This window comes from Ruminiclostridium cellobioparum DSM 1351 = ATCC 15832, from assembly GCF_000621505.1.
GTDB lineage: Bacteria > Bacillota > Clostridia > Acetivibrionales > DSM-1351 > Ruminiclostridium > Ruminiclostridium cellobioparum.
The window spans coordinates 1-51,437 of sequence record NZ_JHYD01000047.1 but is presented as its reverse complement, the minus strand read 5'-3'; the positions used below and the strand labels follow the sequence as shown (position 1 = coordinate 51,437).

Annotated in this window: 34 protein-coding genes and 2 pseudogenes; 34 read left to right on the top strand and 2 right to left on the bottom strand. The window is 44.1% G+C overall.

Annotation, left to right across the window (positions count from 1 at the left end):
• Window positions 1-147 precede the first annotated feature (147 nt).
• A complete protein-coding gene (locus tag T344_RS0116750) occupies window positions 148-1,806 on the top strand; it encodes a peptidoglycan D,D-transpeptidase FtsI family protein (protein WP_027629666.1) in 1,659 nt (552 codons plus the stop codon).
• A gap of 524 nt (window positions 1,807-2,330) precedes the next feature.
• On the opposite strand, the gene T344_RS31035 is transcribed toward T344_RS0116750, so the two are convergent.
• On the bottom strand, window positions 2,331-2,477 hold the full coding sequence (locus tag T344_RS31035; protein ID WP_154669452.1) for a hypothetical protein: 147 nt from the start codon (window positions 2,475-2,477) through the stop codon (window positions 2,331-2,333).
• 326 nt (window positions 2,478-2,803) lie between these two features.
• On the opposite strand from T344_RS31035, the gene T344_RS0116740 reads away from it, so the two are divergent.
• From T344_RS0116740 to T344_RS28500, 17 genes are all read left to right on the top strand, one after another.
• On the top strand, window positions 2,804-3,559 hold the full coding sequence (locus tag T344_RS0116740) for a threonine/serine exporter family protein (protein WP_027629665.1): 756 nt from the start codon (window positions 2,804-2,806) through the stop codon (window positions 3,557-3,559).
• A gap of 54 nt (window positions 3,560-3,613) precedes the next feature.
• Window positions 3,614-4,072: a threonine/serine exporter family protein gene (locus T344_RS0116735; RefSeq protein ID WP_027629664.1), complete on the top strand. Its 459-nt coding sequence runs from the start codon at window positions 3,614-3,616 to the stop codon at window positions 4,070-4,072.
• Between the two features lie 112 nt (window positions 4,073-4,184).
• The gene (locus T344_RS0116730; RefSeq protein ID WP_027629663.1) at window positions 4,185-4,961 is read left to right on the top strand and encodes an ABC transporter ATP-binding protein; all 777 of its coding nucleotides are present in this window, start codon (window positions 4,185-4,187) and stop codon (window positions 4,959-4,961) included.
• A gap of 1 nt (window position 4,962) precedes the next feature.
• On the top strand, window positions 4,963-6,627 hold the full coding sequence (locus T344_RS28510) for a hypothetical protein (protein WP_051571969.1): 1,665 nt from the start codon (window positions 4,963-4,965) through the stop codon (window positions 6,625-6,627).
• Between the two features lie 453 nt (window positions 6,628-7,080).
• Entirely contained in the window at window positions 7,081-7,275 is a 195-nt protein-coding gene (thiS, locus tag T344_RS0116720; RefSeq protein WP_027629662.1) for a sulfur carrier protein ThiS, read from the top strand.
• A 2-nt stretch (window positions 7,276-7,277) separates the two neighbouring features.
• Window positions 7,278-8,081 (top strand): sulfur carrier protein ThiS adenylyltransferase ThiF, encoded by an 804-nt coding sequence (gene thiF, locus T344_RS0116715; protein WP_027629661.1) that lies wholly within the window; start codon window positions 7,278-7,280, stop codon window positions 8,079-8,081.
• 110 nt (window positions 8,082-8,191) lie between these two features.
• The gene (locus T344_RS0116710; RefSeq protein ID WP_027629660.1) at window positions 8,192-8,959 is read left to right on the top strand and encodes a thiazole synthase; all 768 of its coding nucleotides are present in this window, start codon (window positions 8,192-8,194) and stop codon (window positions 8,957-8,959) included.
• An 11-nt stretch (window positions 8,960-8,970) separates the two neighbouring features.
• Window positions 8,971-10,119, top strand: coding sequence for a 2-iminoacetate synthase ThiH (thiH, locus tag T344_RS0116705; RefSeq protein ID WP_027629659.1), 1,149 nt, complete (start codon window positions 8,971-8,973; stop codon window positions 10,117-10,119).
• Between the two features lie 8 nt (window positions 10,120-10,127).
• Window positions 10,128-10,727: a thiamine phosphate synthase gene (locus tag T344_RS0116700; protein ID WP_027629658.1), complete on the top strand. Its 600-nt coding sequence runs from the start codon at window positions 10,128-10,130 to the stop codon at window positions 10,725-10,727.
• 117 nt (window positions 10,728-10,844) lie between these two features.
• Window positions 10,845-13,229: a hypothetical protein gene (locus tag T344_RS0116695; protein WP_154669451.1), complete on the top strand. Its 2,385-nt coding sequence runs from the start codon at window positions 10,845-10,847 to the stop codon at window positions 13,227-13,229.
• Window positions 13,229-14,164, top strand: a complete 936-nt coding sequence (locus T344_RS0116690; protein ID WP_027629656.1) for an ABC transporter ATP-binding protein — start codon at window positions 13,229-13,231, stop codon at window positions 14,162-14,164. Before T344_RS0116695 ends, T344_RS0116690 begins: the two co-directional genes overlap by 1 nt.
• Window positions 14,161-15,057 carry an ABC transporter permease gene (locus T344_RS28505; protein WP_004625311.1) on the top strand — a complete coding sequence of 299 codons (897 nt, stop codon included), beginning with the start codon at window positions 14,161-14,163 and terminating at the stop codon, window positions 15,055-15,057. The genes T344_RS0116690 and T344_RS28505 overlap by 4 nt, the downstream gene beginning before the upstream one ends.
• Window positions 15,054-16,658, top strand: a complete 1,605-nt coding sequence (locus tag T344_RS0116680; protein ID WP_027629655.1) for a hypothetical protein — start codon at window positions 15,054-15,056, stop codon at window positions 16,656-16,658. Before T344_RS28505 ends, T344_RS0116680 begins: the two co-directional genes overlap by 4 nt.
• A 23-nt stretch (window positions 16,659-16,681) precedes the next feature.
• Window positions 16,682-17,671, top strand: coding sequence for an AAA family ATPase (locus T344_RS0116675; protein ID WP_027629654.1), 990 nt, complete (start codon window positions 16,682-16,684; stop codon window positions 17,669-17,671).
• Between the two features lie 8 nt (window positions 17,672-17,679).
• On the top strand, window positions 17,680-18,552 hold the full coding sequence (locus T344_RS0116670; protein ID WP_027629653.1) for a DUF58 domain-containing protein: 873 nt from the start codon (window positions 17,680-17,682) through the stop codon (window positions 18,550-18,552).
• Window positions 18,549-20,399, top strand: coding sequence for a vWA domain-containing protein (locus T344_RS0116665; protein WP_027629652.1), 1,851 nt, complete (start codon window positions 18,549-18,551; stop codon window positions 20,397-20,399). Before T344_RS0116670 ends, T344_RS0116665 begins: the two co-directional genes overlap by 4 nt.
• An 83-nt stretch (window positions 20,400-20,482) precedes the next feature.
• Entirely contained in the window at window positions 20,483-23,335 is a 2,853-nt protein-coding gene (locus tag T344_RS28500; RefSeq protein WP_051571967.1) for a VWA domain-containing protein, read from the top strand.
• Between the two features lie 55 nt (window positions 23,336-23,390).
• On the opposite strand, the gene T344_RS0116655 is transcribed toward T344_RS28500, so the two are convergent.
• Window positions 23,391-23,924: a CBO0543 family protein gene (locus tag T344_RS0116655; protein WP_027629651.1), complete on the bottom strand. Its 534-nt coding sequence runs from the start codon at window positions 23,922-23,924 to the stop codon at window positions 23,391-23,393.
• A gap of 230 nt (window positions 23,925-24,154) precedes the next feature.
• Between T344_RS0116655 and T344_RS0116650 the strand changes: the two genes are divergently transcribed.
• The 16 genes and pseudogenes from T344_RS0116650 (at window position 24,155) to T344_RS0116570 (ending at window position 51,083) form a co-directional block, all read left to right on the top strand.
• Window positions 24,155-25,759: a response regulator gene (locus tag T344_RS0116650; RefSeq protein ID WP_027629650.1), complete on the top strand. Its 1,605-nt coding sequence runs from the start codon at window positions 24,155-24,157 to the stop codon at window positions 25,757-25,759.
• Window positions 25,760-26,169: 410 nt separating this feature from the next.
• On the top strand, window positions 26,170-27,774 hold the full coding sequence (locus T344_RS0116645) for a carbohydrate-binding protein (protein WP_027629649.1): 1,605 nt from the start codon (window positions 26,170-26,172) through the stop codon (window positions 27,772-27,774).
• 82 nt (window positions 27,775-27,856) lie between these two features.
• A complete protein-coding gene (locus T344_RS0116640) occupies window positions 27,857-29,473 on the top strand; it encodes an endo-1,4-beta-xylanase (RefSeq protein ID WP_027629648.1) in 1,617 nt (538 codons plus the stop codon).
• A gap of 71 nt (window positions 29,474-29,544) precedes the next feature.
• Window positions 29,545-31,107, top strand: coding sequence for a family 43 glycosylhydrolase (locus T344_RS0116635; RefSeq protein WP_027629647.1), 1,563 nt, complete (start codon window positions 29,545-29,547; stop codon window positions 31,105-31,107).
• A gap of 140 nt (window positions 31,108-31,247) precedes the next feature.
• Window positions 31,248-32,684 carry a carbohydrate-binding protein gene (locus T344_RS0116630; RefSeq protein ID WP_207641850.1) on the top strand — a complete coding sequence of 479 codons (1,437 nt, stop codon included), beginning with the start codon at window positions 31,248-31,250 and terminating at the stop codon, window positions 32,682-32,684.
• A gap of 551 nt (window positions 32,685-33,235) precedes the next feature.
• Window positions 33,236-36,088: a carbohydrate-binding protein gene (locus tag T344_RS0116625; RefSeq protein WP_027629645.1), complete on the top strand. Its 2,853-nt coding sequence runs from the start codon at window positions 33,236-33,238 to the stop codon at window positions 36,086-36,088.
• An 83-nt stretch (window positions 36,089-36,171) separates the two neighbouring features.
• Window positions 36,172-36,639: a beta-L-arabinofuranosidase domain-containing protein gene (locus tag T344_RS0116620; RefSeq protein WP_207641849.1), complete on the top strand. Its 468-nt coding sequence runs from the start codon at window positions 36,172-36,174 to the stop codon at window positions 36,637-36,639.
• Between the two features lie 78 nt (window positions 36,640-36,717).
• A complete protein-coding gene (locus tag T344_RS0116615) occupies window positions 36,718-37,104 on the top strand; it encodes a beta-L-arabinofuranosidase domain-containing protein (RefSeq protein WP_242842100.1) in 387 nt (128 codons plus the stop codon).
• A gap of 149 nt (window positions 37,105-37,253) precedes the next feature.
• Window positions 37,254-37,876 (top strand): annotated as a pseudogene (locus tag T344_RS29890) (carbohydrate-binding protein); the annotation flags it as partial.
• 159 nt (window positions 37,877-38,035) lie between these two features.
• Window positions 38,036-41,077, top strand: coding sequence for a carbohydrate-binding protein (locus T344_RS0116600; protein ID WP_027629640.1), 3,042 nt, complete (start codon window positions 38,036-38,038; stop codon window positions 41,075-41,077).
• Window positions 41,078-41,135: 58 nt separating this feature from the next.
• Window positions 41,136-43,688, top strand: a complete 2,553-nt coding sequence (locus tag T344_RS0116595; RefSeq protein ID WP_027629639.1) for a VPS10 domain-containing protein — start codon at window positions 41,136-41,138, stop codon at window positions 43,686-43,688.
• Window positions 43,689-43,775: 87 nt separating this feature from the next.
• Window positions 43,776-44,090: pseudogene (locus T344_RS0116590) on the top strand (carbohydrate-binding protein); the annotation flags it as partial.
• Between the two features lie 29 nt (window positions 44,091-44,119).
• Window positions 44,120-46,291, top strand: a complete 2,172-nt coding sequence (locus T344_RS0116585; protein WP_027629637.1) for a family 43 glycosylhydrolase — start codon at window positions 44,120-44,122, stop codon at window positions 46,289-46,291.
• A gap of 55 nt (window positions 46,292-46,346) precedes the next feature.
• Window positions 46,347-48,680, top strand: a complete 2,334-nt coding sequence (locus T344_RS0116580) for a non-reducing end alpha-L-arabinofuranosidase family hydrolase (protein ID WP_027629636.1) — start codon at window positions 46,347-46,349, stop codon at window positions 48,678-48,680.
• Between the two features lie 65 nt (window positions 48,681-48,745).
• Window positions 48,746-49,024, top strand: a complete 279-nt coding sequence (locus tag T344_RS0116575) for a hypothetical protein (protein ID WP_027629635.1) — start codon at window positions 48,746-48,748, stop codon at window positions 49,022-49,024.
• 22 nt (window positions 49,025-49,046) lie between these two features.
• On the top strand, window positions 49,047-51,083 hold the full coding sequence (locus tag T344_RS0116570) for a rhamnogalacturonan lyase family protein (RefSeq protein WP_027629634.1): 2,037 nt from the start codon (window positions 49,047-49,049) through the stop codon (window positions 51,081-51,083).
• The last annotated feature ends 354 nt before the right edge of the window (window positions 51,084-51,437 follow it).

The window sequence follows — 51,437 nt, the reverse complement described above, 5'->3', positions numbered from 1 at the left end:
TGCTGGTCGTTCCTCTCGTAGGAACGTGGATCGAAATTCAGTAATGAGCGGGGAAGGAGAGTCTTTTAATATTTACCCGTGGTATAATTTGCCTCTTTATCTGGAAACACTCTATGTATTGGATAATTTCGGATAAAGGGGCTTTTTATGTTGAGAAGAATAAGAATTATATTATTTGTATTTTTAGCTATATTTTCATGTTTGCTGACGAGATTATGTTATATTCAGACAGTCGGAGGAGGACTATTATCTAAAGAGGCATCGGCTCAGAGAGTGAACAATGTACGGATTGAGAGTGTCAGAGGAGATTTTCTGGACAAAAACGGCATCAAATTTACCGGCAGGACTCAAAAGATAACAGCTGTGCTTAAACCGGCGCTGCTCAGGGATCAATCCCAGGTTATAAACCAGCTGTGTGCCATACTTGGCCTTGAGCCCGAAAAGACAATGGAAGAAATCCAGCGGAAAAATACACCCATATTAGTTGAGATAGATCAGGAGACAAAGGCTCTTATAACCTCCATGAACATAGAAGGGGTATCATTTGTCAATTCCTTAAGCAGGTATAACACCGATACAAAGGCCAAACATCTGCTTGGTTATCTTAACAAGGTTGATAATGTGGGTATTAACGGGCTTGAAAAGCTGTTTGAAAAAACGCTCAATTATGGTAAGGAGGACAGTATAGCAGTCATTACCGATGGAAGCAATGATTTGCTCACCGGTCTTGGATATAGAATCATTAAAGAGGATGACAAAAAGAACAGCAAGCTGGATATAAAATTAACACTGGATTATCACATTCAGGATATTATTGAAAAGGCTCTCGACAGCAGAAATCTGACCGGGGCGATTGTAGTTGAGAATGTCAAAACCGGCGATATTGTGGGCATATGCAGCAAACCGGATTTTGATCCCAATGATATTGAAAAATATCTCTCAAATAATAAAAGGCCGCTGTTCAACCGTGCAGTGGCACAATACAATATCGGTTCGGTTTTCAAGCTGGTGGACCTGGCAGCTATTTTCGAGCAGCAGCCCGATTACAATATGGTATTCAGCTGCCCGGGATACATCCAGATAGCCGATACCGAATTCAAATGCTCCTCATACGAAACAGGCGGACATGGCACGGTTGATATCAACACTGCCCTGGCCAAGTCCTGTAATGCGTATTTTATCAATATGTCACTGGACCTGGGTGCCGACCCTATTTTAAACATGTGTAAAAAATTTGGACTTGGTGAAAATACAACCTTGACAAAGCAGGGGCTAGGTGAAGCCAGAGGAATAATTCCCACGAAAGCCGACCTTCAAAATCCCGGTGACATTGCAAATATGTCAATAGGACAGGGGCAGATTATGGCGACACCGGTTCAGATTGCTGATATGGTCGCAACCATAGCCAACGGCGGTATTAAAAATAATGTTAATCTCCTGGACAGCGTTGTCAACAGCAGCGGAAACAAAGTAAGGGATCTTAGAGAGACCTCCCAGGAGAGAGTGATTTCAAAAGCCAGTGCCGACAGAATAATGGCCCTGATGGAGGGAGTCATAAGTGAAGGGACCGGGAAAAAGGCCAATATGGATAGATACGGCGGAGCAGGAGGAAAAACCGGAAGTGCTGAGACAGGGCAATACATCGATGGAGAAAAAATTATCCAGGCTTGGTTTGCAGGGTATTTCCCGGCAGGAAGTCCAAAATATTCGGTAGCCGTTTTTATCGAAGACGGAAGGAGCGGCGGTGAGGCTGCAGCTCCAATATTTGCAGAAATTGGATCGGAAATTATGAAACTGGGACTGTAATAAAAGACAAGCAGGGATTCCGATTAATAGAATCCCTGCTGTCTAGCTAATGATTTAACCAACGGTTAAGAAACTAACCGAACTGCTTTTGTTTTCCCTGCATTAATCCGTTACTGCTCTTATTAACTGCGGCCACCCTCTTGGAGCAGATGCAGTACCTCGAGCACTAATCGGACGCAAGAAATTTTCAATTACGGGTATGGCAGAAAAAAAGTTAAAAACCATCAACTTCATCATCTCCCAATGCTCGACATCAAAAACAACTTGCAAGTCCCATAATGCTAATTACATACATTGCTGCAGTATATTAACATCATAAAACCTTACTATCAATTACTGCGATTGATAGAGAAACAAAGAAGTCCAAAGGTATCATCTCCCAACTTTTTTGGTCAGCTAAACCTTTGCCCGGCGGATACATAAATATCCTATGAATACCTGAGTATCCAACGGATACATTTCTGTATCACAGTACATATTGTTTCTTAAATCAGGCTTTCTATTCGTTTGTTCACTGCCAATTTCTAGAATAAAGGCTGGTTGCGGGGTTTAACATTGTTTTTGTTGTTAAAATCCGAACCTTCATTATCCGGATTTCTATTTTTTTCGGATTTGTTTTTAGAATTGGACTTAGACGATTTTTTGTGTTCCTTATTTCCCTTCTGACTCATAAAAATACTCCTTTCTGCTATATTTATAAGCTGCTTATAATATATTTTGATGAATTGTCTTTTTTATTCAACTAATAATTCCTTTTATACTCCCTTCAAAATTAAATATAAATTTAATGGGAGATATTAATCACAAGGTAAAATTGTTATAATTATATGGTCGGTCAAGCAATTCATACCAATGGTATAATTGATATTTGTTCTATAACAATTTTAAAAATTAAGGCAAGAGGCTGAAAAAATTATAAAATGAGTAGAGGAGGTTACCCGGCCCATGCCATTTCGTTTATTGTGTTTTGTACGAAATGCCGGACACGGGTGTATTTATGGAAGCTAAAAAAGTTGCTGAAATTGCAACATCTGCCGGTGAAATTCTTTTGAGTAACGGTGCCGAGGCATACAGGGTGGAGGAGACAATAAAGAAGATATGTTCTTCCTATGGTTTTAACGGCGAATGTATTTCCACCTCCACAGGTATTTTTATTTCAATATCCGACCAGGAGGGGGAATTTGTAACTTCGGTAAAAAGAATTAATCTAAGACGTGTTGATCTTTACAGGGTTGAACTTATAAATTCCTTTTCAAGAGGCCTTGCTGAAAATCCTCTGCCTTACGAGGAGGCTAAAAACAAGCTGAGGGAGATATATAATGCGCCCAATTTTTCACTGGGTATCAGGCTTTTGGCGGCAGGACTGACGGCTTTTTCATATGCCATATTTTTTAACGGAGGCATTTTGGATGCGTTGGTCTCACTTTTAATAAGCTTTGGAATATACCTGCTTTTGGAATATATCTCTAAAATAGGCGCCTTTCAATTTCTGGAGTACTATCTTTCAGGTTTTATAATAGGAGCGGTAAGCCTTGCAATTGGTTCGTTTTTTCCCCAGATCAACAAGGATAATGTAATAACAGGCGCAATAATTGTTCTCCTGCCCGGAGTGGCACTGACCAACGGGATCAAGGATTTGCTTTATGGGGATTATGTTTCGGGATTTGCAAAGTTGGGAGAAGCTATACTGATCATAGTGGCCATGAGCGTGGGAATCGTAACGGCACTTTCCATTTTTATGAAATGGTTTTAAACAAATTCATCAGCTTAATTAAAGTTATGGATGATAGATGGAGGCTAGGTATCTATGTCAACCGTTCAATTATTACAGGTTGTTATTGCGTTTTTCGGAAGTATATTTCCTGCTGTTTTATTTAATATAGACAGAAAGAAAATAGGTTGGGCAGGTTTAAGCGGTGCTCTGGGCTGGCTTGCGTACCTGCTGGTTTTTAACGTCACTCAAAATGCCATTGCTTCTACCTTTGTTGGTGCAGTAGTTGTGGGCTGCTACAGTGAGTCACTGGCGAGAAAGCTTAAAACCCCGGCCTTTGAGTTTCTGATACCGGGAATATTTCCGCTCGTGCCGGGGTTTACGGCGTATACCGCGCTGAGGTATATTGCTGAAAACAATATGTCCCAGGCATTGAGCAAAGGGGTTCTGGCATTGGCCGTAGGCGGAAGCATAGGTTTTGGAATAATGCTGTCCACCACTATATTTAAGTTCTTTACAAAATTGAAAAATATAAGGCTGTATGGGAAAAGTTGAAAGTGGCCATATTATGCACTATAATGAAATAATTAGAAAATAATGGAAAACTGAAAGAGAATAGAAAATTTAAAAATTTTAATGGTATGGCTGGATAGTTGGAGGATATTTAATGGAAGAGCTTGCGATATCAATCCGGGAACTATATATGAGTTACGGGTCAAAACAGGTTTTAAAAGGAATCAGCATTGATGTTCCAAAGGGGCAGATAATAGGTTATATCGGGCCGAACGGCGCAGGAAAGAGTACTACGGTAAAGATATTTCTGGGACTGCTGACCGGCTATAAAGGTGTCGTAAAGGTAATGGGAGAGGACATATCAAATGGAAGTGTAGAATATAAAAGAAAAATCGGTTATGTACCTGAGACCGCAGAAATATTCGACAATCTCACCGCCCGTGAATACATAACCTTTTTGGGCCAGTTGTACGGCATGGCATATGAGGAGACCGATAAAAAGGCATATAAGCTGATGGAACTGTTCGGTATAGAACAGGTATATGACTCAAGGATCACGTCCTATTCCAAAGGTATGAAGCAGAAGGTACTGCTCATTTCAAGCCTTATTCACAATCCGGATATTTTATTCCTGGACGAGCCCCTGAGCGGACTGGATGCCAACAGCGTTATGGTCTTTAAGGAGATCATGAGCCATCTGGCCAGACAGGGCAAGACAATATTCTATTCCTCCCACATAATGGAGGTGGTTGAAAAGATAAGCGACAGGATAATTCTTATCAACAACGGCAGCATTGTTGCCGACGGAACCTTTGACCAGCTTAAGGATCAGAGTAAGGAAGGCAGCCTTGAAGATATTTTCAACCAGCTGACCGGTTTTGACAAACATAAGCAGCTGGCCGATGAATTTGTAAATATAATAGGAGCATAAAATGAAAGAGTTTGTTTTGATAAGACTGCTGGACAAAACAGCCGGGGCTTTGAAAAAAAATGATATTGATTATTTGCAGCTGAGAATGATCCTGAAAATAAAGCTGACTCTGGACTCCAGAAATGTGCCTACAGTACTGTCGGGCACAAGAAATATTGAAAACAGGAATATCCCGCTGCTGTCCATGTTTATGTATGGCTTTATGGGACTGATGATATCAATTTTCGTTTGGGTCCCATTTTCTACCTTCTATAAAATGAATATTATTCTTGGCATGATTATTTTTATGATTCTTGCTACGATGATATCCGATTTTTCAACTGTTTTACTGGATGTTAAAGATAAAAATATACTGATGCCGAGACCTGTTAAAGAAAAGACCCTGAAACTGGCCAAAACCATTCATGTTTTTTATTATTTGGTCAGAATAACCCTGGCGCTTTCAGGCCCTACTATCGTAATGTGCTATTTCAAGTACGGCATGTTGTTTTCTCTGGTTTTTCTGCTGGAGATTATTCTGATTTCCGGTCTGGTAATGTTTCTGACTTCCATACTTTATTTCCTGATTCTCAGACTCTTTGACGGTGAGAAGCTGAAGGACATAATAAATTATTTTCAAATAACTCTTACAGTCTTTATAACCATTGCATATCAGTTTATAGGCAGAATGTTTGATGTTTCGGAAACCAGCGTGCATTTTGTTCCCAAATGGTGGAACTACCTGATACCGACAACCTGGTTCGCAGCGCCGCTGAATATGCTTGCCGAAAAGGATTTTGCAGGTTTTTATATGTATTCGGCAGCTTTAGCAGTGATAATACCTGTTATTTCCTTTGGAGTCTATATAAAATACATCGTTCCTTATTTTGAAAGGAATTTGCAAAAGCTGAACAACAGCAGCGGCAAAAATCAAAAAAAGGAAAGGAACTCCGGACTGCAAAAACTTGTTTCCGCTGCGGCTTGCCCTGATATGCAGGAAAGGGCTGTCTTTAAGTTTACCCGGGACATGATTTCAAGCGAAAGGAAGCTGAAGCTCCAATTATATCCAAGCCTTGTTTTTGCCTTTATAATGCCGTTCATTTTTATATTTATGAACCTGTTTAAAGGGAATTTTGCAGAAGGACTTGTTAGAATAAAAGGAAGTAACACATATCTCTGTGTTTACATCGGCATAGCCATGGCAAGTATTTCGGTCAGCTTCATAAGTAAAAGCGAAAAATTCAGGGGGGCATGGATATATAAGGCCTTACCGGTTGAAAAGCCGGCCATTATATTAAGAGGTGCTCTGAAAGCTTTTATATTTAAGTTCAATTTGCCACTGATCACCGTTCTGAGTCTGGCATGCGTGCTGTTGTACGGACCCCGTATCATTCCGGATATCATTCTGATGTTTATAAATATGCTTTTACTGCTGATATGCTTTTTCAGAATAGCTGCTAAAAGCTTACCGTTTTCACAGGAATTCCAGGGCATGAAGCAGGGCACCAATGCAGCTTTGAGCTTTGCGCTTCTGTTTTTATCGGGATTTCTGGCTTTAATCCACTTTGGTGCCAAATTTATTCCCTTTGGTGTAACTGTCAACATTGCTGTCTCGGCAGTAATTACAATGATCATATGGCACTATTGTTTCAAAACCGACTGGAATGATTTGGAATATACTTCCTGACTGCAATTTATTTCATTGGTTTTAAAAGCAAGTGATGCCGGGATGGAAGTCCGACTTGACACAGGAATAGAAATCTTTTAAAATTTAAATAATTAAAAAAGCGCAAAATGGGGAACACCACCGAAAGGGTGTTCCTTGTTTTGTGCTTTTTTGTTTAATAGAACACATTAAATAACTCGTTGTGCCAGTTAAATTTTGTGGATGCTTTCAGTTATAAATAGCTGTTGCCTGATTGGGATACAGCTTCAAAAAAAACGTATTATCAATAACATGTGTTTGGAGTAAGCCATACTATTTCAGGCAAGAGCTTCGTGGGCAATCCATGCTGGATACCGGACGAAAGCACTATTGATGGTGTGGAATTGACTTGAAGCTATTCTTTGAGGTCTGTACAGCTATTAAGCTGAAGACATATTAATTACCGGCATAATCGTTAATTACTGGGAGGTTGCAATGAAACTAAACGGAACAGATCACAAACTTGATAAAAGCCAGACCCTTGATGAATTTTTAAAGGCCCGGGGTTACAATCCTGCAATTGTGGCAGTGGAATTGAACGGACAAATAATCTCAAAGGGAGAATATGAGAATACCATCGTCGATGACAGGGCTGCAATAGAAGTAGTCAGATTTGTGGGCGGGGGCTGAATATGAGGATAACACTGAACGGCAGGAAAATAGAGCTGGATGCGGGTTGGGCCTTTGAGGTACGGGAGAGATACGGAAAACCAAACGACATTGTCATTTTAAACGGCTTTCAAATTGAAGAGGACTGCAAAATTTCGGAAAATGATATTTTGAATATTATCACCAAAGGCGTAATGCCCGGGAAAGATGAACTTGAAAGCATGATGATGGCAAGGCATACTCCCAGGGTACACAGCGAGGTGAAAAAAGGTAAAGTTGCTGTTGCCGGACTGGGCGGCCTCGGCTCAAATATAGCTGTAATGCTTGCCAGAGTCGGAGTCGGACAATTGCTGCTGGTAGATTTTGATGTGGTTGAGCCAAGCAACCTGAACAGGCAGAGCTACAGTATCAGCCACCTGGGAATGCCTAAAACTGCTGCTTTAAAGAAACAGATACAGGAAATAAATCCATTTGTAAAAGTTGAGCTGAGGGAGGTAAGGGTTACCGAAAACAATGTCAGGGAACTGTTTGGAGGCTATGACATTGTGTGTGAGGCTTTTGACAGGCCGGAGGCCAAAGCCGTCCTTGTGAATACTGCACTGGAGCAGCTTCCGGACATTAAGGTGGTGGCAGCTTCGGGTATGGCAGGCTGTGAAAGCTCAAACCTCATAAGAACTGTAAAACCTATGAAGCGCCTGTATTTATGCGGAGACCTGGAAAACGGAGCAGGAACAGGCAGCGGTTTAATGGCTCCGAGAGTCATGGTCTGTGCCGGACACCAGGCCAATATGGTTTTAAGATTATTGCTGGGGCTGGAAGAAGCCTGAAAAGCCTCCTTTGTTCGCCTTATGGCGGATATGGGAGTGGATAAAAACTCATTTATTTTTTGTGGCCGCTGTGCGGCTCAAAGCCGTAACAGGGTTAAGGAGGTTTAAAGATGACTGATAAATTAATAATTGGAGGACATGAGTTCAATTCAAGGTTCATATTGGGCTCGGGAAAGTTTTCTCTTGAGCTTGTAAAAGCGGTAATCGAACAGGGAGGGGCCGAAATGGTAACTCTTGCCCTTCGCCGGGCCAATGTGGGCGGAGAAGAAAATATTCTGGACTACATACCGGAAGGAATCACATTATTGCCCAATACTTCGGGTGCCAGAAACGCAGAAGAGGCTGTGAGGATTGCGCGCCTTGCACGCGAGATGGGCTGCGGCAGCTTTGTAAAGGTGGAGGTTATCCGGGATACCAGGTATCTGCTGCCGGATAACCATGAAACCGTAAGGGCAACGGAAATGCTGGCAAAGGAGGGCTTCATTGTTATGCCCTACATGTATCCCGATCTGAATACCGCAAGGGACCTGGCAAATGCGGGAGCTGCTGCGGTAATGCCGCTGGCTTCACCCATAGGCAGCAACAAGGGCTTGAGCACCAGGGATTTTATAAAAATCCTCATAGACGAAATTGATCTGCCAGTCATAGTGGATGCTGGTATCGGGCGGCCGTCCCAGGCATGTGAGGCCATGGAAATGGGGGCTGCTGCCGTCATGTGCAATACCGCCGTTGCCACGTCAAGCGATGTAGCCCTCATGGCAAGGGCCTTCAAGCTGGCTATACAGGCCGGGCGTGGCGCATATCTGGCCTGCCCGGGAAGGGTTCTGGAATACAGTGCCGAAGCGTCAAGCCCTTTGACAGGCTTTTTGGAGGATTAGATATGGCTGATATGGAGTATATGGAACATATGAATTATCTTGACGGCATGGAGGCTGTCAGTCCGGATATTATGAACAGGGTGCTTTCGCTGGCCGGCAGCTATGAATACGGCAAATATGCCGGCAAGGATGTGGAAAGAGCCTTAGGCAAAGAGCTGTTGACACCTGACGATTATGGGGCTGTCTTATCTCCTGCCGCAGTGCCGTATCTCGAAGAAATGGCACGCAAGGCATTGCTTGAGACAAGAAAGCACTTTGGGAATTCGGTTTGTTTATTTACGCCGCTGTACATCTCAAACTATTGTGAAAATGAGTGTGTATACTGCGGTTTTAACTGCAGGAACAAAATTCAGCGTGGCCGGCTGTCTATGGAGGAAATGGAAGAAGAGCTTCAGGCCATTGCCGCCACCGGCCTGAGGGAGATTCTGATTTTAACGGGAGAAGCCCGTAATGCCTCGGGTGTGGAATATATAGGGGAAGCCGTCAAGCGAGCTGCCCGCCGCTTTTCCACTGTCGGCATTGAAATATACCCTCTGAACTCGGAGGAATATGCCTACCTGAATAAATGCGGGGCGGATTTTGTTTCGGTCTATCAGGAAACCTATAATATTGATAAGTATGGACAGGTGCATTTGAGAGGACCAAAAAGGATATTCCCGTACCGTTTCAACGCGCAGGAAAGAGCCTTGCTGGGCGGAATGAGGGGCGTTGGAATAGGCGCCTTGCTGGGGCTGGACGACTTTAGAAAGGATGCCTTTGCGGCAGGGATGCACGCATATTTTCTTCAGCAAAAATATCCCCATGCCGAGATCTCCTTTTCGGTGCCCCGGCTAAGGCCATATATCAACAATTCCGGCAGCAATCCTGCCGGGGTTCATGAAAGGCAGCTTTTACAGGTCATGCTGGCCTACCGTTTATTAATGCCCTTTGCCGGAATAACCATTTCTACAAGAGAAAAGCCCAACTTCAGGGATCATATAATAGGTCTGGCGGCTACAAAAATTTCAGCAGGGGTAAGTGTGGGAGTAGGGGGGCACAAAAACCGTGAAAAGGGTGATGAACAGTTTGAAATCTCCGACTCCCGCAGTGTGGGTGAAATACATGAAATGATAGCAGGCAGGGGTTTACAGCCGGTATATACCGATTATGTGAGAGTATAGGAGAGCGTATGTTGATTTTGGTTACAAACAGGAAGCTATGCAGGGATGACTTTCTGGCACGGCTTGGCCGGTTGGCAGAGACAGGACCGGAGGCAATAATTTTGAGGGAAAAGGATCTGGAACAGCAGGAATATGAAAAGCTGGCACGACAGGTACTGTCAATCTGCGAAGAAAATAAAGTCAAGCTGATAATTAACAAAAATATCGATATTGCAGCAAAACTGAACATTCCCTTTATACATTTGTCAATGGAGGATCTGAGACTGAATAGGAACAGGCTGGGGCAGTTTAAATGCACAGGTGTATCGGTACACTCGGCAGATGAGGCTGTGGAGGCCCGGGAGCTGGGCGCCGGTTACCTCATAGCAGGCCATATATTTCCCACTGATTGCAAAAAGGGACTTCCGCCGCGGGGGATGGACTGTTTGAGAGAAGTGTGCAGCAGGGTCGATATTCCGGTATTTGCCATCGGCGGAATAACCCGGGAACGGGTACAGGCTGTCCTTGAAACCGGTGCCAAAGGCGTGTGTGTTATGAGCGAGGCTATGACCTGCCGTGAGCCCTCATGTCTTTCATTTTTTTCGGCAAAACAACATCAGATACTCTGAAAAAGTACATAAAATGTTAAGAAATTGTTAAGAGTCTGTGACTTTGTGCAGTACATGCCCTGTGGTATAATAGGGAAGATAAACAAATATGTTACAAAGGCAGAAAGTGAGACTCAAATGAAGAAAATAGTCAGAGTATTAATGGTTGCGGTAATATTTTTTTCGACATTCCTTGGAGTTGGTGCCGAGAAAGCAGCCCAGAACAATGGCATGCTTGACGTAAAAATCAATGTGGGCTTTAATGACGTGTACAAGATAGGATACTCTACACCAATCAATGTAAATATTAAAAACAATTCCAAGGACATCAACGGAGAAGTGGAAATACGTGTTCCAAGTTCGCCCGGCAAATATATGAGCTATGTGAAGCCGGTCAGCCTTCAAAAAGGCGCTGAAAAAAATATAACGATAAATGTGCCCATAGGCAATGACAGCAGGACGAAATATGCAGTGAATATTTATGACGGCGGGGAGCGGATTTTTGAGGATACCATTACTACAGTTGCCTCAAACAATGTCACCACTTTTATAGGTATACTTAGCGATGATTTTGACAGTTTGTCCTATATCAATTCAGTTCCTGCTTCCGCAGGGATTTCCCTGGTTACAAAAACCATAAAGCTTGACGAGAAGAATTTTCCCGAGGATATTTTTACTTTAAATGCATTTAATGTTTTAGTAATCAATGATTTTGACACTTCCAGGCTCAGTAAGCCGCAATACGAAATTTTAAAACAATGGGTAAGAAACGGCGGAACATTAATCATAGGAACGGGGTCTAAATATAACAAGACGCTTTCGGTGTTTAAAGATGACTTTATCGAGGGCTCTCAGGGAAATGTACAGGAAATATCAACTTCAAAAATATATGAGCTGGCCACAAACGGTGATAACAGGAATGAAACAAAGCTGGAGGTTCTGCCTTTAAATATCAAGGACAGCACCATAGTTTTGGAGGACCGGAATGTCAGTCTTGTACAGGCTCATGACAAAGGCAGGGGAGTAGTTGGTATACTGGCGTTTGACCTGGGAAAGGCACCTTTTGCAAACTGGAATAACAATACGGCTTTTATGGTAAAGGTTTTGGAACTTGTCAATCCGGGTTTGACAGGTACAAATGCAAACAGCGGCAATAATAACATCAATTCCTTCAGAAACAATACATATGCATTGCAGGAGGCGGTAAACCAGTTCTCTGAAATGGCCGCACCAAAAACCTCAAGTTATTATCTCATTTTGCTTGTCTATGTTTTGGTGGTCGCCCCTATAAGCTATTTTATTCTGAAGAAGCTTGACAAACGTGAATTGATGTGGCTTACCGTACCGGTTATGGCAATTATTTTCGGCGCAATAATATATGTGACGGGAAGCGGCACAAGACTGAGCCAGATAACTACGAATATTGTTTCATTTATAAGTATGGATAAGAATGGAAATGCCTCGGCCGATACTTATGCCGGTATTTTAAATACAAATAAATCCAGGGTAAAAATCTCAGGGCAAAATGGTGAAAGGCTGCTTCCGGTCAATAATAATTATTATTCCGACCAGACTTTTGAAAAAGAGGCCCTTGAAGCAACAATTTATGCAGGTGAAAACGGAAGGATAGAATACAAAAACAGCAGTCTGCTGGATACAAAAATTCTGCAGATACAGGAAAATTCCCTTGATATCGGGAAAATCGAAACCAATCTGAAATTAAAGAACGGTAAAATTACAGGCACCATTAAAAATTCTACAGGGTTGGAGCTGGCAGACTGTCTGCTTGTGATGCCTGACGGCTATTATAAAATCGACAGCTTGAAAAGCGGAGCAGTTGTAAATCTGGATACCATCACTCCGGGAAGACATGAAGGTAATTTTCACGTAATGATAGGAGAGGTGTTCTTTAGCCGGAGCTATCCAAATACCAGTGCAGCAGGGACAGACAGGAAGAGAAATTTGGATTTAAGGCAGGAGGGAAACATTCTTCAAAGAATGTCTGACTATGGAAACGGGCAAATTAACGGCATTACTTTTATCGGTTTCTCAAAAACCCAAATACATAAGCCCTTGCTTGTAAACGGTGCTCCTGCCAAAAAAAATGAAAGAAATTTATTATTCATGCCTGTTGACGTGAAGTTCACCGATGAAGGCAAAGTGGAATACCCGCTGGGTTTTGTACCTTTTGAAGTCATCAATACGTCAAATCTGAATTATGATATGGCAAGCGGCAGATTTTACGGAAGCGGTTCGGCGGAGTTGATTTACAAGCTTGACAGGAACATGCTGGTAGAGGAATTTGGGATAAATACCTCCGGCTTGCAGACCAAGTCCTTGGGTGCAGGCTACAGTATTTACAATATAAATAAGGAGACCTACGAAGCTGTTACCGATAAAGTAGTAGAAGGAGAGAGTTTAAAGGATTATTTAGCTCCCGGAAACACATTAAAAATGAAGGTTGAAGTTACCGACGGGGAAATCGGAGTACCTCAGATGTCTGCAAAAGGGAGGAGCAAATAATGCTTAGAATAGAAAATCTCTGTAAGAGCTATGGAAAGTTCCGTGCTGTAAATGACTTGAACCTTCATATACCCAAAGGTGAAATATTCGGGTTTGTGGGGCCAAACGGAGCGGGCAAAACTACCACGATGAGGATCATATGCGGACTTCTCGACGCTACCTCGGGAAAGGTATATGCCGATGGGATCGACGTAATTGACAGGCCAAAGGAGCTGAAACGCAAAATAGGCTATATGCCTGACTTCTTCGGGGTCTATGATGACCTGAAGGTAATGGAGTATCTGGAATTCTATGCATCCATATACAATATCAAGGGTGCCGACAGCAGAAAGATATGTCAGGACCTTCTCGAGCTGGTGGACTTAACCGATAAAAAGGACTTTTATGTGGACAGCCTGTCAAGGGGCATGAAGCAGAGGCTTTGTCTGGCCAGAAGCCTGGTTCACAATCCGGAGCTGCTGATTCTGGATGAACCGGCCTCAGGTATGGATCCCAGAGCGAGAATTGAAATGAAGGAAATATTGAGAACCTTGAAGAGTATGGGCAAGACTATATTGGTGAGCTCACATATTTTGCCCGAGCTTGCAGAGCTGTGTACAGCCATCGGCATAATAGAAAAGGGCAGGGTAGTTATGAGCGGCACTGTGGATGAAATCACCAGAAAGGTCTATCATACCCAAACCATACGGATAAAAGTAATAGACAGGTTGGAGGAAGCCATAAGGGTGCTTCAGGAGTATCCCGACATCGACGGGATAAACCCGGTGGGCGATAATGAAGTTGAAGCCTCCTTCAACGGTGACGAGGTATTCATGAATGCGCTCCTGGTCAGGTTAATACAGAATAATATACCGGTAACGGCCTTTAACCAATTGGACGGAAATCTTGAAGACATATTTATGAAGGTTACTGCAACAGGGGAGGTAGAACAATGAGCGCCAATACGCAAAAAAGGTATTTCAGAATAAATCCCGTACTGCTTAAAGAACTCAAGGTCAGGATGAGAAGCTGGAAAGCGGCAATCTTAATAGGTACCTACAATTTTGTACTCCTCCTGCTGACCATATTTATAATGAAGCTGACTATGAACAACGATATAGGAGCTCCCACCCAGGCAACCATATTTGGTACATATGCCTTTCTGGTGGCTGCACAATTCGGTTTGATAACGCTTATAGCTCCCGCACTTACCGCCGGGGCCATATCAGGTGAAAGAGAAAAGCAGACGCTGGATATCCTGTTGTCAACCACCTTGAATCATAGGTCCATAATTACAGGTAAATTATTTTCATCCCTGAGTCAGATCATATTGCTGCTGGTATCCTCCATCCCTGTGTTTTCAATAATTTTTCTATATGGCGGCATAGGTCTGGTACAGCTTTTACAGGTTTATCTGTTTTTTATCCTTATAGCGGTAACTCTTGGCAGTATAGGTATTTTCTTTTCGACTTTCATAAAGAAAAGTACCGCAGCAAATGTTTTGACCTATGCAGTTGTGGTTTTCCTGTATCTGGGCACCATTTTAATCTCGGTGTTTTATGTACAGCTGGTCATCATGCCAAACTATACAAACAGTCAATACGAAGGGACTTTCTGGGTATTTAATTTAAACCCTGCCGTGGCCCTGATCTCTCTGGTGATGGATCAGTTCCAGGAAGGCGGCGGAAGGGTGTTTCAGGGTTTGACCTTGACAGTCCAGCAGGGAAAGCTCCATCTGTGGCATATTAATGCAATATTCAATGCCGGTCTGTCGGTGGTGCTGTTGTTTTTAAGCGCCTTGAAACTCAATCCGGTTAAAAGGAAATGGTTGGGAAGAGGTAAAAAATGAATTTAAACAAGCCTTACGGAAAAATATCATATGTGCTTCGAAAGGCCCGTAACAGAATCATATTAAGCATAACCCTGCGGAATGTGACGGCAGGTCTGTGCACCGCGCTGGCGGCAGGGATTATTCTGGAGCTCCTCTCAAGACTTATACCCATATACAGGGTGTATGTCCTGTGGGGATATGCCGGTGCGGGCATTTTTCTGCTGTCCTTGCTCAGTGTTTTTTTATTCCTTCCAAAGAAAAAAGCAGTAGCCAGACTGCTTGATTCTTTTGGACTGCAGGAGAGGATCATAACTTCTCTGGAGCTGGAAAAGGAAGATTCGGAATACAAAGAGCTGTTGCTGGAGGATACCGTAAGCAAACTTGACACCGTTAATTACAGGGAAAAGATAAAATTGCTGCCAGATAAAAAGCTTCTGGCGGCAGTGATATTTCTCACGCTGGCTTTCGGCGCGACCGTGCTGCTGCCCCAGCCGCTGCTGGAAGAGGCCCGGCAGGCCCATGAATTAAACGCATATAAAAAGGAGCAGAAAAAGAAGGTAGAAAAAGCAGAGAAGGAAGTCGAGAAGAATACCGGGCTTACCCAAGTGCAGAAAAAAGATCTGCTGGACAAACTGGAAGCTTTGAAGCAGGAACTCAAAAAGTCCCAGGATACCAGGGCGGCCGATAAAGCCCTGGAAAAGCTTGCAAAAAAGCTGGAGCAGAAAATTGATAAAACAAAGGAAGCCGATTTGAAGAACCTTGCCGAAAAATTAGCAGGGAACAAGACAGCCCAGGCTTTGGCAGATGCTTTGAAATCCGAGAAAAAGGAAGAGATCGGGAAGGAATTTGAAAACCTTAAAAATAAACTGAAGTCTATGAGTGCCGCCGAAAAAAACGATTTTAAGGATACACTGTCAAAGGCTGCCGATTCCCTTGGGGACAGTGAGCTCAAGGACAGTCTGAATGGCCTGGGCGGCGCTCTGAACAGCGGAGATGAAAACGCAGTTAACAAAAGTGTTGATAAACTCAATGGAGCAGTCAACGACAGCCTTTCTCAAAAGAATATGAACAACGCTCTGGCGCAGGCCCAGAATGACTTGCAGCCCAATGCCGTCAATGCCCAGAATCAGGGCCAGAACTCCGGTCAGGGTCAAGGTGCCGCACAGGGACAAGGCCAGGGGAAAGCACAGGGACAGGGCAGCGGCACGGGCCAGGGTTCCGGTCAAGGTCAGGGGGCAGGCCAGGGTAAGGGTGCAGGTGGAAGCAGTGCGGGCAGCGGTACCGGGAACGGTGATGGAGGGGTTACACCCTACGGACAGGGAGGTATTGCAAACAAAGCTCCTTCTGCCGGACAGGAGAAAGAATATGAAAAGGTTTTTACTCCCTCCAGACTGGGCGGGCAGGGAGAGACCTCGGTAATAACGGGAAAAGGCAATAATAACGGAAAATCCGAAACGACAATAACAAATAATGCAGATGCCTCTTTAGGGGAGCTGATGCCGTATAATCAGGTAGTCGGCCAATACAGTGAGAGGGCTATGGAGAGCATGGATAATTCCTCCATCCCCGGGGGAATGGAGGATATAATTAAAAATTATTTTGCTTCGCTGCAGGATTGAAAAACTCATGGAGGTGAGGTTCTATGGAGGACAAGGAAATTTTAAGTATTGCAGATACCATAAAGGCTGTGGAAAATGAGGTCGGAAAAGCCATCATAGGACAGAAGGATGTTATCAGACAGGTGCTGATTGCTGTCTTTACAGGTGGAAATGTGCTTCTGGAGGGCTCACCGGGCCTGGGTAAAACCCAGCTTGTAAAAACACTGTCAAAGGTAATGGATCTGTCTTTTTCAAGGATACAGTTTACACCCGATCTGATGCCTGCCGATGTGGTAGGTACAAATATTATAATGAAGGATGAGAAAGGCAGCAGTAAGTTTGAATTTCAAAAAGGACCTGTTTTTGCCCATATGGTGTTGGCCGATGAGATTAACAGGGCCACTCCCAAAACCCAGTCGGCTTTGCTGGAAGCCATGCAGGAGCATACCGTCACTGTGGGAAACAGTACGTACCAGTTGGAGGAACCCTTTATGGTTCTGGCAACACAGAATCCTCTGGAGAACGAAGGCACTTATCCGCTGCCCGAAGCACAGCTGGACAGATTCCTTTTCAAGCTGATGGTACCCTATCCCAATCTTGAAGAGTTAAAGGGTATTATCGGAGTTACTGTAAACAATCAGACTTCGGTGCTGCAAACAATCATTGACAGAAACCGGATTCTTGAAATAAGAGAAATTCTGAAAAAGGTACCCATGTCAAAGCTGGTTGAGGAATATGCATTAAGAGTTGTTCTGGCAACCCACGCAGATTATGAAAAGGCTCCCGAACTATCCAGGAAATATATTAGATACGGGGCAAGTCCCAGGGCGGCTCAGGCAATAATTTCAACTGCCAGGGTAAGAGCAGTTATGGAAGGCAGGTATAACGTGTCTTTTGAGGATATCAAATATGTGGCCCCGTCAGCACTGCGCCACAGGTTCTTTATGAATTTTGACGCCGTAGCCGATGGAATTACTCCGGAAGGAATAATAGAGGAAATATTGACAGGTCAATTGGATACGGCAAAGGTTTGAGGATGACTATGAAGGAAAAGGTGTTTGACGAGAATTTTTACAGAAAACTGGAGAGTATTTCAATAAAGGCCCGTATGACTTTGACCGACGGGGCGGCCGGCGGGAGAAAATCAAAGGCAAAAGGCAGCTCGGTGGAGTTTTCAGACTTCAGGGAATACACGCCGGGAGATGATTTCAGGAGAATTGACTGGAATGCTTACGGGCGTTTTGACAAATTGTTCCTAAGGCTTTTCATGGAGGAAAGAGAAGCCCTTTTGAATATTTTTTGCGACTGCAGCAAATCCATGGATTTCGGTGAAAAAAGCAAGGCTGCAATGGCTTTGAGAATAACAGGAATATTGACTTATCTGGCTCTGAACAATTTGGACAGGGTGTGCTTGAACAGATTGCAGGAAGGTGCCGTAGTTACTTCTTCTTCCTATATGGGTAAAAGCTCCTTTCAAAAGGCCTTGCAGTTTCTTGAGTCGGGCAGTTTCATGGGGAGTACCAATCTTGCCGAAAGCATAAAAAGAAAAGAGCTGAAAAGCAGAGGGATTTCGGTAGTCATTTCAGATTTTTTCACAACGGGCTCAATTAACGAGGTAATAAAATATCTTGCTTTTAAAAAGCAACAGATTATTTTGATACAGGTATTGTGTGAGGACGAACTTGACCCACGGCTGGGCGGACAGGTCCGGCTTGTGGACAGTGAAACAGAGGCTGAAATGAATCTTACCATAACACCAAAGCTGCTAAAGGCTTATGAGGCAAAGTTAAGAGGTTTGCAGACCGGAATTAAGGCTTCGGCAAAAAAATACGGAGGGGTATTTTTTCATATATCCACCTCTGACAGCCTGGAAAAAATAGTATTTGAAGATTTCGCCAGGGAGGGGTTGCTATGAGACTTATTTCTCCCAATGGACTGTGGTTTTTAACACTCATCCCTGTTTTTGTTCTGATGTATATACTAAAGCAGCGTTATGAGGAAAGACAGGTTTCGAGCCTGTACTTATGGCATCAGGTAATAATGGAGCTGGATGCAACCAGCCCTTTTCAAAAGCTAAAGAAGAACCTGTTGTTTTTTCTGCAGCTGCTCATATTGCTGCTGTGCATTTTTGCACTTGCCAGGCCTTTCTTATGGTGGAAAAACAACAATTATGAGAATATTGTCATGGTGGTTGACAATTCCGGCAGCATGAGTGCCCTTGGAGGGAGCGGAAAGAAACTGGATGAGGCCAGGATAAAAGCTGAGGAACTGATAAACTCATTGTCGCCGGGAACCAGGATGACCTTGATTTCGGCTGCCAGAAACGTAAAAGTGGAAATCAGCGGAAGTACCGACAAAAAGGAGCTCCTGAACAGTCTTAAAGACATAGAACCCACTAATAGTGCGGGCAGTATTGAAGATGCCCATTCCCTTGTAAAAGCAATATGTGATCAATATGAAAGCTGTAAAGTGGTATATTTCACTGATCACCCACTGGACATTAAGGACCTGAACGGTGAAGTTGTGGAGCTTGGTCCCGAGAGGCCCAATGTGAGCCTGGACTATATTGCCGGCACAAAGACCGGCAATGGTTTAAAGGTCATGGTAAGGATGACGAATCACGGGGCAGAAAGCACGGATGCCGAGCTCTGCCTTTATGGTGAAGAAAAACTTATCTCCATAAAGAATGAAGTTTTGAAGCCAGATGAAACTAAAACAGTTTATTTTGACAATGTGCCTGACGACAATAAGTACATATACGGAGAGCTGTCAAAAGAGGACGGCCTTTTGGAGGACAACAGGATATATTCCGTTACAAAACAAAAGGAAGTAAAAAAAGTCCTGCTTTCAACCCAGCAGAATATATTTCTGGAAAAAGCCCTGAACACACTTAAAGATATAGAATTGTTCAAAACGCTTCCTGATGAGCAAATAAACGAAGAATTTGATCTGTATATATTCGACGGAGGCTATGAAGGAAAACTGCCTGAAAAAGGGAATATATTATTTTTAAATCCTCAGCAGAGCAATTCCTTTTTCAAGGTTGAAGAAGAGTTGACCGGAGGCAGGGGCTCTGTTGCAGCTCACGCGGTTACCAAATATATGAACAACAGCGATTTTGTTATTTCAAGATTCAATCCCATTGAAATGCCATATTGGGCCAGCCCGTTAATTAAAATAGATGACAAAAATGCGGCCTTTGCGGGAGAGATTAAGGGGCAGAAGGTAGCCGTACTGGGGTTTGATCTGCACAATTCGGATTTCCCGCTGACTCTGGAGTTTCCCATTTTCATAAACAACCTGATTTCATATCTGATAGATAGAGATACCATGGCAAATAACCAGTATAACAGCGGAGAGGATATAGACATAACGCCTTTACCCGAGGCCGAGAAAATATTCGTTAAAGACCCGGAAGGCGAAAGAACCGAACTTGGTTCCCAATATCCTGTAAAGCCTTATGATAAAACCTTTTCAACGGGAATATATGAAATAATACAAAAAGTCGGTGACAAGGAAATAGAGAGATCTATTGCGGTGAATTTTCCGGTTTCCGAGAGCGGTTCCTCAAATATTGACAATTCAGTCAATAAGACCGAAGACCGAAAAGAGACCGATGGCGTAACAGAAAATACCGGCAGCAAGCCCGGCAGTATGTTGAAAAACAGCGGAGGCATAAATTTGCTGAATATACTTTTATTTGCCGCACTGCTTGCAATTATTCTGGAATGGGTAGTCTACACAAGGCAGTACCGGACTTGAGAAATAACCATTGAAGAAATTGAAAGATATTATTTGGTCATTCCAAAAGTAATATGGAAGGGAATATTGAAAGGAAATTATTTATGGGACTTAGCTTTGAAAGGCCGTATTTGCTGCTTCTGATCCCAATCCTGCTGGGATTGGTTTTGCTGCTTTCAACCAAATGGCTCAAAAGATTAAATAAGAGTAAAAAGACCTGGATAGTTGCACTGCGCTGTGCAGTTTTAACCCTTCTGGTTTTAGCTTTGAGCGGCATGAGTCTGACCTGGAAACTCAATAATGTCACAACTCTTTTCTTAATAGATGCCTCGGATTCAACTCATTCAAGCAAAGGCGATATGGAGGAATTCATAAAAGAGGCCTATAAACTCAAAGGCCCCAAAGACAAGCTGGGCGTTATATCCTTTGGCGACAATGCACAGGTTGAAAGCTTTATCAGTGATGAAACGAACTTTTCCGGAATTGAAGGAAAAATTAACGGAAATTATACCAATATTGAAAATGCCCTCGCGACCGCACTGTCTCTTTTTCCGGCCAACAGCAATAAAAGGATGGTTCTGATTTCGGACGGGGAGGAGAATTCCGGCAATGCCGGCGGGATTGCCCTGTCTCTGCAGGAACAGGGCATAGATTTCAAATATCATAAAGTTGAGAAGAGCGCGGGAGAGGAAGCCCTTGTTGAAAAAATAGAGGTTCCCGAAAGACTGGCACTGGATGAGGAATTCAACCTTGTGGTTACAATAAACAGCACAGCCGTTCAAAAAGCAAAGCTTAGTCTTGTAAGTGAAAGAACCAAGCTTTCGGAGCAGACAGTCCAGCTGCAAAAGGGCTCGAACAAGTTTGTTTTCAGGGATAAGGCTGTCACAGGAGGCTTTAAAAGTTATAACGTACTCATTGAACCCGAAAAGGACAGCCAGCCCAAAAACAATGAAGCTTCCTGCTATACAAATATAGTGGCCAAACCCAGGATTCTTGTAATTGAAGATAATGAGGGCGAGTCGGAGGAGCTTGTAAAAATGCTTAAGGCATCTTCGGCCGATTATACAGTTGTAAATGCCAGGGCTGCGCCCGGAAATATACAGGATATGAATATCTACAAGACAATCATAACCTGTAATGTACAAATAGACAGCTTGAATGAAGGTTTCAGGAATTCCATCGAAAGCTATGTAAAGGACTTCGGAGGCGGTTTTATTGCCACCGGCGGAGATAATTCCTTCGCCCTGGGAGGTTATTCAAAGACACCGCTGGAAAAGGTTCTGCCTGTTTATATGGATATGAGGGGCAAGAAAGAAGCCCCCAAAATGGCAATGCTGCTCATCATCGATAAATCTGGAAGTATGTCCGAAGGTGTGGCGGGTATCAGCAAGGTGGACATGGCAAAGGAAGGTGCCATAAGAAGTCTGGATTCCTTAAGAGCGGGAAAGGATGAAATTGGTGTATTGTCTCTGGACGGTGCATACAGCTGGGTGGTAAAAAGGCAGGTAATCAATGACCCCGGGGCCATTGAAGAGGATATCGGTTCCATACGCGCCGACGGCGGGACAAGTATTATACCATCTCTTGAAGCCGCCTATAACTCACTTAAGGAAAGTGACGCAAAAATAAAGCATATTATACTGCTGACCGACGGGCTTGCCGAAAGAACCGGCTATGATACTTTGCTGAGTAACATAAAGAAGGAGAACATAACGGTATCTACGGTAGCGGTGGGGCAGGATTCTGACAAACAGCTGCTTTCCATGATTGCCAATAGATGCAGCGGCAGATTTTATATAACTGATGCCTATACAAATATACCTTCCATTTTCACAAAAGAGACCTTTATGGCAGCCCGAACCTATTTAAACAACAGGGAGTTTACTCCTGCAATAAATTATGAGCACTCGGTGCTTAAAGGAGTTGCAGAAGGGGGCCTGCCTTCGCTTCTGGGATATGTGGGTGCATCTCAGAAGGAAACGGCAAGGGTGATCTTGAAAAGTGATGAGGACGATCCTATCCTGACCGTTTGGCAGTATGGGCTTGGCAAGGCTGTGGCCTGGAATTCCGACGTTTCCGGCAAATGGAATGCCAACTATATCCCATGGAACAAAAATCTCAAGCTCTGGCAGAATATTATAAATTTTACCGTGGAGAATTATGACAATGAGAATGCATCACTTGAAATAACTCAACAGGGCTCAAAGGCAACAGTCAGTTTAAAAAATAAAAATTTTGAAAATGAGCTGAACTCTGTGGCAACTGTAATTTCTCCCTCGGGGGAATCCTTTGAAACCCGGTTGAACCCCGTTGCTCCCGGGCAATATTCAGGCAGCTTTGATATTAAGGAAGACGGGGTTTACATGGTAAGCGGGAAGCAGGAACTGAACGGTGAATTGATAAACGCCGTAAAGCAGGGCTATGCTGTTCAGTATTCTCCCGAATACAAGATCAACAGCAGTGATAACCTTGAGAAACTTGTTGCCGGGGTAGGGGGAAAGATGATCACCCAACCCAAGGAGGTTTATACCGGTGACCTGCAATATAAAAGGGGTCAGAGGGATCTGACCGCATATTTGATATCGCTTTTTCTCATTTTGTTCATGCTGGACATTGCACTGAGAAGGTTAAACCTCAATAAAAATAAATTGCACCTTGCGTTTGAAACGGCAGGCGGTAAAATAAGAGCAATAGTACGAAAACCAATGAAAACCGGCAATATGGTACATACCGCCAACGTTAAGACGGATGATAATATAAGGCCCAAAAATATGAACAGTGATCAAGCCGGTTCAAACAAATCAGGTACTGACGAAAGTTATGGGAATATTGACCTCTATACCGACATTGAGCAGGAGGCAGTACCAAAGGAGAAGCCGGATAAGGAGGGTTCACAGGCAAAGGAATCCAATACCCTTGATACTTCTCAGCTGCTAAAGAGAAAAAAATTCAAGTAAATTTCCGGGTTAACATGATTTACAGCCAATGGGCGCATTGACAGACTAAATTTATCTATTCCGTACCGGCTCCTGACTTGAGTCTGTCAATGACAAACCTGCAAATTAACGGCAATATCCAGAAGATGGGAAAAGAATAAATATGATGCCAGATGATTGGTTTGTAAAAGGTGAGCAGCATAAATACCGGCTCCATTACAAAAGAAGAAAATGCTGCCAGAAGACCGTTAACAAGGAAGAAGGATTTCCAGCTCCTGCAATATTGATATACCAGCATAAACGAAACAGGTATGACAACAAAATCATGGATTTCCGAGAATTCCAGAGGTAAAACTCTATAGGGATATTCCCAGAATACCATATAAGTCCCTGCTATATCCAGAAGCGTTGAGATCAGGGATATTAAAAATCCAAATGCTATTATTTCAAGCCCTCTTTTTCTGTCCAGCAGTTTCCAGATTATTAATAAAAATATCAAAATAATAGTTATTTTAAGAAACCATCTCCAGGTCAGGAATTCATAGTCCAACCAATTCTTTAACGATGCCTGGAAAAGTTCTTTTTTTATATCAGCCATAGTATTGGTCATGAGTCACCTCAAAATAAGTATTTGTATTTTTCATAATTTTATTTAAGGTTTGATTATTTTACATAATTGACTTGAAACTTGTTATAAATAGGGTAAAATTATTATAAAAGGTAAAATCAGGAATAATATTATTTTGACAGCATAACGCAAGTTATATCCAGATGTAACAAAAAGAACTTTACGGGCTTATAAAGGCATGACAAGGTTTACATTATGGAGAGGTGAGACAGGTGTATAAAGTATTTCTTGTAGACGATGAAATAGTAGTTCGCAATGGGATTAGAGACTGTATCAATTGGGAAGAAACTAATTTTGTGTTCTCAGGCGAAGCACCGGATGGTGAGTTCGCACTGTCACTTATTCAGGAAATAAAGCCTGATATCCTTATCACAGATATTAAAATGCCCTTTATGGATGGTTTGCAGTTAAGTCAGATAGTCAGGAAAAATATGCCCTGGGTCAGGATTATCATACTTACCGGGCATGAAGAGTTTACTTTTGCCAGAGAGGCATTGCGTATGGGGGTTACCGAGTACTTGCTGAAACCTGTGACTTCGGGAGATATCCTGGAAACTTTGAAAAAAGTGGAAATTCAGATTGAAAATGAAAAAAGTGAAAGAGAAAATACTGAAAAAATAAAAAAGCAGCTTATACAGAATACTTCCTTGTTCAGGGACAAATTTTTAAATCAATTGCTGCTTGGATCGATTTCTCCAGTTGAGGTCATTGATAATTGCGCCGATTTTAATATCAATATTATTTCCAAATTTTATATAGTTGAGATTATAGAACTGAAAATTACCAACACCGGCTCTTCAGAGGGAGAGTACTCGGAAATGCTTAAGTCTGAGGCGCTCATAGATGAGGTGGTGGAAATAAATAATGAGGTTATTAAATTCAACAGGGTTTTCGGAGAAACAATACTTATTATAAAAGGAAATAATGTACAAAACGTTGAGGAAACGGCATATGCTCTGGCTCAATCACTTAAATACGAGGTGGAAAGAAAATCTTCCAGCGTACTTGAAATCAGTATCGGCAGTGTAAGAGAACGGATTCAGGGTATTACTCAATCATACCGGGAAGCTGATTTGATAAAAAATTACCGGCATATTTATGGTAAACATAAAATTATTGGTTTTAACGATATCAGTTCTGCAATAGGCGGTAAAAAAGAGTTTGTAAATATATTCAGGAACGATGTTTATGACTTTCTGAAATGCGGATTGAAATCCGATGTGGGGTATTTTGTCAATCAATATATGGATAACCTGAACAGGGTAGAAATGAAGTCTCTCATATATTTATATTACTCATTCATGGATATTGTATTAAATATATCCAGGTTCATAAGTGAAATGGGTGGAAAAGTAGAGCAATTGATACCTTGGGTGGTGGATTTGGAAAACTTCGTTACGGGTATTGATTCAATAGAGAAGTTTGGTGAGGTGTCTGAGGCTGTTTTGAATAAGGTTCTGGAATTCAGGGATACCAGAGTTGAGAAAAAGTATGAGGGTATTATTTTAAAAGCCAAGGAGTATATACAAAAGAATGTATCCAATTCCGACATCTCACTTAATTCGGTAGCATCCTTTGTCAATGTCAGCCCCAGCCATTTCAGCACCATATTCAGTCAGGAAACCGGAGAAAATTTTATAGAATACCTTACAAAGGTCAGAGTCAAAAAGGCTAAGGAGCTATTAAAGACAACCCAGCTCAAATCAACAGAAATTGCATATACTGTGGGGTATAACGATCCGCACTATTTTTGTTATATTTTTAAGAAAGCTGTTGGGATTACCCCAAAGGAGTATAGAAAGGGAGAAAAACAATAAAACCAACAAAAAATAAAATAAAACGTACAAATACAATATAAATAATTATAATGAACTTGTTTTTGGAATAATATTGTAATTATTACAAAATTTATTGACAATATGTCAAAAAGTTTTATATTGAGATGTAAATATTTACATTTTATAATAAAAATATACATGGACAACATATACAAATTTTCCATTCACATTCTTATACCCGCCCAGGACATAATTTGACATCACTTAAGAAGGGGGGCTCAAATTTTCAAATCCGTTTATCCGGATATGATACCGGACTCATAGCTATGCGTTTCAAAATCTGATATTGGAAGCTTTATGGCTTGTAACTCCTGATAATTTTTCCTCGCCGGACTATATACATTTTAGATATTGCAGGCCAGTTATTAAAATTTAAAGGAGCATAAAATATGACTAAAAAAGTTGGAAAATTGCCGGTTTTGCTGGTGATTTGTATTCTGATTGCCATTTTAAGCGCAAACACCGTTTATGCAGATTATCCTATATTTTATCAGCGCTATACGGCCGATCCTTCGGGTATTGAGGCCAACGGAAGGCTGTATCTTTATTGTTCCCACGACGTATATGACCCGAACAAGCCGGGTTATATCATGAATGATATAACCTGCATATCGACTGACGACATGAAGAACTGGACCGATCACGGAGAAGTATTCAAAGCCTCGGGATGGGCTTCACTGGCATGGGCTCCTGTTGTTGTCGCAAGAAATAACAAGTATTACATGTATTTTGGAAATGGAGCAAGTGCCATCGGTGTTGCCGTAAGTGACAGCCCGTCAGGCCCGTTTACCGATGCATTGGGAAGAGCACTTGTCAACGGAAATACTCCGGGTGTAAACCCGCCGAGTGGGTTCTGGTGCTTTGATCCGGGAGCCTTTGTGGACGAGGATGGGCAGGCATACCTGTATTTTGGCGGTAACGGGGAGGGTAATACCCGCGTTATAAAACTTAACACTGACATGACAAGTATCATCGGCTCGGCATCAAAGATTGTCGCTCCAATATTTTTTGAGGATTCATGGATTCACAAGTACAATGGAAAATATTACTACTCTTATTCTACAAACTTTTCCAAAGGTGCAGCCACTATTGACTATATGATGAGCGACTCTCCCATGTCCGGCTTCCGGTATGTGGGAACGGTGCTGCCCAATCCACCCTCAAATGAGGGCAACAATAACCATCATACCATTCTGTCCTATAAGGGAAGCTGGTATATTGCCTACCATAACAGAGCACTTGCCATAGCCAATGGGGCTTCAGCAGGCGATGCAAGAACCTATCAGAGAAGTGTTTGCATTGACCGCCTCAATTACAATGCAGACGGAACCATTCAAAAAGTAACAATTACAACCGATGGCCTTACTCAGCTGAAGTACGTAAATCCTTACGGGAACAATGAAGCCGAAACATTGGCTCAGGAATCGGGAATCCAAACCGAGGCATGCGGTGAGGGAGGACGGAATGTAAGCAACATTGAGAACGGAGACTGGATAAGGATAAGAGGAGTAGATTTTGGTAAGGGTGCAGCCTCCTTTGCTGCACGGGTGGCCTCGGCAACCAATGGCGGAAATATAGAAATCCGTCTTGACAGTCCGACAGGAAAGCTGGTGGGTACCTGCGCCGTCACCGGAACAGGGGGCTGGCAGGCATGGACAACAAAATCATGTGCCGTAAGCGGTGCCGCAGGGATACACGACCTTTATCTTAAATTTACCGGAGGCAGCGGGTTCCTGTTCAATTTAAATAACTGGAAGTTTAACGCAGCTGCAGCCGGAACGGTATACGGTGATCTGGATGGCAGCGGCGATATAAATTCAATTGATTTTTCCCTGATGAGACAATATCTGCTTGGAACAATATCGGAGTTTCCTGCCTCCAATGGACTGGCAGCAGCTGATCTGGACGGAAGCGGAGGTATAGACTCGCTGGATTATGTATTGTTGAAGGAGTACCTGCTTGGAAAAAGAACTCAGTTTCCGGTGGAGATGTAATTCCTGGTTTTACAGATAAGTAATAAGTGTGGTAAGTAACCACTTAAGTAATAAAAAAATAATTTAAATGGAGGTTTTAAGTATGAAGAATAACCTGAAATACAGAATATTCAGTATTCTGTCGTTTACTCTTTTGTTTGTTTTTATTATCGGCAGCAGCTTGACGATGTCGGCTGATGCAGCTATGGCCACAGGGAAGGCCAAGTGGGTAGGAAACATATGGGCCGATTCAAATATGCCCAGCAAATTCGGAGATTACTGGAATCAGCTTACTCCCGAGAATTCAACAAAATGGGGATCATGCGAGTCCCAGCAAGGTGTCTACAATTTCAATGCGGCTAAAGCCATGTACAATTACTGCAAGACAAATAAAATTCCCTTTAAATTCCACACTCTTATTTGGGGAGCGCAGTATCCAAACTGGCTGAACAACTTGTCCGGCTCGGCAAGGAAAACAGCCATTGAAAACTGGTATAAAGCAGCAGCACAGAATTTCCCCGATGCAGAGTATATTGATGTTGTAAACGAAGCCATGCCTGGACATCAGCCGTTCCCATTCAAAAACGACATCGGTGGTGACAACGGCCTTTACGGCACCGGATGGGACTGGATAGTCTGGTCCTTTGAAAAGGCCCGTCAATATTTTCCAAAGGCCAAGCTGCTGATTAACGATTATAATGTTTTGAATGAATATTCCGTCCTTAATGATTACATAAAGGTTGTAAATATATTAAAAGCCAGAGGTTTGATTGATGGTGTGGGCTGCCAGTCACACGGACTTGAAAATACAAGTGCCGCTAATCTGAAGTCAAGGCTGGACAGGCTCGCTGCCACAGGAGTACCCATATACATTTCAGAATTGGATATTAATATAGCCGATGACAATACACAGAAAAACAAGCTGCAGGAGCTTTTCCCGGTTATGTATGAGCATTCTGCGGTAAAAGGTATTACCTTCTGGGGCTATCTGCAAGGCCGTACCTGGATACCAAATTCACATCTGATACGCAGCGACGGCTCTGAGAGGCCTGCACTTACATGGTTAAAGCAGTATATGGCCAATGTTCCCGATAATCCGGATACGCCGGTGGATCCCAGAAGTGCATTTTCCAAATTGGAAGCCGAGAGCTACAATGAACAATCGGGAATCCAAAATGTGGCATGTGACGAAGGCACGGATGCTATCGGCTACATAGAAAACGGAGATTATGCTGTCTATAAAAGCATTGATTTTGAAAGCGGTGCGGCAGGTTTTCAGGCCAGGGTGTCCAGCGCCGCCAGCGGGGGTAATATTGAAATCAGGCTGGATAGTATCAACGGTACTCTTGCAGGTACCTGTGCAGTCGCAGGAACGGGCGGCTGGCAGACCTTCAGCGATGTAAAATGCAAAATCAGCGGAGCAGCAGGAAAGCATGACCTGTATCTTAAATTTACCGGTGGAAGCGGTTATTTGTTTAATATTAACTGGTTCACCTTCAGTAAAGAGGATAGTTCAATAAAATATGGGGATTTGAATTCAGACGGGCAAATAGACGCCATTGATTTTCAGCTGATTACAAAGCATATCCTGGGAACAGAAATACTTCAGAATACAAAACCGGCAGATTTGAATGCGGATGGTTCGGTTGATTCCCTGGACTCCGTTCTTTTGAAGCAATATTTGCTTGGTATGATAACAAAATTTCCGGCTGAGTCGTAAACCTGCTTAAACAGGCGAGCTGGCCCATGGTGTGCAATATTCAGAAAAACTGATTCAACGGAGGTAGCTGTATGAAGAATATGCTTAAGCTTGCAGTGCTTTTACTTGTTGTCGGCTTATTTCTTCCAACGGCGGTTTATGCTGAAAATCCCATAGTTCAGACAATTTATACCGCCGACCCCGCTCCAATGGTTTATAACGGTGTATGTTACGTGTATACGGGACATGATGAAGACAAACTGGAAAATGACTTTTTTACAATGAAGGACTGGAGATGCTATTCCTCAACCGATATGGTCAATTGGACCGATCTGGGTTCCCCGCTGGCCTATACCGATTTCAGCTGGGCAAAGGGGGATGCCTGGGCAGGCCAGTGTATTCCTGCAAACGGCAAGTTTTACTATTACGTACCTGTCACTCAAAGAAACGGGGGGATGGCAATAGGTGTTGCAGTGGCCGATAATCCTGCAGGGCCTTTTAAGGATGCGCTGGGCCGTCCTCTGGTCAGCACCGGCACCGGGGATATTGACCCCACGGTTTTTATTGATGACGATGGGCAGGCATACCTGTACTGGGGAAATCCAAACCTGTTTTATGTGAAGTTAAACCGGGATATGATTTCCTATTCCGGTTCTGTTGTAAAGGTGCCGCTGACTGTTGAAAGTTTCGGGGCGCGCAGCAAAAACGACAGGCCGACATCCTATGAAGAAGGCCCGTGGTTTTACAAACGCAGCGGACTCTACTATATGGTATTTGCAGGAGGCCCTATTTCAGAACACATTGCCTATTCCACAAGCACCGGTCCCACTGGCCCCTGGAAGTACCGGGGGAAAATCATGCCTACCCAGGGCGGCAGTTTTACCAATCATGCAGGAGTTGTGGATTACAAGGGCAACTCGTACTTTTTCTATCATAACGGCGCCCTGCCGGATGGAGGAGGCTTTCACCGTTCGGTTTGCGCCGAGCAATTCAAGTACAATTCCGACGGCACATTTCCAGTTATAAACATGACCTCCGGGGGCCCGGCACAGATAGGTACCCTCAACCCCTATGTCAGAAACGAGGCAGAGACCATATGCTGGGAATCAGGGGTGGAAACCGAAAAATGCAGTGAAGGCGGAATGAATGCAGGCTATATAGAAAACGGGGACTGGATAAAGGTAAAGGGTGTGGATTTTGGACAGGGTGCGGCAGCCTTTGAGGCACGGGTTGCTTCAGCAGCCGACGGCGGTAATATAGAACTTCGCCTGGACAGCACTTCCGGAAAGCTGGTGGGAACTTGCAAGGTCACAGGAACAGGCGGCTGGCAGACCTGGACTACGAAAACCTGCTCTGTGAGCGGTGCTTCGGGAGTGCATGACCTTTATCTGAAATTTACCGGAGGCAGCGGATATCTGTTTAATTTCAACTGGTACACCTTTACCAAGGATGTAACTCCAACTCTGGCAGGAGATCTCAATGGAGATGCCAGTGTTGATGCAACGGACTTTGCTTTGATGAAAATGTATCTCCTGGGGGCAATCCAGGACTTTCCGGCTGAAAACGGTCTGGAAGCCGGGGATCTGAACGGGGACGGCATAATAGATGCACTTGATTTTGCAGTTTTCAAGAAAAACCTGCTGAGTGGGAATTGAAGAAAATATTATGAGGACTTTATAAAGGTTCAATAAATACCGTATTTTTGAATATAACCGTAAAGATAAAAAGTATTGTAAAAGAGAGGGGTAATTAAAAAATGAAACTAAAAAACTTGGCAAAAGAAGTACGGGGAAAAATGGGCGCAGTACTGCTGGCTTGTGCTGTTCTGACAGGAATACCTGTAATGTGTCAGGCGGCAGATACGCTGCCAACGACACCACCGTCAGGATATGACAGCGTACAGAGCAATATTCCGCATGGACAGGTAAACTATATCACTTATCAGTCCAAGGCTACAAACAGTCAGCGAAGAGCCAGAATCTATCTTCCGCCGGGATATTCCACAAGCAATAAGTACAGTGTCCTGTATTTGCTGCACGGTATCGGAGGTAATGAGGACGAGTGGTACAGTAACGGCTCACCTAATGTTATATTTGACAATCTTATCGCAGCCGGTAAAATTCAGCCGTTTATATGTGTATTGCCCAACGGCAACGCAACAGGAAGCGGCATATCGGATGGCTGGACAAATTTCACAAGCGATTTGATAAATAGTCTTATACCATATGTGGAGTCAAACTACTCCGTTTCTACCGACCGCCTGCACCGGGCAGTGGCCGGTCTTTCAATGGGGGGCGGACAATCTTTCAATATCGGACTGTTAAATCTGAATCGGTTTCCATATGTTGGTGCTTTTTCAGCTGCGCCAAATACTCTTTCAAATTCACAGCTGTTTCCTGACAACGGAACCTCAGCTAAACAGCTGATGAAATTTCTGTTTATTTCATATGGAACAAATGATAGCCTTATAAATTTCGGCACAGGTGTACACAACTTCTGTGATTCCAATAATATCCCCAATACATATTTCCTTATTCAGGGAGCAGGCCACGATTGGAATGTTTGGAAGCAAAGCCTGTGGAATTTTTCGCAAATGGCATGCGCTAAAGGATTTACGGACACTGTTCCTGCTGAACCAATATCCGCCTTTTCAAAGATTGAAGCTGAAAATTTCAGCAATCAGTCGGGAATACAGACTGAAACCTGTTCAGAGGGCGGACAGAGTATCGGGTATATAGAAAACGGTGACTATGTTGTGTATAACAATGTTGACTTCGGCAATGGTGCTAAGAACTTCAAGGCCAGAGTGGCAAGTGCCGCCGAAGGAGGCAAAATCGAGATCAGGCTTGACAGCATTACAGGTACTCTGGTTGGGACTTGTCCAGTTACAGCAACAGGTGATTGGCAGAAATGGGCGGATGCAACGTGCAGTGTAAGCGGGGCAGCCGGGAAACATGACCTGTACCTGAAATTTACCGGAGGAAGCGGGTATCTGTTTAACCTTAACTGGATACAATTCGGTGAAAAAGGTGCAACTGTTACAGCAGGAGACCTCAATGGCGATAATAGTGTTGATGCGACAGATTTTGCTCTGATGAAGATGTACCTCCTTGGGTCAATAAAGGAGTTCCCTGCTGAAAATGGCCTGGAAGCCGGAGATTTGAACAATGACGGTATTATAGATGCGCTTGATTTTGCTATTTTCAAGAAAATCTTGCTGAATGTTAATTGAAAAATAATATAAATTTTCGGGTACAATTTGCAAGTGCCTATGGCTGGAAAACTTAGGCTGTAGGATGTACTTAAGCGGCTCAAAAGGGACAAATAGCTTATACCTGAAATATACATGAGGCAGTGGTAATCTGTTGAATTTATTTGGTGGAGGTATACCCTCTATTGACAATGTATAACACGCCTCACGCCGGCTATTTTGCCACTTTTCTTTGTCGTCGTCCTTGGCTTGCGGCAAGGCAAAGGCGTGCAGTAAGGCTTTATGCCTTGCAAGTGGCTTCAACGCAGCCGAAGGGCAAATTAACCACTCAAAAACGTATTGTACGTTGTCAATAGAGGGTACTGCTGCCTCAAAAAAACTGTAACCACAGGATAAATGTAATTGATTTTTTTCTATACAAAGAAATATCTGCTTGGGAAGAACTCCAATTTCCCTGCAGATATGCAATTGCGGAATAAAATGGGACTGCTTGACGGGCGATGTCCCTTTAACCATATACCAAGCAGGTATTTTTAGCTGATGATTCAAAATTTTCATATAGGGGGAAAAGTATGATAAAACAGAATGCACCAAAAAGGCAGGTTTCATTTATTCTTTCTTTGTTGATTATTTTATGCAGTATTTTTACAATTTCAATTTCACCAATTGCTGTTTCTGCCGCGACGCAGGCAGCCTATTATGTATCCCCAACGGGGAGCGACAGTAATCCCGGAACTATTGATGCACCCTTCCAGACAATAGTTAAGGCTCGTGATGCTGTCCGTACAATCAATAAAAATATGACCGGTGATATTTATGTCTATTTGAGGGGCGGAGACTATCGCATAACCAGTACTGTTACCTTTGGACCGGAGGATTCCGGGACAAACGGATACAGGATATATTACCAGGCGTACCAGGGAGAAGTCCCTGTTTTGAACGGTGCAACAAAGGTTACCGGGTGGACCCAGCACAGCGGCAACATATATAAGGCTGCCTTGAACCGCAATACCAAACTGAGGTACCTTTTTGTGAATGACAAGAGGGCTCAGATGACCAAAAAAACAGTGAAAGGTCAAGGGGGGTATGGAACTTATTCCGTAACAAAAGGACAGGCAAGCTGGGTTTGGACAAGCGGCAGCAATAGTGACGGAGTAAAGTACAACACATCGGATGTACCTGAAATCACCAGCAATAAGGATGATCTTGAGATAGTGAACGGCTCCACCTGGAATGAGAATGTTGTCTGTACCAGGGACGTCATTACATCCGGCTCTTCCAGGGTACTTCTTTTACAGCAGCCTTATGGAGCAATGGCACAATTGCCTGGTTGGGGTGCGGCATTTACTACCACCAGTACCCATACAATATATAATGCCTTCGAGTTTTTAAATTCTCCGGGGCAATTCTATTTTAACAAGACTACAAAAACGCTTTATTATTATTTACGGTCAGGTGAGAATATGGCTACTGCCGATGTTGAGGCTCCAGTTGTAGATAAGCTGATCGACATTGCAGGGAAATCTAACACAAGCAGGGTAAAGAATATAACCTTCCAGGGCATTACCTTTGCAAATACCGATTGGAACCTTGTAAAAGTTGGAGATTCATACGGCAGAACCACCTGCCAGAGTGCTGACGCATATATAGGCTATTATAACGGCAATTGGCACGACACCAAGTACACTCTTCTCGATACATATCCCGGAATGATAAACGTAAGCAGCAGTGATTCCATCAACTTTATAGGCAATATAGTCAAGCACAGCGGTGCCGACGGAATTACCATGGTAAACGATGTTATCAATTCCAGTCTTATAGGTAACTTTATCTATGATATTACAGCCAGCGGTGTTACAGTAGGCCATCCGCAGCATGTATATTTAGGCGATGGCGGAGAACATCAGAAATACGCTCCCGGTATAGAGGGTATTTGTACAAATAACGTAATAAATAATAATATGCTGTGGGACTGCAGTACTGCCCCCGGCTTCGGGGGATGTGCCGGAATAACCGCCTTCTTTGTAAATAAGCTTAAAATAACGAATAACACTGTGCATACCTCAGGATATAACGGTATAACGCTGGGATGGGGCTGGCGCAATTTCAAAGACTCAACCACCTGCAAGGACAACGTAATAAATAATAACCGGGTATATAATGCCTTAAACAGACTCCATGACAGCGGAGCAATATACACAATAGGGCAGATGCCTTATACCACTATTAATGAAAACTATGTTAAGGGGATCCCCGACAATTCGACCGGACCTACCTACGGACTGCACAACGATGAAGGAAGTGCATATATAACGGAAAATGATAATGTACTTGATATCAGCCCGGGGGTAACCTACACAATTAATTGCGAGGATTACGGTGAGAAGCACGACTTAACAATACTGAGAACCTACGCAACAGTCAATAAAATGGGTAAAAACCCTCCGAACAGTACCATAGATACACCAGTTGCAGTTTCAGATAATGTATGGCCTCTGGCACAGTACAATATCGTCTTGAATGCCGGAGTGCAGGATGCTTACAGGAGCATTTTGCCGGATTCGCTTTTCCCGGTACAGGATTATGTATTCCCTGCCAGCTGTTCCACAAAAGGTGGAACAGGCTTAAACATAAGGAGCAGCGGAAACCCGGCAAATACGGTATGGTTTGCTCCTTCCGGGACAACAAGTTTTGTCGCAGGATCAACTATGACCAAGGCTGCAGGAGATGCCACAGCTATTGTAACTCCCGAAACTGCCGGAACCTACAAGTTATTCGTAGTGAATCCGTCAGGTGCCAAGGTAGGTGAATCGGCTGCACTGCTCAGAGTGAGCGGATCTGCTTCACAGATTGAAGCAGAGAGTTTTTCCTCGCAGTCAGGTGTCCAGACTGAAACTTGCAGCGAAGGCGGACAGAATTTGGGATATATTGAAAACGGAGACTTTGCGGTTTACAACAATTTCAATTTCGGCAGCGGTGTCAGCAGCTTTAAGGCAAGAGTAGCCAGCGGAGCAAGCGGAGGTAATATTGAGATCAGGCTTGACAGTGTCAACGGAACTTTGGTAGGAACTTGCCCGGTTACGGGTACAGGCGGCTGGCAGACATGGGCTGATGCAGCATGCAATGTCAGCGGTGCCAGCGGAACACATAATCTGTATCTGAAATTTACTGGAGGGAGCGGATACCTGTTTAACCTTAATTGGTTCAAGTTTACAGCAGGCACAACCCAAACGCTTGCCGGAGACCTTAATGGTGATAATACTGTGGATGCAACAGACTATGCGCTGATGAAGATGTATATTCTTGGAACGATTGAGAAATTTCCTGTTGAAAATGGACTTGAAGCAGGTGATTTAAACAAGGACGGTGTAATTGATGCACTGGATTTTGCTATTTTTAAGAAAGATCTGTTGGGCATTAATTAGGAATTTAGATCCATAAAACAGCGAGTTATTACATTTTCAGTTAGCCAAACAGCTATTTTGTTATCGGGAGGGAATATATGCATATGAGAACTAAAAAGACAATTTGCCTATTACTGATATTTCTGCTTGCATTATCACTATCACAGATGTTGGCAATGCCTCCATCGGTGTCTGCGGCAAGCACCGAACTGCTACACCCATTCGATATGGAACAGCTAACCGTTACAGACCCTTATTTGACAAATGCTTTCAACAAAGAAATCGCGTATCTGCAATCGATTGATCCCAACCGTTTGCTGGTCGGATTTAAACAAACCGCGGGCTTGTCAACCAACTACAGCAAGTACGGCGGTTGGGAAAGCACACCGATTGAAGGTCATACGATCGGACATTACATGGAGGCATTGGCTCAGGCATATAAAAATACCAAAACCAATCCTACGGTAAATGCTGGTTTAAAGAAAAGGATTGATCTGATTATTCCTGAATTACAGGCTTGTCAGAACAAAAGAGGGGACGGATATATATGCGGAACAACCGTCGCAATTTGATGTTGTTGAAGGGAAGGCTACCGGAGTGAGAAAGGTCTTTCATTAACACAGCAAGCCAATATTCCTCTATCCGATTCCGTGACGTTTACAATTAACAGTGCACCTGCTTCTGCACTAAAAATTAAATTCCGGTCACCATATTGGACTGCCTCAGGCAAAAGTGTGACGGTTAAGATCAACGGTACAGCAGTTAACATCTCCAAAGTAGATGGCTATATTGATGTCGGCAGAGTTTGGAGCGCGGGAGACAGGGGTGAGTTGACCATTCCTTCGGAGTTACAGGTATCAAGATGTACTGATAATCAAAATGTTGTAGCTTTTACATATGGCCCGGTTGTTTTATGTGCAGGACTCGGATCGGAAAGTATGACAACATCCTCTGTGGGATGGGGAGTAACGACAGCCACAAAAACCGTAACTGTCAAGGAGAGCATTAATATTAATTCCCCAACCGGTCCGGTTTGAGTATAGATAACTGGCTCGGCAATATTAGGACCAATTTGGTTCAGACACCGGGAAAATTGGAATTCACATTGAAAAATACCGACGCTGACAGCAGCTTGGTATTCACCCCCTATTATCAGAAATATAAAGACAGATATGGAATCTACTTTACTTTAAGTGGTCCACGATCGCCCTTCACAAAGATTGAAGCGGAGAGTTACAACAGTCAGACAGGCATATCAACTGAAAGTTGTTCCGAAGGCGGGCTGAATGTAGCAAATATAGAAAACGGGGATTATGTGGTATATAACGATATGAATTTCGACAGCGGAACTGCAAGCTTCCAGGCCAGATTATCCAGTGCCACCAACGGGGGCAATATTGAGATCAGACTTGACAGTGCAAACGGCACACTGGTCGGAACCTGTCCTGTCGCTTCGACCGGCGGCTGGCAGACTTGGACTGATGCAAAATGCAGTATAAAGGGAGCAAGCGGAAGACATAACTTATATCTGAAATTACAGGAGGAAGCGGGTACTTGTTCAATGTAAACTGGTTCAAATTTATCGGAGAAAGTGTAACTCCGGTTACCACAGGTGACCTCAACGGGGATAACAGCATCGATGCTACAGACTATGCTCTGATGAAAAAATATATTCTAGGGTTAATTGACGCTTTTCCCGTACAAGATGATCTTAAAGCTGGAGATTTGAACCTTGATGGTGTAATTGATTCGCTTGATTTTGCCGTTTTCAGGAAATACCTGTTGGGCATTATCACAGAATTGCCCTAACAGATCTAGTAAAGTATGCCGGGGCTAAGTGCTTAATATTTTATTTAAGAACTTGTTCCATAAGGTATTAACCTCCTTTATTCGCCACATTGCGATAAAGGATATAAGTTTTTCATCACTTTTTGTGCCTTGAGCACAGCGAAAGGAATGATAGTTAATATGACAAGAAAGTTGATTTTAGGCATATTTCTTGCGATAACATTAATGCTGTCCGTAATTACCATTCCGCAGCAGCCGGCAATGGCTGCAACGGAAAAATTGATGGGTACGGATATATACAACGGATTGAGAGGCCAGAGTTTCAATGAAGGCTGGAAGTTTAACAAGGGTGATGTAAGTAACGGGCAAGATACCAGCTATAATGACAGCAGCTGGTCAAATGTTACTTTACCGCATGATTGGAGTATTTATAATACTTTCAACCAGAATTCCGCTTCAGGTTCCGGAGGGGGATATCTGGACGGCGGAATCGGATGGTACAGGAAAAGCTTTACAGTGCCCTCTGATTATGCCGGCAAGAAAGTTTTCATAGAGTTTGACGGAGCTTATATGAACAGTCAGGTATGGATAAACGGCACCTCACTGGGAACACGTCCATATGGCTATATTTCCTTTGAATACGATCTGACACCTTATCTTAATATTGGAGGCAATAACGTTATAGCAGTCAAGCTTAATAACAACCTGCCGACCAGCCGCTGGTATTCGGGAAGCGGCATTTACCGCAACGTATGGTTGACGGTAGTGGAGCCGGTACATGTAGCATACTGCGGAATGGCTGTTACAACACCAACCGTAAGCAGTAGTTCAGCTACGGCCAATGTCAGCACCAGGATATTAAACGAGGATAGTTCGGCGAAATCAGTTTCCCTGAAAACCACCATAACAGATGCAGACGGTAATTCAGTAGCATCAAATGAAGCAGCGGCAGTTAATGTTTCAGCTAAAGGCAACAATACCTTCAGCCAGGATTTCTCAATATCCAACCCACACTTATGGTCTCCGGCCTCACCATATATTTATTCGGTACAAACTCAGGTTGTTGTTGATGGGGCCGTGGTTGATACTTATAGGTCCACTATGGGCTTCCGTTATTTCAATTTTAGTTCAACAACCGGATTTTCCCTGAACGGGGTAAATACGAAATTAAACGGTGTCTGCATGCATCATGATCTGGGGGCTCTGGGAGCGGCAGTTAATTACCGTGCTATTGAAAGAGAGCTGCAGATGATGAAGGATATGGGATGTAATGCTATCCGTACTTCACATAATCCTGCTGATCCGCAATTTCTTGAAATTTGCGACAGGCTAGGCTTAATTGTTATGGAGGAGGCATTTGACTGCTGGGAAACCGGGAAGGTTTCCAATGACTACCATCTCTATTTCAAAAATTGGGCGCAGGCCGATGTTCAGGCTATGGTCACCAGAGACCGCAACCATCCATCGATTATAATGTGGAGCATTGGAAATGAGATTCCTTCACCCACAGCTGCTACCGCTACCAACCTTAGAAACTGGGTTAGGGCCATCGATACCACCCGGCCGGTAACCTGTGGCTTTTTTGCTGTGAGTATGGGCGATGCAGGTCCAATAGCTGCTGCCAACGTTCTCGATCTGGTGGGATATAATTATTTTCCGTATACGTATGACAGTGGACACAGCTCTCACCCGGGCTGGAAGATGTTTGGCAGTGAGACCAGTTCGGCAGTAAGAAGCCGGGGTATCTATAAAACCCCGACAAATAAAAATATCCTGACCGACAGCGACAACCAGTGTTCCTCTTATGACAACAGTGTGGTCAGTTGGGGAAGCAGCGCCGAATCATCATATAATGAAATCAACAAACGCAATTACATGGCCGGCGAATTCATATGGACCGGATTTGACTATATCGGTGAACCTACACCTTACGGATGGCCTGCCAAGAGTTCATATTTTGGAATAGTGGACACTTGCGGTTTTCCGAAGGATATTTACTATTTTTATCAGAGTAAGTGGACTACCAAGCCAATGGTACATATCCTGCCGCACTGGAATTGGTCAAACGGCACTAATGTGGAGGTGTGGGCTTACAGTAACTGTGATGCGGTTGAGTTATTCCTGAATGGGACTTCGCTTGGTTCCAAGAGTGTTGGGACCTCCGGACACCTTACCTGGAACGTTCCGTGGGCCTCAGGGACTTTGCGGGCCAAGGGTACCAAAGGCGGTACGGTAGTTTACGATGAGGTTGTTACTGCGGGAGCAGCTTCGAAAGTTTTGCTGAAACCGGACAGGACATCTATTACCGCTGATGGCAGGGATTTGGTCTATATTGAAACCGATATTGCCGATGCCAGCAATGTTACAGTTCCGACTGCAGCCAACAGTGTGAATTTTTCCATATCAGGACCAGGGGTGATTGTTGGGGTTGATAATGGAAACTCCATAAGCACCGAGCCGTATAAAGCGAACAGCAGAAAGGCCTTTAGCGGTAAATGCCTTGTAATTGTCCAATCAACCAAAAACAGCGGCACCATTGAAGTAACAGCAAGTTCGAATGGACTGTCTGCAGGCAGTGTGACCATAACCTCAACCGGAGGACCGGTTGAGCAGCCAATATCTCCGTATAAAAGGGTTGAGGCTGAAAGCTATAACAGTCAATCGGGAATCCAAAATGTTACCTGTGATGAAGGTACAGATGCAGTCGGCTATATTGAAAACGGGGATTACACCGTTTACCGGAATATGGATTTTGAAGCTGGTGCTAAAAGCTTTCAGGCCAGAGTATCCAGTGCTGCCAACGGAGGTAATATTGAAATCAGGCTTGACAGTATTACAGGTTCTTTGGCAGGAACTTGTCCGGTTGCCGGAACCGGCGGTTGGCAGGCCTTCACCGATGTATCGTGTGCTGTCAGCGGGGTAAGCGGAAAGCATGACTTATACCTGAAATATACCGGAGAAAGCGGATATTTATTTAACATTAACTGGTTCCAGTTTTCCAAGGAAACCGGAACACCGATACTTACCGGGGATCTCAATGGAGATGCAAGTGTTGATGCAACAGACTATGCTCTGATGAAAAAGTACCTTCTTGGATTAATTAACGATTTTCCTGTAGTGAATGACCTTGCAGCAGGCGATTTGAACAAGGACGGAGTTATTGACGCACTTGATTTTGCAGCGTTTAAGAAGTTGCTGCTGGGTATTTCTGTATTACCCTGAAGGTCGCAATACATTATTTATTCTGGAACTTAATACACATTGGAAAGGGGAATATACAATGAGAAAAAAATTACTGTACTTTGGAAGTCTGATAGCAGCCCTTAGCCTGATGCTGAGTATAGTATTGCCAACGGCATCAATGGCAGCTGCTGCACAACCGTACAAATGGCAAAATGTAAAGATTGAAGGAGGAGGGGGATACATACCGGGAATAGTTTTTAACCAAACCGAGAAAAACCTGGTATATGCCCGTACCGACATGGGAGGTGCCTACCGCAGCACCGATGGTGGCAATACCTGGACCCAGCTCATGAACTGGGTAAGCTATGAGGACTGGGAGCTTGCCGGGGTAGACAGTCTGGCTACCGATGCAGCAGATCCAAACCGGCTTTATCTGCAATGCGGCTTGTATACCAACAGTTGGGGCTCAAGAGGAGCGGTTCTGCGATCCACCGACAAGGGAAATACGTTCCAGATAACAGAGCTTCCGTTCAAGGTCGGAGGAAATATGCCTGGACGTAACATGGGTGAGCGTCTGGCCATAGACCCGAATAAAAACAGCATTCTTTTCATGGGTGCCCGTGAGGGACAAGGGCTTTGGAAGAGTTCGGACTATGGAGCAACCTGGACAAAAGTAGCCAGTTTCCCCAACCCGGGTACTTATATTCAAGATCCCAACGACACCAACGATTACCTGAACCATTATCCTGGGGTTGTATGGGTGACTTTTGATAAAAAGTCAAGTACTGCCGGGAATGCTACAAAAACAATTTACGTCGGTGTAGCCGACCTCAAAGAAAGTATATACCGCAGCAACGACGGAGGCAATACGTGGGAGGCCGTTCCGGGCCAGCCGACAGGCATGCTGCCTCAGCACGGAAAGATGAGCCCAAAAGGCATACTGTATGTTCCGTACAACAACACCCAGGGGCCTTATGACGGAAGTACGGGAGATGTATGGAAACTTGAAACTGCAACCGGAGTATGGACAAGGATAAGTCCCATACCTTCCACAGATACGGCCAACTGCTACTTTGGCTACGGCGGACTGGCAATTGATCCGCAGAATCCCGACATCATAATGGCAGCATCCCTGAGTTCCTGGTGGCCTGACGGTTATATCTGGCGCAGTAAGGACGGAGGTAATACCTGGTCTCCGATTTGGAGCATGGCAGGTTATCCCAACCGTGTCAACAAGTATACACTTGATATATCACAGGCACCGTGGATGGACTTCGGACAGTTAAAATCAATGCCTGAGACTTCTCCTAAACTCGGAGCGATGATGGCGTCGCTTGAGATAGACCCCTTTAACTCCAGCAGATTCATGTTCGGTACAGGTGCGGGTATATGGAAATGCGATAATGCGGATAAATGGGATGACGGAACAATGGTTATCAAGGTTGGCTCCATTGGTATGGAGGAAACGTCGGTGCTGAGTCTGGTCAGTCCTCCCACCGGTCCAAATCTGGTAAGCGGGCTGGGTGACATTGCAGGCTTTTTACACACCGACCTGACAAAGGCTCACCCGTGGATATTTGTACAGCCCAATCTTACCAGCAACCACTGTATAGATTACGCTGAAAATAATCCGCAGTTCTGGGTACGCTGCGGAGACGTGGACAAGCAATGGAATCCCAATACCAACCGCACGGGTTTTTCATATTCAGCCGGTGAAAACTGGTTCCAGGGCAACAGCGAACCCAACGGCATGCCCATGACCGGAGGAGGCGGTACTATAGCCGCAAACGCCGACGGTACTGCGGTTGTATATGCTCCTGCAGTAGACTATGTACCGGTGTGCTACTCGACAGATAACGGTAATACGTGGACTCCTGTAACGGGAGGGGTCCCGAATAAAGCAAAAGTGCGCTCCGATCGTGTCAACCCGAATAAATTCTATGCATACAAGGACGGAGAATTTTACTACAGCACCGACAAGGGGAAGAGCTTTACAAAGTCGGCGGCAGCAGGTCTTCCCAAAAAGGGCAGCACCGGTAACTTCAAGGCTGTTTTTGGCAGGGAAGGGGATATATGGCTGGCTCCGGGAGGAGATAACACTGAAGGGATAAATGGTTTGTGGCATTCCACTGACGGAGGTAAATCATTCACCAAGCTTTCCAATGTTCAGAAATCTGAAACGGTGGGCTTTGGCATGGCAGCACCGGGACAGAGCTATCCTGCCATATACATTCAGGGGGTAGTTGACAATGTACGCGGCTTCTACCGTTCCGACGATGCAGGAGCAACCTGGGTCAAAATTAATGACGCGGCCAACCAATTTGGTAATGCCAATGCGGATCTGACAGGCGACCGCAGGGTTTATGGCCGTGTATATATCGGTACTAACGGCTTTGGAATAAAAATGGGTGAACCCGCAGGTACAATTCCTGAGATTATAGTAGGAGATCTGAATGGTGATAAAAGTGTAGATGCAACTGATTATGCACTGATGAAGATGTATCTTCTCGGCGCAATAAACGATTTTCCTGTTGAAAATGATATTATAGCAGGCGATCTCAATTCCGACGGTGTAATTGATGCGCTGGATTTTTCAGTGTTTAAAAGGTTCCTGCTGGGTACCGTTACGAAATTGCCTTATTCTGATTGACTTTTCAATTGGGAAAGCAGCACCTGCTCCAAGTGCTTTCCCAATTGAAAGTTGGTATGGGGTTTTAAAATAAATACAGGGGGAAAAGCCGGAGTGGCAAGCTTCAAGGCCAGAGTATCAAGTGCTACAAGCGGCGGCAATATTGAGATAAGGCTTGAAAGTATTACCGGTACTCTCATAGGTACCTGCCCTGTTGCAGGAACCGGAGGCTGGCAGGCATTTACTGATGTAAATTGTGCCGTAAGCGGGGGTGGCGGAAAACATGACCTGTATCTCAAATTTACCGGTGAAAATACAAAACTGGCTGATTTGGATGCAAATGGAGAAATAAACGCACTGGACTTTTCCTTGCTGAAGCAATATTTATTGGGAATCATTAGTAATTTTCCGGGGCAGGCATAAGAAAATTATATTTATTTAGGGGGGGTTATATGTTAAGTATTTTGAGGCACAAAAAAGGCTTTGGATTAAAAAAATATTACATATTTCTTTTGATATTGTGTTTATTGCTTTCTCAAATTACTTTTGCTTTCGCATGGCAGTCTGACAACGGAAACGGCACCTTCAACAACCCGGTGATGTATGCTGACTATCCAGATCCCAGCATGATCAGGGTTGGAAATTATTTTTATCTGGCAACTTCCACTTTTGTCAATGTACCCGGGTTGGTTATCAGCAGATCCGAGGATATGGTCAACTGGGAAATTGTGGGCCATTGCATAGATACATTTACCGGAAACAATGCATATAACATGCAGGGCGGAGTGAAATACGGCGGCGGGTGCTTTGCTCCTTCCATAGCTTACAGGAACGGTACATTTTATGTGGTGGTTACTCCTAATGGAGAAAATACCCGTATTTACAGTGCCACTGATGTTGCAGGACCATGGAAGTACAGTGTGTTGAATGGTAGCTATTTTGATCCCGCCTTATTTATTGAGGATGACGGTATTCCTTATCTGGTCTTTGGCGGAGCGTGGCAGAATAAGATCAGCATGATACAGCTGAATTCCGGATTGAGTGCTACGACGGGGTCTGAAAAGGTAATTCTTTCTTATAATAATGTTGAGGGCTCTCATTTAGTAAAAGCCAAAGGAAAATATTATTTATTTAACGCTGTTCCCGCACAAAAATTAGTATGCTCCCGTGCGTCAGGCCTGTGGGGGCCTTATGGTGAGACTACCACCTTATGTACGGCAGGAAAAGGCGGCCATCAGGGCGGTATTGTAGATTTGCCGGATGGAAGCTACTGGGGCTATCTGCACCAGGATGATGGCGGAATCGGCCGTATGACCAGAATATGTCCCATTACCTGGCAAAATGGCTGGCCAATGTTCGGAAGAGAGGGACACCTGGGAGTGGTTGAAGCGTCCTATGCCAAACCAATTCTGAATAAGGCCGTCAAAGTGCCGCAAGCATCAGATGAATTTAATGGCGGCACCCTGGGACTTCAATGGATGTGGAATCATAATCCGGATAATACAAAATGGTCACTTACCAGCTCAGCTTTGAGATTAAAAGCTACTACCGGCTCGGATTTTTGGCATGCAAGAAACAGTTTAACTCAAAAAGGCCAGGGATTGACCAGTTCAGGCACCATTAAAATAGACTGCAGTGCCATGCAGCCGGGAGACATAGGCGGATTGGGAATGTTAGGCGATCCGAGGGGCTATATCGCAGTAACAGGTAATCCGAAGCGCATTATAATGTCGGAGGAAGACAGTGTAAAAGCTACTGTCAATAATATAACTTCAAATATTTTGTACTTCCGTATAGAAATGAATTTCAGCAACAAACAGGCAAAGTTTTTCTGGAAAGATGGGGAAGCCAAAAGCTGGCAGCCACTGGGAACAACAATAACCATGGGCTTTGATTGGCAGTATGGCACATTTCAGGGTGAACAGTATGCTATTTTGAATTTCAATCCCTCCGGAAGTTCAGGTTATATGGATGTCGATTGGTTCAGGTTAAATGATACGCCTGGTCCGGATGCTCCAGCCCCCGAGCCCGTATCGGCTTTTTCAAAAATCGAAGCAGAGAACTACAGCGCACAATCCGGTATTCAGATTGTAACCTGTGACGAGGGAACAGATGCTATTGGCTACATTGAAAACGGTGATTACGCTGTTTACAGGAATATTGATTTCGAAAACGGTGCGGCAGGCTTTCAGGCCAGAGCATCGAGCCCTGCCAGCGGGGGTAATATTGAAATCAGGCTTGACAGCATAACCGGTCCTCTGATAGGAACCTGTCAGGTGGCAGCGACCGGGGATTGGCAGACCTTTACCGATGTAAAATGCAATATCGGCGGTGCAAGCGGAAAGCATGACCTGTATCTAAAGTTCACAGGGGGAAGCGGATACCTGTTCAACCTTAACTGGTTCCAATTCGGGAAAGGCGGTTACTACCAACAGGGAGATGTAAATTCCGACGGGCAGATAGATGCTCTGGACTTCCAATTGTTGAAAGCATATCTTCTGGGCCTGGCAAATATAGAAGACACCAAGTTAGCCGACCTGGATTCCAGTGGTGAAGTTAATGCGATTGATTTTTCAATACTTAAGCAGTATTTGCTGGGTAATCCGATGGAACAGCAAGAATAAGGAAAGAAGAAATTAAATCTAATGAAATCATTAAAATAAAAGGAAGGATGAGACTATGAAACATTTTCTTAAACAACTTTTTGCAATTGCTGTAGGGATGGTTTTATTATTAACAGCCTCAGGCTCGGTGGTTTATGGAGCCGCCAACCCGAACCCGTCCTGGAATGTGGACGAGAGGGTAATTTTCCATGGACAATGCAAACCCTACGATTATTACGCCGCAAAGGACCCAACTATTGTTTACTATAACGGTAAATATCTTGTGTACTACACAGGAGCAAATCAAAGCGGAGGCTGGCAGATGTGCTTTACCTCCGCAAGCACCATTTCAGGGCTGAAAAATGCCTCCCGCACCTATTTGAGCAAAATAGGCGAAAGCTATTTCTGTGCACCGGAATTATTCTACTTTGAGCCGCAGAAATTATGGTACCTGGTTTACCAGGACGGAACTCACGGGGCGGCTTATGCCACATCCACAGACCCGAGCGATCCAAATTCCTGGTCGGGGCCGAAATCCTTCGGGATATCCGGTAATATGGGGTGGGATTATTACGTAATCTGCGACGATCAGTACGCCTACATGTATAATACTCCGGATGACGGCTCGGGCAAACTGTATATGCGCAGAACCACACTTGCAAATTTCCCGAATAAGGGATGGAGTTCACCTACAGTTGCATGCTCCAATGTTTTTGAAGGCGCGGCAGTATATAAAAGTCTGGCCGACAATCAATACTACCTGCTGGTGGAAGCCATGCTTGACGGCAGGAGCTATGAACTGTTCACCTCCTCAAATGCCGGAGGTCCCTGGACGCTGGTTAATAATAAATGGGCCACAAAGAGTAACCTTACCAAATACAATTCGGACAAGTGGACAACCAATGTTTCCCACGGTGAACTGATTCGTGCAGGTTATAACCAGAAGCTGGAGATTAATGATATCAACAAGGTTGATTTTCTTATTCAGGGAACGACCAGCCTTTCAGGTGACTATCAAAAGATAACCTGGGATCTTGGTCTTATAAGAAATTACACCGGCAGTCCTGATACACCTGTTGACCCAAGAACAGCCTTTGAAAAGATAGAGGCCGAGAGTTTCAACGACCAGTCCGGAATCCAGAACGTAACCTGTGACGAGGGCACGGAAGCTGTTGGTTATATCGAAAACGGTGATTACACCGTCTATAAGAGCATTGATTTCGGAAGCGGCGCCACAGGCTTTCAGGCCAGAGTATCCAGCGCCAACGCCGGAGGCAATATTGAGATAAGGCTGGACAGTGCTTCCGGTACTTTGGTGGGAACCTGTCAAGTTGGCGGAACCGGAGGCTGGCAGACCTTTACAGATGTAAAATGCAGTGTAAGCGGTGTCAGCGGAAAGCATGACCTGTATCTTAAATACACCGGAGGAAGCGGGTATTTATTTAACCTCAACTGGTTTACTTTCAGCAATGAACCTGTAGAACCGGTCTCAAAACTGGGTGATATAAATTCAGACGGACAAATAGATTCAATAGATTTACAGCTTATCAAGGCATATCTTCTCGGTCTGGGAACAATAGAAAATACAAAAGCGGGTGATTTGGATGCCAGCGGAGAAATAAATGCTATAGATTTTTCACTTATGAAACAATATCTGCTGGGAATAATATCTACTTTCCCAGGACAGAATACAGACCCGGAAAATCCTAAATTCCACTGCTTCCTTCTGCTGGGGCAATCCAATATGGCTGGATACCCCAAGGCTCAGGATTCCGATAAGGTAGAAGACCCAAGGGTGCTTGTTTTAGGCTACGACAATAACTCCGCCCTTGGCCGTGTCACCGATCAGTGGGATGTGGCATGCCCTCCGCTGCATGAGGCGTGGAATGGTGCCATCGGCCCGGGAGACTGGTTTGGAAAAACCCTGATACAAAAAGTTCCTGAGGGTGATACTATCGGGTTGATACCATGTGCTATCAGCGGTGAGAAAATAGAGACCTTTATGAAGTCCGGAGGCAGTAAATACAACTGGATTATCAATCGTGCAAAACTTGCACAGCAAAAGGGAGGAATCATAGAAGGTATCATTTTCCACCAGGGGGAATCAAACAGCGGCGATACCAGCTGGCCGGGAAAAGTAAAAACTCTGGTGGAGGATCTGAGGAAGGATCTCAATCTGGGCAACGTTCCGTTCCTTGCAGGTGAGCTGCTTTACAGCGGCCCATGTGCAGGCCACAATACGCTGGTAAACCAGTTGCCTTCTATAATATCAAATTGTTATGTGGTTTCTGCAAACGGGCTTGTTGTGGATTCAGCCGATACGCAATACCGACTCCACTTCGGACATGATTCTCAGGTTACCTTTGGAAAGAGGTATGCTGAAAAAATGATTCAGGCATTAGACTGGTAAGCTTTAAAAATGTAAGTTACGCTTTGGTGCGGGAAGACCGGATTCCAGTGGAGGAGATAAGGAAAGTGGGAATTGATGAAAGTTATAATTATTCGCTGGAAGGCAAGGCAGCCTTGAGTGAGTCCACGCCCAATGCATTTCTTATGGATGAAGGCAACAGGGTTGTAATGGTTACGGGTTACAGTTATGTATCCTTGATAAACAAAATCATTGAGCTGGGGGGTAATAAGGAGATACATACTGGGATTGCCGAATTAGTTTTACAAAAGTCAATTACGGTTGAAAGCCTTAGCTTTCCAGGCGTAATATTGCTTTTAAGCTGGCTTTGGGCCGATAGTAATTGACTTTTAAAATGGAGGTCAGAATATGTTGGGAAAAATATTTTACAGTTTTTTATTGGGTGCACTGCTGATCATGTTCTCTGCCTATCCGCAGGCAGCAGCGGCAAAAGCATCCCGTCAGATGGAATATCTGGACCGCGGGACAGTGGCTGTCAAGGTCGGCGGAGGAGTTTTTGTAAGCTGGCGTATATTGGGTACTGAGAAATCCAATGTGACATATAATCTTTACCGTGACTCAGCTCTGGTGGCTAATATTGCAGGCGCCGGCAACTATGTGGATAAAGCGGGCACCGCAGGTTCAAAATACTCGGTAAGTGCCGTGGCCGGCGGTACCGAACTGCCAAAGTCACCTTCTGTCGGTGTATGGGGCAGCAACTTCATGCAGATTCCCCTCCAGATCCCTTCCGGGGGGACCACACCAGACGGGGTGGCATATACATACAGTGCAAATGATTGCAGTGTGGGAGATCTGGATGGTGACGGACAATATGAAATTATTTTGAAATGGGATCCTTCCAATGCCAAGGATAATTCTCAAAGCGGATATACCGGCAATGTTTACCTGGATGCCTATAAGCTGAACGGCACACGGCTGTGGCGGATAGATCTGGGAAGAAACATACGTGCCGGAGCACATTATACTCAGTTCATGGTATATGACCTGGACGGTGACGGTAAAGCCGAACTGGCCTGTAAGACGGCGGATGGAACAAAAGACGGTACGGGTGCCACAATAGGCAATGCCGGCGCAGACTACCGCAACTCCTCGGGATATATTCTGTCGGGACCGGAATACCTTACAGTATTTGACGGAATCACGGGCAAGGCACTTTATACCGGGGACTATGAACCTGCCAGAGGAACAGTTTCCGGCTGGGGGGATTCCTATGGCAACCGTGTGGACCGTTTTCTTGCATGCATTGCCTACCTGGATGGGGTACACCCAAGTCTTGTCATGTGCCGCGGCTACTATACACGGACGGTACTTGCGGCATATGACTGGAACGGTTCAACCCTGACCAGGCGCTGGATATTCGACAGCAACAGCAGCGGCAATTCCGGATATGCGGGGCAGGGCAACCACAACCTGAGTGTTGCCGATGTGGACAACGACGATAGGGACGAGATCATCTACGGCTCCTGCACCATAGACGACAACGGTAAAGGCTTGTATACCACAGGTCTGAGGCATGGGGATGCAATGCATGTGGGAGATCTTGACCCCAACCGTTCTGGACTTGAGGTTTGGGCCTGCCATGAGGATTCCGCCGGCAATGGAGGAGTGGGCGCATCCTTCCGGGATGCCAAAACAGGAAGCGTACTGTGGAAATTCACTGCTTCAGGTGATGTGGGGAGGGCATGCTCGGCCGACCTGACGGCGCAATATGCCGGAGAGGAGGTTTGGGCGGCAGGAAGTTCCTTATATAGCAGTACAGGGCAGAATATAGGTGCGGCGCCTTCTCCCAAGAATTTCGCCATATGGTGGGACGGGGATGAACTCCGTGAACTTCTGGACAATACCAGCATCACCAAATACGGCGGAGGAACACTGCTTTCAGCTGGCGGCTGTTCCTCCAACAACGGCACAAAAGCTACTCCCTGCCTGCAGGCCGACATTTTGGGGGACTGGCGTGAAGAAGCCGTCTGGAGAACGTCGGATAATAAATACTTGAACATTTATACAACGACAGATGTGACAAGCCGGCGGATATATACCCTGATGCATGATCCTGTCTACAGGCTGGGGATTGCCTGGCAGAATACAGCCTATAACCAGCTGCCCCATACCGGGTTTTTTCTTGGAAACGGTATGAGTACACCTCCCGAACCATCTATTTATCTGGCCGGGGATGCTGCAAATCCTGTTATTATTTATGGTGATATAAATGATGACGGTACGGTAAATGCCCTGGATTTCGCTTTATTAAAGAAGTATATATTGACGGGGGATGCCACAGGTATCAATTTAAAGGCTGCCGACGTGAACAGGGATGCTTCGGTGAATTCAATCGATCTGGCACTTGTGAAAAGTTATCTGTTGGGTATCATCAGCGTTTTCTGACTTCAATTATTCATAAATAAAAAGAATACTCTCGAAAAGTAATTGGTAATTTCGAGAAAAACCAATACTTCACTCCATTTTCTTTGTGAAATGGAGCTATTTGTAGAAAAAGCATTGTACCTTGAGAAATTAATAGTTGTGTAATTTTGAGCCCAGATTTTTTGGGACAGCAAATAAACCTTTGAAATTCAAAGATTTTTAAATGCTGTTTGAAAAGTTCTTGTACTATTGCAATAGACTCAGAATACTAAAGGATTTGTGTTTGATCCAAGCATCCAGATGTATATTAGCAGCAGCGAAAGTGGCTCTTGCAAAACGGTGCTTTGAGCTCCTTGTTTTACCAGCTTCGATGTC

Bases quoted from the DNA above. Each gene is read 5' to 3' on its own strand.
- T344_RS0116645 (WP_027629649.1), top strand. From the start codon at position 26,170: ATGACTAAAAAAGTTGGAAAATTGCCGGTTTTGCTGGTGATTTGTATT.
- T344_RS0116595 (WP_027629639.1), top strand. From the start codon at position 41,136: ATGAGAAAAAAATTACTGTACTTTGGAAGTCTGATAGCAGCCCTTAGC.
- T344_RS0116585 (WP_027629637.1), top strand. From the start codon at position 44,120: ATGTTAAGTATTTTGAGGCACAAAAAAGGCTTTGGATTAAAAAAATAT.
- T344_RS0116710 (WP_027629660.1), top strand. From the start codon at position 8,192: ATGACTGATAAATTAATAATTGGAGGACATGAGTTCAATTCAAGGTTC.
- T344_RS0116625 (WP_027629645.1), top strand. From the start codon at position 33,236: ATGATAAAACAGAATGCACCAAAAAGGCAGGTTTCATTTATTCTTTCT.
- T344_RS0116735 (WP_027629664.1), top strand. From the start codon at position 3,614: ATGTCAACCGTTCAATTATTACAGGTTGTTATTGCGTTTTTCGGAAGT.
- T344_RS0116600 (WP_027629640.1), top strand. From the start codon at position 38,036: ATGACAAGAAAGTTGATTTTAGGCATATTTCTTGCGATAACATTAATG.
- T344_RS0116655 (WP_027629651.1), bottom strand. From the start codon at position 23,924: ATGACCAATACTATGGCTGATATAAAAAAAGAACTTTTCCAGGCATCG.
- T344_RS0116635 (WP_027629647.1), top strand. From the start codon at position 29,545: ATGAAGAATATGCTTAAGCTTGCAGTGCTTTTACTTGTTGTCGGCTTA.
- T344_RS0116730 (WP_027629663.1), top strand. From the start codon at position 4,185: ATGGAAGAGCTTGCGATATCAATCCGGGAACTATATATGAGTTACGGG.
- T344_RS28500 (WP_051571967.1), top strand. From the start codon at position 20,483: ATGGGACTTAGCTTTGAAAGGCCGTATTTGCTGCTTCTGATCCCAATC.
- T344_RS0116580 (WP_027629636.1), top strand. From the start codon at position 46,347: ATGAAACATTTTCTTAAACAACTTTTTGCAATTGCTGTAGGGATGGTT.
- T344_RS0116690 (WP_027629656.1), top strand. From the start codon at position 13,229: ATGCTTAGAATAGAAAATCTCTGTAAGAGCTATGGAAAGTTCCGTGCT.
- thiF (WP_027629661.1), top strand. From the start codon at position 7,278: ATGAGGATAACACTGAACGGCAGGAAAATAGAGCTGGATGCGGGTTGG.
- T344_RS0116695 (WP_154669451.1), top strand. From the start codon at position 10,845: ATGAAGAAAATAGTCAGAGTATTAATGGTTGCGGTAATATTTTTTTCG.
- T344_RS31035 (WP_154669452.1), bottom strand. From the start codon at position 2,477: ATGAGTCAGAAGGGAAATAAGGAACACAAAAAATCGTCTAAGTCCAAT.
- thiH (WP_027629659.1), top strand. From the start codon at position 8,971: ATGGAGTATATGGAACATATGAATTATCTTGACGGCATGGAGGCTGTC.
- T344_RS0116750 (WP_027629666.1), top strand. From the start codon at position 148: ATGTTGAGAAGAATAAGAATTATATTATTTGTATTTTTAGCTATATTT.
- T344_RS0116670 (WP_027629653.1), top strand. From the start codon at position 17,680: ATGAAGGAAAAGGTGTTTGACGAGAATTTTTACAGAAAACTGGAGAGT.
- T344_RS28505 (WP_004625311.1), top strand. From the start codon at position 14,161: ATGAGCGCCAATACGCAAAAAAGGTATTTCAGAATAAATCCCGTACTG.
- T344_RS28510 (WP_051571969.1), top strand. From the start codon at position 4,963: ATGAAAGAGTTTGTTTTGATAAGACTGCTGGACAAAACAGCCGGGGCT.
- T344_RS0116675 (WP_027629654.1), top strand. From the start codon at position 16,682: ATGGAGGACAAGGAAATTTTAAGTATTGCAGATACCATAAAGGCTGTG.
- thiS (WP_027629662.1), top strand. From the start codon at position 7,081: ATGAAACTAAACGGAACAGATCACAAACTTGATAAAAGCCAGACCCTT.
- T344_RS0116640 (WP_027629648.1), top strand. From the start codon at position 27,857: ATGAAGAATAACCTGAAATACAGAATATTCAGTATTCTGTCGTTTACT.
- T344_RS0116665 (WP_027629652.1), top strand. From the start codon at position 18,549: ATGAGACTTATTTCTCCCAATGGACTGTGGTTTTTAACACTCATCCCT.
- T344_RS0116680 (WP_027629655.1), top strand. From the start codon at position 15,054: ATGAATTTAAACAAGCCTTACGGAAAAATATCATATGTGCTTCGAAAG.
- T344_RS0116740 (WP_027629665.1), top strand. From the start codon at position 2,804: ATGGAAGCTAAAAAAGTTGCTGAAATTGCAACATCTGCCGGTGAAATT.
- T344_RS0116630 (WP_207641850.1), top strand. From the start codon at position 31,248: ATGGGCGCAGTACTGCTGGCTTGTGCTGTTCTGACAGGAATACCTGTA.
- T344_RS0116570 (WP_027629634.1), top strand. From the start codon at position 49,047: ATGTTGGGAAAAATATTTTACAGTTTTTTATTGGGTGCACTGCTGATC.
- T344_RS0116700 (WP_027629658.1), top strand. From the start codon at position 10,128: ATGTTGATTTTGGTTACAAACAGGAAGCTATGCAGGGATGACTTTCTG.
- T344_RS0116620 (WP_207641849.1), top strand. From the start codon at position 36,172: ATGAGAACTAAAAAGACAATTTGCCTATTACTGATATTTCTGCTTGCA.